General features: G+C 66.8%; 53 protein-coding genes (2 of these 53 cut by a window edge). 16 read left to right on the forward strand and 37 right to left on the reverse strand.

The features are described from left to right. Positions 1-3,805, reverse strand: partial view of a DUF3683 domain-containing protein gene (locus tag ACXJLH_RS17170; protein WP_457445469.1) — the 5' portion only. Its footprint begins 50 nt before the window's first position; only the first 3,805 of its 3,855 coding nucleotides appear in the window; it begins with the start codon at positions 3,803-3,805; the stop codon falls past the left edge of the window. 235 nt (positions 3,806-4,040) lie between these two features. Between ACXJLH_RS17170 and ugpB the strand changes: the two genes are divergently transcribed. From ugpB to ACXJLH_RS17205, 7 genes are all read left to right on the forward strand, one after another. Beyond that, positions 4,041-5,345 carry a sn-glycerol-3-phosphate ABC transporter substrate-binding protein UgpB gene (gene ugpB / locus ACXJLH_RS17175; RefSeq protein WP_457355592.1) on the forward strand — a complete coding sequence of 435 codons (1,305 nt, stop codon included), beginning with the start codon at positions 4,041-4,043 and terminating at the stop codon, positions 5,343-5,345. 85 nt (positions 5,346-5,430) lie between these two features. After that, a complete protein-coding gene (gene ugpA / locus ACXJLH_RS17180) occupies positions 5,431-6,318 on the forward strand; it encodes a sn-glycerol-3-phosphate ABC transporter permease UgpA (RefSeq protein WP_457445471.1) in 888 nt (295 codons plus the stop codon). Further along, positions 6,318-7,166 (forward strand): sn-glycerol-3-phosphate ABC transporter permease UgpE, encoded by an 849-nt coding sequence (gene ugpE / locus ACXJLH_RS17185; RefSeq protein ID WP_457355596.1) that lies wholly within the window; start codon positions 6,318-6,320, stop codon positions 7,164-7,166. Before ugpA ends, ugpE begins: the two co-directional genes overlap by 1 nt. A 66-nt stretch (positions 7,167-7,232) precedes the next feature. Continuing rightward, positions 7,233-8,288: a sn-glycerol-3-phosphate import ATP-binding protein UgpC gene (locus ACXJLH_RS17190; RefSeq protein WP_457445472.1), complete on the forward strand. Its 1,056-nt coding sequence runs from the start codon at positions 7,233-7,235 to the stop codon at positions 8,286-8,288. Continuing rightward, complete coding sequence (ugpQ, locus tag ACXJLH_RS17195) at positions 8,285-9,019, forward strand: glycerophosphodiester phosphodiesterase (protein ID WP_457445474.1); 735 nt, start codon at positions 8,285-8,287, stop codon at positions 9,017-9,019. The genes ACXJLH_RS17190 and ugpQ overlap by 4 nt, the downstream gene beginning before the upstream one ends. Further along, positions 9,016-9,852, forward strand: coding sequence for a hypothetical protein (locus tag ACXJLH_RS17200; RefSeq protein WP_457445476.1), 837 nt, complete (start codon positions 9,016-9,018; stop codon positions 9,850-9,852). The genes ugpQ and ACXJLH_RS17200 overlap by 4 nt, the downstream gene beginning before the upstream one ends. Before the next feature lie 188 nt (positions 9,853-10,040). Next, entirely contained in the window at positions 10,041-10,820 is a 780-nt protein-coding gene (locus ACXJLH_RS17205; RefSeq protein ID WP_457445477.1) for a PEP-CTERM sorting domain-containing protein, read from the forward strand. A 46-nt stretch (positions 10,821-10,866) separates the two neighbouring features. Here ACXJLH_RS17205 and ACXJLH_RS17210 read toward each other — a convergent pair whose 3' ends face one another. The 6 genes from ACXJLH_RS17210 to ACXJLH_RS17235 form a co-directional block, all read right to left on the reverse strand. Further along, complete coding sequence (locus ACXJLH_RS17210; RefSeq protein WP_457445479.1) at positions 10,867-11,334, reverse strand: hypothetical protein; 468 nt, start codon at positions 11,332-11,334, stop codon at positions 10,867-10,869. A gap of 214 nt (positions 11,335-11,548) precedes the next feature. Next, positions 11,549-12,094 (reverse strand): PEP-CTERM sorting domain-containing protein, encoded by a 546-nt coding sequence (locus ACXJLH_RS17215; protein ID WP_162247868.1) that lies wholly within the window; start codon positions 12,092-12,094, stop codon positions 11,549-11,551. A gap of 353 nt (positions 12,095-12,447) precedes the next feature. Continuing rightward, entirely contained in the window at positions 12,448-13,023 is a 576-nt protein-coding gene (locus ACXJLH_RS17220) for a GNAT family N-acetyltransferase (protein ID WP_457445481.1), read from the reverse strand. Positions 13,024-13,092: 69 nt separating this feature from the next. Then, entirely contained in the window at positions 13,093-14,361 is a 1,269-nt protein-coding gene (locus ACXJLH_RS17225) for an MFS transporter (RefSeq protein WP_457445483.1), read from the reverse strand. A 143-nt stretch (positions 14,362-14,504) separates the two neighbouring features. Next, a complete protein-coding gene (locus tag ACXJLH_RS17230; RefSeq protein WP_457445485.1) occupies positions 14,505-14,897 on the reverse strand; it encodes a PPC domain-containing DNA-binding protein in 393 nt (130 codons plus the stop codon). Then, positions 14,875-16,488 (reverse strand): gamma-glutamyltransferase family protein, encoded by a 1,614-nt coding sequence (locus ACXJLH_RS17235; protein ID WP_457445487.1) that lies wholly within the window; start codon positions 16,486-16,488, stop codon positions 14,875-14,877. The genes ACXJLH_RS17230 and ACXJLH_RS17235 overlap by 23 nt, the downstream gene beginning before the upstream one ends. Positions 16,489-16,611: 123 nt before the next feature. Here ACXJLH_RS17235 and ACXJLH_RS17240 point away from each other — a divergent pair, with 123 nt between their 5' ends. Then, complete coding sequence (locus ACXJLH_RS17240; RefSeq protein ID WP_082533018.1) at positions 16,612-16,896, forward strand: hypothetical protein; 285 nt, start codon at positions 16,612-16,614, stop codon at positions 16,894-16,896. 61 nt (positions 16,897-16,957) lie between these two features. Here the strand turns inward: ACXJLH_RS17240 and sppA are convergent, their stop codons facing one another. From sppA to ACXJLH_RS17265, 5 genes are read right to left on the reverse strand one after another with little or no spacing between them, the layout of a single operon-like run. After that, entirely contained in the window at positions 16,958-17,950 is a 993-nt protein-coding gene (gene sppA / locus ACXJLH_RS17245) for a signal peptide peptidase SppA (protein WP_457445489.1), read from the reverse strand. A 1-nt stretch (position 17,951) separates the two neighbouring features. Continuing rightward, positions 17,952-18,338, reverse strand: coding sequence for a Rieske (2Fe-2S) protein (locus ACXJLH_RS17250; protein WP_457445491.1), 387 nt, complete (start codon positions 18,336-18,338; stop codon positions 17,952-17,954). Continuing rightward, the gene (locus ACXJLH_RS17255) at positions 18,331-18,996 is read right to left on the reverse strand and encodes an HAD family hydrolase (RefSeq protein WP_457445493.1); all 666 of its coding nucleotides are present in this window, start codon (positions 18,994-18,996) and stop codon (positions 18,331-18,333) included. The genes ACXJLH_RS17250 and ACXJLH_RS17255 overlap by 8 nt, the downstream gene beginning before the upstream one ends. A 37-nt stretch (positions 18,997-19,033) precedes the next feature. Beyond that, positions 19,034-20,347 (reverse strand): hypothetical protein, encoded by a 1,314-nt coding sequence (locus ACXJLH_RS17260; protein ID WP_457445495.1) that lies wholly within the window; start codon positions 20,345-20,347, stop codon positions 19,034-19,036. Next, complete coding sequence (locus ACXJLH_RS17265; protein WP_457445600.1) at positions 20,344-21,336, reverse strand: RluA family pseudouridine synthase; 993 nt, start codon at positions 21,334-21,336, stop codon at positions 20,344-20,346. The genes ACXJLH_RS17260 and ACXJLH_RS17265 overlap by 4 nt, the downstream gene beginning before the upstream one ends. Positions 21,337-21,953: 617 nt before the next feature. Here ACXJLH_RS17265 and ACXJLH_RS17270 point away from each other — a divergent pair. From ACXJLH_RS17270 to ACXJLH_RS17285, 4 genes are all read left to right on the forward strand, one after another. Beyond that, positions 21,954-24,878, forward strand: a complete 2,925-nt coding sequence (locus tag ACXJLH_RS17270; protein WP_457445497.1) for an Rne/Rng family ribonuclease — start codon at positions 21,954-21,956, stop codon at positions 24,876-24,878. 89 nt (positions 24,879-24,967) lie between these two features. Next, positions 24,968-26,524, forward strand: coding sequence for a POT-type proton-dependent oligopeptide transporter (locus tag ACXJLH_RS17275; protein WP_056204202.1), 1,557 nt, complete (start codon positions 24,968-24,970; stop codon positions 26,522-26,524). Positions 26,525-26,583: 59 nt separating this feature from the next. After that, positions 26,584-28,287, forward strand: coding sequence for a COG3904 family protein (locus tag ACXJLH_RS17280; RefSeq protein WP_056204205.1), 1,704 nt, complete (start codon positions 26,584-26,586; stop codon positions 28,285-28,287). A gap of 123 nt (positions 28,288-28,410) precedes the next feature. After that, entirely contained in the window at positions 28,411-29,427 is a 1,017-nt protein-coding gene (locus ACXJLH_RS17285; RefSeq protein WP_457445499.1) for a hypothetical protein, read from the forward strand. A 22-nt stretch (positions 29,428-29,449) separates the two neighbouring features. On the opposite strand, the gene acpS is transcribed toward ACXJLH_RS17285, so the two are convergent. From acpS to ACXJLH_RS17395, 22 genes are all read right to left on the reverse strand, one after another. After that, positions 29,450-29,848, reverse strand: coding sequence for a holo-ACP synthase (gene acpS / locus ACXJLH_RS17290; protein ID WP_457445501.1), 399 nt, complete (start codon positions 29,846-29,848; stop codon positions 29,450-29,452). After that, positions 29,845-30,612 carry a pyridoxine 5'-phosphate synthase gene (locus ACXJLH_RS17295; protein ID WP_457445503.1) on the reverse strand — a complete coding sequence of 256 codons (768 nt, stop codon included), beginning with the start codon at positions 30,610-30,612 and terminating at the stop codon, positions 29,845-29,847. Before ACXJLH_RS17295 ends, acpS begins: the two co-directional genes overlap by 4 nt. 37 nt (positions 30,613-30,649) lie before the next feature. Beyond that, on the reverse strand, positions 30,650-31,129 hold the full coding sequence (locus ACXJLH_RS17300) for a hypothetical protein (protein ID WP_457322317.1): 480 nt from the start codon (positions 31,127-31,129) through the stop codon (positions 30,650-30,652). Beyond that, positions 31,116-32,561 carry a hypothetical protein gene (locus ACXJLH_RS17305; protein WP_457445505.1) on the reverse strand — a complete coding sequence of 482 codons (1,446 nt, stop codon included), beginning with the start codon at positions 32,559-32,561 and terminating at the stop codon, positions 31,116-31,118. The genes ACXJLH_RS17300 and ACXJLH_RS17305 overlap by 14 nt, the downstream gene beginning before the upstream one ends. A gap of 121 nt (positions 32,562-32,682) precedes the next feature. After that, complete coding sequence (gene recO / locus ACXJLH_RS17310; protein ID WP_457390590.1) at positions 32,683-33,453, reverse strand: DNA repair protein RecO; 771 nt, start codon at positions 33,451-33,453, stop codon at positions 32,683-32,685. A 102-nt stretch (positions 33,454-33,555) separates the two neighbouring features. Then, the gene (gene era / locus ACXJLH_RS17315; protein WP_457355642.1) at positions 33,556-34,482 is read right to left on the reverse strand and encodes a GTPase Era; all 927 of its coding nucleotides are present in this window, start codon (positions 34,480-34,482) and stop codon (positions 33,556-33,558) included. Then, positions 34,479-35,171 carry a ribonuclease III gene (rnc, locus tag ACXJLH_RS17320; protein ID WP_056204240.1) on the reverse strand — a complete coding sequence of 231 codons (693 nt, stop codon included), beginning with the start codon at positions 35,169-35,171 and terminating at the stop codon, positions 34,479-34,481. The genes era and rnc overlap by 4 nt, the downstream gene beginning before the upstream one ends. Before the next feature lie 16 nt (positions 35,172-35,187). Then, positions 35,188-35,571: a DUF4845 domain-containing protein gene (locus ACXJLH_RS17325; RefSeq protein ID WP_457445507.1), complete on the reverse strand. Its 384-nt coding sequence runs from the start codon at positions 35,569-35,571 to the stop codon at positions 35,188-35,190. Positions 35,572-35,578: 7 nt separating this feature from the next. Then, positions 35,579-36,562, reverse strand: coding sequence for a signal peptidase I (lepB, locus tag ACXJLH_RS17330; protein WP_082533020.1), 984 nt, complete (start codon positions 36,560-36,562; stop codon positions 35,579-35,581). A 21-nt stretch (positions 36,563-36,583) separates the two neighbouring features. Beyond that, on the reverse strand, positions 36,584-38,392 hold the full coding sequence (gene lepA / locus ACXJLH_RS17335; RefSeq protein ID WP_056204249.1) for a translation elongation factor 4: 1,809 nt from the start codon (positions 38,390-38,392) through the stop codon (positions 36,584-36,586). Positions 38,393-38,906: 514 nt separating this feature from the next. Continuing rightward, positions 38,907-40,376: a DegQ family serine endoprotease gene (locus ACXJLH_RS17340; protein WP_457390588.1), complete on the reverse strand. Its 1,470-nt coding sequence runs from the start codon at positions 40,374-40,376 to the stop codon at positions 38,907-38,909. A 55-nt stretch (positions 40,377-40,431) separates the two neighbouring features. Continuing rightward, positions 40,432-40,977, reverse strand: coding sequence for an RseA family anti-sigma factor (locus tag ACXJLH_RS17345; RefSeq protein WP_457445509.1), 546 nt, complete (start codon positions 40,975-40,977; stop codon positions 40,432-40,434). Continuing rightward, positions 40,974-41,567: a sigma-70 family RNA polymerase sigma factor gene (locus ACXJLH_RS17350; RefSeq protein WP_457445510.1), complete on the reverse strand. Its 594-nt coding sequence runs from the start codon at positions 41,565-41,567 to the stop codon at positions 40,974-40,976. Before ACXJLH_RS17350 ends, ACXJLH_RS17345 begins: the two co-directional genes overlap by 4 nt. After that, complete coding sequence (locus tag ACXJLH_RS17355; RefSeq protein WP_457445513.1) at positions 41,564-41,977, reverse strand: hypothetical protein; 414 nt, start codon at positions 41,975-41,977, stop codon at positions 41,564-41,566. The genes ACXJLH_RS17350 and ACXJLH_RS17355 overlap by 4 nt, the downstream gene beginning before the upstream one ends. A gap of 15 nt (positions 41,978-41,992) precedes the next feature. Next, positions 41,993-43,237 carry a beta-ketoacyl-ACP synthase II gene (fabF, locus tag ACXJLH_RS17360; RefSeq protein WP_056204262.1) on the reverse strand — a complete coding sequence of 415 codons (1,245 nt, stop codon included), beginning with the start codon at positions 43,235-43,237 and terminating at the stop codon, positions 41,993-41,995. 36 nt (positions 43,238-43,273) lie between these two features. Further along, positions 43,274-43,513, reverse strand: coding sequence for an acyl carrier protein (acpP, locus tag ACXJLH_RS17365; RefSeq protein WP_056204266.1), 240 nt, complete (start codon positions 43,511-43,513; stop codon positions 43,274-43,276). An 87-nt stretch (positions 43,514-43,600) separates the two neighbouring features. Next, positions 43,601-44,344: a 3-oxoacyl-ACP reductase FabG gene (gene fabG / locus ACXJLH_RS17370; RefSeq protein ID WP_056204269.1), complete on the reverse strand. Its 744-nt coding sequence runs from the start codon at positions 44,342-44,344 to the stop codon at positions 43,601-43,603. A 1-nt stretch (position 44,345) separates the two neighbouring features. Next, positions 44,346-45,293 (reverse strand): ACP S-malonyltransferase, encoded by a 948-nt coding sequence (fabD, locus tag ACXJLH_RS17375; protein WP_056204272.1) that lies wholly within the window; start codon positions 45,291-45,293, stop codon positions 44,346-44,348. Positions 45,294-45,350: 57 nt separating this feature from the next. Beyond that, positions 45,351-46,349, reverse strand: a complete 999-nt coding sequence (locus ACXJLH_RS17380) for a beta-ketoacyl-ACP synthase III (RefSeq protein WP_457355652.1) — start codon at positions 46,347-46,349, stop codon at positions 45,351-45,353. Further along, positions 46,346-47,443 (reverse strand): phosphate acyltransferase PlsX, encoded by a 1,098-nt coding sequence (gene plsX, locus ACXJLH_RS17385; protein ID WP_457326064.1) that lies wholly within the window; start codon positions 47,441-47,443, stop codon positions 46,346-46,348. The genes ACXJLH_RS17380 and plsX overlap by 4 nt, the downstream gene beginning before the upstream one ends. A 111-nt stretch (positions 47,444-47,554) precedes the next feature. Beyond that, positions 47,555-47,740: a 50S ribosomal protein L32 gene (gene rpmF, locus ACXJLH_RS17390; RefSeq protein WP_056204281.1), complete on the reverse strand. Its 186-nt coding sequence runs from the start codon at positions 47,738-47,740 to the stop codon at positions 47,555-47,557. Between the two features lie 182 nt (positions 47,741-47,922). Beyond that, positions 47,923-48,477, reverse strand: coding sequence for a YceD family protein (locus tag ACXJLH_RS17395; RefSeq protein ID WP_056204284.1), 555 nt, complete (start codon positions 48,475-48,477; stop codon positions 47,923-47,925). 32 nt (positions 48,478-48,509) lie between these two features. Between ACXJLH_RS17395 and ACXJLH_RS17400 the strand changes: the two genes are divergently transcribed. Both ACXJLH_RS17400 and ACXJLH_RS17405 read left to right on the forward strand, forming a co-directional pair. Continuing rightward, the gene (locus ACXJLH_RS17400) at positions 48,510-49,085 is read left to right on the forward strand and encodes a Maf family protein (RefSeq protein WP_457445515.1); all 576 of its coding nucleotides are present in this window, start codon (positions 48,510-48,512) and stop codon (positions 49,083-49,085) included. Next, on the forward strand, positions 49,082-49,843 hold the full coding sequence (locus tag ACXJLH_RS17405) for an SAM-dependent methyltransferase (protein WP_457445517.1): 762 nt from the start codon (positions 49,082-49,084) through the stop codon (positions 49,841-49,843). The genes ACXJLH_RS17400 and ACXJLH_RS17405 overlap by 4 nt, the downstream gene beginning before the upstream one ends. Here ACXJLH_RS17405 and ACXJLH_RS17410 read toward each other — a convergent pair. Further along, positions 49,840-51,315 (reverse strand): DEAD/DEAH box helicase, encoded by a 1,476-nt coding sequence (locus tag ACXJLH_RS17410; protein WP_457355656.1) that lies wholly within the window; start codon positions 51,313-51,315, stop codon positions 49,840-49,842. The genes ACXJLH_RS17405 and ACXJLH_RS17410 overlap by 4 nt on opposite strands. 39 nt (positions 51,316-51,354) lie before the next feature. Continuing rightward, positions 51,355-52,485: an MraY family glycosyltransferase gene (locus ACXJLH_RS17415; RefSeq protein ID WP_457445519.1), complete on the reverse strand. Its 1,131-nt coding sequence runs from the start codon at positions 52,483-52,485 to the stop codon at positions 51,355-51,357. A gap of 221 nt (positions 52,486-52,706) precedes the next feature. Between ACXJLH_RS17415 and ACXJLH_RS17420 the strand changes: the two genes are divergently transcribed. Together ACXJLH_RS17420 and ACXJLH_RS17425 are read left to right on the forward strand one after the other, a co-directional pair. Further along, entirely contained in the window at positions 52,707-54,710 is a 2,004-nt protein-coding gene (locus ACXJLH_RS17420; protein ID WP_457445521.1) for an SLBB domain-containing protein, read from the forward strand. Positions 54,711-54,713: 3 nt separating this feature from the next. Then, complete coding sequence (locus ACXJLH_RS17425) at positions 54,714-55,820, forward strand: GumC family protein (protein ID WP_457445523.1); 1,107 nt, start codon at positions 54,714-54,716, stop codon at positions 55,818-55,820. Positions 55,821-55,880: 60 nt separating this feature from the next. Here ACXJLH_RS17425 and wecB read toward each other — a convergent pair whose 3' ends face one another. After that, on the reverse strand, positions 55,881-56,319 hold the end of the coding sequence (wecB, locus tag ACXJLH_RS17430; RefSeq protein ID WP_457445524.1) for a non-hydrolyzing UDP-N-acetylglucosamine 2-epimerase. It continues 698 nt past the right edge of the window; only the last 439 of its 1,137 coding nucleotides appear in the window; the start codon falls outside the window, past its right edge; its stop codon occupies positions 55,881-55,883.

The following is a 56,319-nucleotide window of genomic DNA, read 5'->3' on the forward strand; positions in this document are numbered from 1 at the left end:
CCGGCATCCAGTTGGGGCCGAGGATCTGGTTGGCCATCTCGACGACGATGTAGTCGGCCTCCAGCAGGCCGTTCTGCAAGTCATCACCGTAGCGGGACAGACCCTGCAGGCAACTCGGGCAGGACGTCAGGATCTTCAGGTTGTCGTTCGCGCCGACCTTGCCGCTGTCGCGCAGCTGCGTCTCGGTCTTGCGCAGTTCCTCTTCCTTGCGGAAGCGCACCTGCGTCGAGATGTCTGGCCGCGTCACGCCCAGCGTGCCGCTCTCGCCGCAGCAGCGCTCGCTCTTCACGACGTTGTCACCCACCAGCGCCTTCACCGTCTTCATCGGCTCCTGCAGCTTCATCGGCGAATGGCAGGGGTCGTGGTACAGGTAGCTGGTCTTGGACCCGAGCGTGATGCCCTTCTCCAGCAGGTACTCGTGGATGTCGATGATGCGGCAGCCCGGGAAGATGTCCTCGAACTTGTAGCCCTGCAGTTGGTCGAAGCAGGTCCCGCACGACACCACCACCGTCTTGATGTCCAAGTAGTTCAGCGTGTTGGCGACGCGGTGGAAGAGCACCCGGTTGTCGGTGATCATCTTCTCGGCCTTGTCGAACTGGCCCGAGCCGCGCTGCGGGTAGCCGCAGCACAGATAGCCGGGCGGCAGCACCGTCTGCACGCCGGCATGCCAGAGCATGGCCTGCGTGGCCAGGCCCACCTGGCTGAACAGCCGCTCCGAGCCGCAGCCAGGGAAATAGAACACCGCCTCGGTCTCGCTCGCCATCGACGGCGGGCGAATGATGGGCACGTAGTCCTTGTCCTCGATGTCCAGCAGCGCCCGCGCCGTCTTCTTGGGCAGGCCACCGGGCAGCTTCTTGTTGATGAAGTGGATGACCTGTTCCTTGATCGGCGCGGCACCCAGCGTGGCCGGCGGCGCGCTGGTCTGCTTGCGCCCCGCGAGCTTGAACAGGTCGACCGCAAAGCGCTGCGCCTTGAAGCCGATGCCCACCATGGCCGTGCGCATGAACTTGATGGTCTCGGGGTTGGTCGCGTTCAGCATGAACATGGCCGCCGCATTGCCCGGCCGCCAGGTCTTCTGGCCCATCTTGCGCAGCAGGTTGCGCATGTTCATCGTCACGTCGCCGAAGTCGATCTTGACCGGGCAGGGCGACAGGCACTTGTGGCAGACCGTGCAGTGGTCGGCCACGTCCTCGAACTCCTGCCAGTGCTTGATCGACACGCCGCGGCGCGTCTGCTCCTCGTACAGGAAGGCCTCGACCAGCAGCGAGGTGGCGAGGATCTTGTTGCGCGGGCTATAGAGCAGGTTGGCGCGCGGCACGTGCGTGGCGCAGACCGGCTTGCACTTGCCGCAGCGCAGACAGTCCTTGATCGAGTTGGCGATCTCGCCGATGTCGCTCTGCTGCATGATCAGCGACTCGTGCCCCATCAGGCCGAAGGACGGCGTGTAGGCATTGCGCAGGTCGGCCGGCAGGGAAGCATCCTTCAGCAGCTTCCCCTTGTTGAAGCGGCCTTCGGGGTCGACGCGCTTCTTGTAGGCCGTGAAGTTGGCGATCTCGTCGTCGGTCAGGAACTCGATCTTCGTGATGCCAATGCCATGCTCGCCGGAGATGACGCCGTCCAGCGAGCGCGCCAGCGTCATGATGCGTGCCACGGCCGCGTGGGCCGTCTGCAGCATCTCGTAGTTGTCGCTGTTGACGGGGATGTTGGTGTGCACATTGCCGTCGCCGGCATGCATGTGCAGGGCCACCCAGACGCGGCCGCGCAGCACCTCCTTGTGGATGCGCTTGAGCTCGGCAATCAGCGGCTCGAAGGCCGCGCCGTTGAAGAGGGCCTGCAGGGGCTTGAGGATCTGCGTCTTCCACGATGCGCGCAGCTCGTGCGTCTGCAGGCCCTCGAAGAAGCCGCTGTCCAGGCCATCCAGCCATTGCTGCCACAGGTCGCCCACTTCGCGCAGCAAGGCCAGCGCCTGCTGCACCCGGTCTTCCAGCAGCTCCGCGCTCGGGATGTCACCCGCGTCGTCGCTCTTGCCCAGCGGCAGCTTGCCCGTCAGGAACAAGGCTTGCAGCGCCGTTACCAGCGCCAGCTTGTTGCGCAGGCTCAGCTCGATGTTGATGCGCTCGATGCCCAGCGTGTACTCGCCCATGCGGTGCAGCGGGATGACGACGTCCTCGTTCACCTTGAACGCGTTGGTGTGCTTGCTGATGGCCGCCGTTCGCTTGCGGTCCAGCCAGAACTTCTTGCGCGCGTCGGCGCTGACGGCAACGAAGCCCTCGCCCGAGCGGCCATTGGCCAGGCGCACGACCTCGCTCGTCGCACGCGCCACCGCGTCTGCATCGTCGCCAACGATGTCGCCCACCAGCACCATCTTGGGCAAGCCGCCGCGCTTGCTCTTGGTGGCGTAGCCCACTGCCTTCAGATAGCGGTCGTCCAAATGCTCCAGGCCCGCCAGCAGCACACCCGTGTCGGCAATCGAGAACATGTAGTCCTTGATGTCGACGATGCTGGGCACGCAGTCCTTGGGGTTGCCGAAGAACTCCAGGCAGACGGTGCGCACGTGCGCCGGCATGCGGTGCACGATCCAGCGCGCGCTGGTGATGAGGCCGTCGCAGCCTTCCTTCTGGATACCCGGCAGGCCGGCGAGGAACTTGTCCGTCACGTCCTTGCCCAGGCCCTCCTTGCGGAAGACGCGGCCGGGGATGTCCAGGCGCTCGGTCTTTTCCAGCTTGGTGCCCGACGCGTCGAAGTAACGCAGCTCGAAGCTGGCTAGTTCCACGTCATGGATCTTGCCGAGGTTGTGGTTGAGGCGGATGACCTCCAGCCACTTGGCCTCGGGCGTCACCATCTTCCAGCTGGCCAGGTTGTCCAGCGCCGTGCCCCACAGCACGGCCTTCTTGCCGCCGGCGTTCATGGCCACGTTGCCGCCGATGCAGCTGGCCTCGGCGCTGGTCGGGTCCACCGCAAAGACGAAGCCGTTCGCCTCGGCCATGTCCGCCACACGCTGCGTGACGACACCGGCCTCGCTGAAGATGGTCGGCACCTCGCGGTCCAGGCCGGGCAAACGCAGCATCTCGACGCCGCGCAGCGCTTCCAGCTTTTCGGTGTTGATGACGGCGCTGTTCCACACCAGCGGAATCGCGCCGCCCGTGTAGCCCGTGCCACCGCCTCGCGGAATCACGGTCAGCCCCAGCTCGAAGCAGGCGCCCACGAGGCCGGCCATCTCGGCCTCGGTGTCGGGCGTCAGCACGACGAAGGGGTACTCGACGCGCCAGTCGGTCGCGTCCGTCACGTGGGACACGCGCGACAGGCCGTCGAACTTGATGTTGTCCTTGGCGGTGTGCTTGGCGAGCTTCTTGGCCGAGCGCTTGCGCAGTTCAGCAACGCGCTCAAACATCAGTGCGAACTCGGCCACTGCACCACGCGCCGCCTTCAGCAGCTCACCGACCGACGCGTCGCGTTGCGCATCGGCAGCGGCGTCACGGCGCTTCTCCACCTCGCCCAGGCGATGGTGCAGGGCCTCGATCAGCTGGCCACGGCGGCGAGGGTTGTCCAGCAGGTCGTCCTGCAGATACGGGTTGCGCTGCACCACCCAGATGTCGCCCAGCACCTCGTACAACATGCGCGCGGAGCGGCCCGTGCGACGCTCTAACCGCAACTGGTCCAGCAGCTCCCAGGCCCGGGAGCCCAGCAGGCGGATGACGATCTCGCGGTCGGAGAACGACGTGTAGTTGTAGGGAATCTCGCGCAACCGGGGGGCTGCGCTCTCAGCCGCTTCAGCGGTGGGCATCAGGGGATGCGGAGCGTTCATGGCAACCGGCGTGACCGGAAAAGTAGCCTTCGCAGGCTGGTTCGGGCGGGCAGCGGCTCGGGTCGGCAGCAGGGCGGGCAAGGACTACCCGGCTTGTGGCCACGGCCCCTCGCGGCAAGGGTTGGAATCCTAACCGAGGGGGGTTGCCCCCAGGGCGCCACCGTGTTTGCCCGCCATTCGTCGCTCATCAAGCGGCGCTATGCTGGCCCGCAAAACACCGCATGGAGACACTGCAATGAAGTCGTTCGCCTATGTCATGGCGCTGGGCGCTGCCCTGGGCCTGGCCAGCCCGGCCCAGGCCCAGACCGAGATCCAGTGGTGGCACGCCATGGGCGGCGCGCGCGGTGAATGGGTCAACGACCTGGCCAAAGACTTCAACGCCAGCCAGAAGGACTACAAGGTCATCCCCACCTTCAAGGGCACCTACGACGAGTCCATGCCCGCGGCCATCGCCGCCTTCCGGGCCGGCAATGCACCCCACATCCTGCAGGTCTTCGAGGTCGGCACGGCCACCATGATGGCCAGCAAGGCCGCCATCAAGCCTGCAGCCGATCTCATGAAGGAAGCGGGCATCCCTTTCGACCCCAGCGCCTATGTGCCCGCGGTCGCCAGCTACTACACGGCCCCCAACGGCCAGATGCTGAGCTTCCCCTTCAACAGCTCGACGACCGTTTTCTTCTACAACAAGGATGCGCTGAAGGCCGCCGGCGTCGACAAGCCGCCCACGAGCTGGCCCGAGGTGGCTTCGGCGGCCGCCAAGCTCAAGGCCAACGGCAGCAAGTGCCCCCTCACCACATCGTGGATGAGCTGGACGCAGCTGGAGAGCTTCTCGGCCTGGCACAACGTCGAGTTCGCCACCAAGAACAACGGCTTCGGCGGCCTGGACGCACGCCTGGCCTTCAACACGCCGCTGCACCTGCGCCACATCGAGAACCTGGCCAACATGTCCAAGCAAGGGCTCTTCGTCTACAAAGGCCGCGGCAATACGTCCGACGCCACCTTCGTGTCGGGCGAGTGCGCCATGACCACGGCCTCGTCCAGCATCTACGGCGACATCAAGAAGAACGCCAAGTTCGCCTTCGGCATCACCGCCCTGCCCTACTACCCGGACGTGCCCGGCGCACCGCAGAACACCGTCATCGGCGGCGCCAGCCTCTGGGTGATGGCAGGCAAGAAGCCGGCCGAGTACAAGGGCGTGGCCAAGTTCTTCGAGTACCTGGCGCGGGCCGATGTCGCCTCCGAAAGCCACAAGCGCACCGGCTACCTGCCGGCCACCAAGGCGGCCTTTGTTGCTACCGAGGCCAGCGGCTTCTACAAGGCCAACCCGGGCAGCGACGTGGCCGTCAACCAGATGATCCGTAAGACCACCGACAAGTCGCGTGGCGTGCGCCTGGGCAACCACCCGCAGATCCGCACCATCGTCGATGAGGAATTCGAGCTGATCTGGGCCGGCAAGAAGACCGCGAAGGAAGGTATCGATGCCGCCATTCAGCGCGGCAACGAGCAGCTCGAAAAATTCGCTAGAACGGCCAAGCTCTGAACTGAGATGAGGCCCCCACGCTCGCCATGCTCGCTGCCCCCCGAGGGGGCGCCAGTGCCCTCCGGACGGCCGAGCGGGCACTGACATGGCGCAAGAAAAACGCGTCGTCTTCCGCTCCCGCTGGCTGCCGTGGCTGCTGCTGGCGCCGCAGGCGGCGGTCATCGGCGTGTTCTTCTTCTGGCCGGCGGCCCAGGCGCTGCTGCAGTCGCTGCAGCAGCAGGATGCCTTCGGCCTGTCAACCGAATGGGTTGGCCTGGACAACTTCAAGGCGCTGTGGGCCGACGCGAGCTATCTCGACTCGTTCAAGACCACGGCGGTTTTCTCCTTGCTGGTGGCGGTGCTGGGCCTGTCGATCTCGCTGCTGCTGGCCGTCATGGCCAACCGCGTGGTGCGCGGCGCCGGTATCTACAAGACGCTGCTGATCTGGCCCTACGCCGTGGCGCCGGCCATCGCAGGCATCCTGTGGCTCTTCATGTTCGCGCCGTCCATCGGCATCGTGGCGTACTGGTTGCGCGCCCTGGGCTACGACTGGAACCACCTGCTCAACTCCGATCACGCCATGACCCTCATCGTGATGGCAGCAGTCTGGAAGCAGATCTCCTACAACTTCCTGTTCTTCCTGGCCGGCCTGCAGTCCATTCCGCGCTCGCTGATCGAGGCGGCGGCCATCGACGGCGCCAGCCCCTGGCGGCGCTTCTGGGACGTGACCTTCCCGCTGCTCTCGCCCACCAGCTTCTTCCTGTTGGTGATCAACATCGTCTACGCCTTCTTCGACACCTTCGGCATCGTCGACGCCGCCACGCAAGGCGGCCCCGGCAAGGAGACGGCCATCCTGGTCTACAAGGTCTATCACGACGGCTTCAAGGCCCTGGACCTGGGCGGCTCGGCGGCGCAGAGCGTGGTGCTGATGGTCATCGTCGTCAGCCTGACCATCCTGCAGTTCCGCTTCGTCGAGAAGAAAGTGAACTACTGATGGTCGAAAGAAAACCCTGGCTGGACTGGCTGGCCCACGCCATCCTGCTGCTGGGCGTGGCGGTGGTGGCCTTTCCGCTCTACGTGACCTTCATCGCCGCTTCGCAGACGTCTGAGGCCATCTTGCATGCGCCCATGCCGCTGGTGCCGGGCGGGCATCTGATCGACAACATGGCCACGGCCCTGGGCGGCGGCACCGGTTCGGGCTCCAGCGCGCCGGTGGCCCGCATGATGTGGGTGAGCTTCGTGACGGCCATGGTGATTGCCGTCGGCAAGATCGCCATCTCGCTGCTGTCGGCCTTTGCCATCGTCTACTTCCGCTTCCCGCTGCGGCAGCTGTTCTTCTGGGCCATCTTCGTGACGCTGATGCTGCCGGTGGAAGTGCGCATCGGGCCCACCTACCAGGTGGTGGCCGACCTGCACATGCTCAACAGCTATGCCGGCCTGACCGTGCCGCTGATTGCGTCGGCCACGGCCACCTTTTTGTTCCGCCAGTTTTTCTTGACGGTGCCCGACGAGTTGGTGGAAGCCTCGCGCATCGACGGCGCCTCGCCGCTGCGCTTCTTCAAGGACGTGCTGCTGCCGCTGTCCACCACCAGCATCGCCGCCCTCTTCGTCATCCAGTTCATCTACGGCTGGAACCAGTACCTCTGGCCGCTGCTGGTGACCACCGACGAGTCCATGTACCCCGTGGTCATCGGCATCAAACGCATGATCAGCGGCGGCGAGGCGGCCAACGACTGGAACCTCGTCATGGCCACGGCCCTGCTCGCCATGATCCCGCCGGCCCTCGTCGTGATCCTGATGCAGCGCTGGTTCGTCAAAGGTTTGGTAGATACAGAGAAATAGGACTTCGGGGACAGACCTGGTCGGGTACTCCCGGGCAGCTCTGTCCTCGACTGACCCAGGGAATTTATGGCTGCCATCTCCATCCGCAAACTCTTCAAACGCTATGGCCACGGCGCCAAGGCGGTGCAGGTCATCCACGGCGTGGACGCCGAGGTCCACGACGGCGAGTTCGTCGTCATCGTCGGCCCCTCGGGCTGCGGCAAGTCCACGCTGCTGCGCATGGTGGCGGGGTTGGAGGAGGTCAGCGAGGGCGAGATCGCCATCGGCTCTCGGGTCGTCAACAACGTCGAGCCGGCGGACCGTGACATCGCCATGGTGTTCCAGAACTACGCCCTCTACCCGCACATGAGCGTCGGCCAGAACATGGCCTACGGCCTCAAGCTGCGCAAGATGCCCAAAGCCGAGATCGACGAGCGCGTGCAGCGTGCCGCCAAGATCCTGGAGCTGAGCCATCTGCTGGAACGCAAGCCGCGCGAACTGTCCGGCGGCCAGCGCCAGCGCGTGGCCATGGGCCGCGCCATCGTGCGCGACCCGCAGGTCTTCTTGTTCGACGAGCCGCTGTCCAACCTCGACGCCAAGCTGCGCGTGCAGACACGGCTGGAGATTCAGAAACTGCACCGCGAGCTGGGCGTCACCTCGCTGTTCGTCACCCACGACCAGGTCGAGGCCATGACGCTGGCGCAGCGCATCATCGTCATGAACGGCGGCCGCATCGAGCAGATGGGCACGCCCGAGGAGGTCTACGGCCAGCCGGCCTCGACCTTCGTCGCCAGCTTCATCGGCTCGCCGGCCATGAACCTGCTGCCGGGCCGACAGCACGGCGGGCAGTTCTACATCGACGGCGCCGAGCTCGACGTGCCGCCGGGCGTGGAAGGCGAACTCACGCTGGGCCTGCGCCCCGAGCATGCGCACCTGGCCGACCGGGGCTGGCCCCTGCGCGTGGAGATGATCGAGATGCTGGGCGCCGAGCGCCTGGTCTATGGCAAGCTGGGCGCCTGCACGCCCTTCACGCTGCGCCTGGACGCCACCCTGCCCCCACCGCAGCCGGGCGACTGGCTGCACCTGGCCTTCAGCCCCGTGCACCTGCACCGCTTCGACGCCAAGACGGGACAAAGGCTGTGAAGACGCATTGGCCCTATCCGCTGTGGCTGGCCCATCGAGGCGCCGGCAAGCTGGCGCCGGAGAACACGCTGGCGGCCTTCCGCATGGGCGCAGGCTTTGGCTTTCGTGCGTTTGAGTGCGACGTCAAGCTCAGCCAGGACGGCCAGGCCTTCCTGCTGCACGACGACACGCTGGACCGCACGACCAGCGGCCAGGGCTCGCCGGCTTCAGCAGACTGGGCGCAGCTGGCCGGGCTCGACGCCGGCAGCTGGCACAGCCCACCCTTCGCCGCCGAACCGCTGCCGCGCTTCGCCCAGATCGCCGCCTTCTGCCAGGCCAACGGCTGCGCGCTGAACATCGAGATCAAGCCCTGCCCCGGCGAGGAGGCCCGCACCGGCGCGGCCGTCGCCCGCGAGGCCGCTCGGCTGTGGGCTGGCGCGCTGCCACCGCTGTTGAGTAGCTTCAAGCCTGAAGCCATCGCTGCAGCCCGCGACGTCGAGCCCGCCTTGCCACGCGCGTTGCTGCTGGACAAGCTGTGGGACGGCTGGCCCGAGGCCGCCGAGGCGCTGGGCGTCGTCGCAGTCATCACGAACTACCGACTGATGGACCGCGCGCTGATCGAGCGCCTGCATGCCAGGGGCTGGCGGGCGCTGGTCTACACGGTCAACGACGCGGCGACTGCCGAGCGACTCATTGCCGACGGCATCGACGGGATCATCACGGACGCCGTTCACGAACTCGGACCTCAATGAACTCGCCCCTGCTCAAGGCCCTTTTCACCGTGGCCCTTGGGTTGCTCGCTGCGATGGCCCGTGCCGCCGCACCCAACTGCGAAACCGATCCGCAGCTGCAGCTCGACCGCATCACCGAACGGGTCATCCTCATCGGCGAGACCCATGGCAACGAGCAATCGCCGGCCTTCGTGGCCCGGCTGGTCTGCGGCCTGCTGGCACTTGATCGCCCCATCATCTTGGCGGTGGAACGAATCAGCCTTGAACAGCCGGCGCTGGACCGCTACCTGGCATCGGCCGGGAGCGCCGATGACGTCCGCGCACTGCTCCGCGAGGAGGACTGGGCAGCGCCCACGCAGGATGGACGCAGCAGCGTGGCGATGCTCAAGCTGCTGGAGCAGGTGCGGCGCTGGCGCCAGGCGGGGCAACCTGTCGAGCTGATCGCCATGGTGCAGCCCTGGAGTTCCGATGCCGCTGCCTCCGCGCCCGCCAGCGATCCCAAGCTCGTGCAGGCCCGGGAGGACCGCGGCATGGCCGACACCGTCACCGCGGCCCTCGCCCGGCATCCCGCGCACAGCGCCGTCGTGCTGGCCGGCAGCTTCCACACCGTCATCGGGTCCAAGATTCACCAGGACATCATCGGCTCGCCGTCCCTGGGCGACGTGCTCGCGACCCGCACGGCCGTCCATGTCATCGGCTTGAGCAGCGGCGCCGGTTCGTCCTGGACCTGCCGAACCAGCTGCGGCCCGAACCCGGTGCTCGCCGCCCCCTGGGATCTGCCCGATGCCCGCATCGACACCCGCGTCAGCCTCGGCGAGATCAGCGTTTCGCCGCCGGCAGCGGCGGTGCGCTGATCAACTGCGCGATGCGCGAGTAAAAGGCCACGTTGCGCGGATGCCCACAGCAACTCGTCCGTCGCGTCCTTCCGTGCGGTGAGCCCGCCAGTCCCTAACGCCTTAAGCAAGCATGACTAGGGATGGGCTTTACGGGCGAAATGCGAGAACGTCTTCCAAGTTTCAGAAAAGGCTCAAAGGAGACCTGTATGAAAAGGATGCTTGCCGTGTGCGGCTTTTTGGCAGCGAGCCTGTCGTGTCAAGCCGATATTCAAGCCACCGCCTCGTTGAGCGGCTTTCACTTCGAGCTGATCGACCTCGATTTGGGTGACGGAATTTCACCTTCCCTCACGTTAAAGACGAGTACATCAGACGCAACGATCTGGACAACCACACCCGAGGGAATAACGGATCAACTGTCCGTGCAAACCGCAGTGCCCTTTACAGGCTTCTCTCGCTCGTTGACCCGCGGGGATCAGACAGGTGAGATCGAGCTGGTGAACACGAGCCTGAACAGCCTTGGCCTGACGACTTTCGTCAATTCATCGCTGGATTCGATGGCGCCACCGCATTCGGGTACCGGCACCTACGCGTACACGGGGTGGTATCCCAGCTTCATGCTCTCAGCCAGAACTCAGCTGACCATCGTTGCAGACGCCAAGCTCGCGGCGGCGTCCACCATTCCGGTCGACCCGAGCCTTGTCAATACGGCGATGGTCAATAGTCTCCTCAGCGCGTCAACGGTTGGCCAATATGACGATGATTCATTTCAGAAATTGATAAGTGGCAATAATGGATTCTCATTCACCGGCGAGAAGACGTTGTCGGTGACCGTTTCGAACGACTCGAACGAAAGCAGAAATGTGAGTGTTTCCGCCTATATCAGCTCGACCCAGGTGCTGAATCCGGTCCCAGAACCGGCAAGCATTTCCCTGCTGATGGCCGGACTTGCGTTGGTGGGCATGATTCTGAAACGGCGCAGAGGCTGACCGCCATCATTGAGCGCAACGGCACGTCGGTCGTGTGACCAGTAAATCAACAACAATGATGCCCTCGCCGCCGAACTAGCTGACAGCCGCCTTTTCCCGGCTGCGAGAGACGAAGTTCGTTGTTCCCGCTGCCCCATACCGTCGCCTTGAACCATGCCACGCGCAAACTAGAGCAAAGGCAGCCAAGGTGAATGACCCCGGCTTCTAAACGCCAACCCGCATCCACTGTGGATGCGTCTAGCAAGTTGTTCAGGTCGATCAGAGTGTCCTTACTCCACAGGACAGCGCGACGGTCTGCGCTACGCCCTACAACATCACCCGCGCTGTTGATGTCAGAGGCGTTGAAGGCACCGAGATCGGTGACGGTGGCGCCGTCCCACAGGGCGGCGTGTGAGCCAGCATCGCCAGCGATATCGCTGTCACCCACCACCTGGCCTCGATCGTTTATCGCTCGAGCAAAGCTGTCAGTACCGCCCAGCGTACGTAAATCCGCAGCGATAGTGCCGTGCCACAAGATGGCATGCCTCGCCGCATTTTTCGTGATATCCCGCGCCCACTATTTGGCCGGAATTATTAATGCCCAAAGCGAAAGTTTCACTGCCACCCAAAGTGCCGAGAAGGGTTTTGACACCGCCATTCCACAACGTTGCATTGGATTCGGAAAAAGCAGGCAAGTACGTGTTGCCCACCACTTGGTCTGTAAACCGGGAGGGCGGCTGCTGTTTCAGTCATAGAGGGAGTCCGCGGGCGGTCGTCTCGCACCACCGGCGGCGCAGCGACCAAAGACCTACGAGCCCGCCGGTGAAGGCCAGCCAACCGCTGGGCTCCGGCACAGGCGACAGCGTCGCGCCGTTGAAGAATCCGGACCCGGTGCTCATGGTCTCTCCCGCGAAATTCTTGATGTCCGTCAGCTCGAAACGCACCGCGAACGGCGTTGACAGCGAAGCGCTGGTCTCAAAGCCGAACGTCGCCGTCACTGGATGGCTGTAATCGGTGTTGATCCAGCTCGCAGAGCCGCCCCCCGGATCCGCCGTCCACTGCAGCGTGATGACCTGGGGCACGCCGAAGTCAAGAGTGACGTCGCCCTTGGCATCCAGCAATGCGGCCCACGCTGCCACCGACCCTGGCCCGCTCGCCACGGGCGTCGCCAAGGCGTTGTCCCAGCTGAGTTGGAAGGTGACCGCGCTCAAATCGACCGCTGGCTTCGAGCCGAAGAAGAAAGTGGTGGTGGCCGTGCCTCCGGCAACAAAGCTGCCAGAGGTCATGTAGAGCATGACCTCATCGAAGTCAGCGACCGCGCGGGCAGACGGGCTGCACGTCAAGGCGGCAGCCACCAAAGCCAGGGTGGCCAGACGTGGCCGGGCAAGAGGGCGCACAGCACAAATGATTGACATGGTGGGACCTTCGGGTGAGGCGGATGAGAGCGCCTGTGCAGCATGCGCCCGCACCCCGTCGTGTCCAATCCCTATGCCGGCACGGTGACACGAGTCGGCTGCTTCGGCGGCGACGAATGCCTCTGCCTGACCTTGTCCCCCGCGCCATCGGCATCTTGCGCGCCGCTCAGACCGCCGCGCCCCCCCAAGGTCGTGCTCTGGAGGTCGACGCTGCTAGGGAAGGTCTGGCAAGTTCAGGACACGCGCGCGTAGACGCATGTGTCGCGGGGATGCCCGTCGACACCAAGCGTCTCATTGCGCAGGATGCCTTCCAGCTCGAAGCCGCAACGTTCGGCAACCGCGCGGCTCCTGACGTTGCGCGGGTCGCAGCGGATCTCGACACGGCGCGCGGACAGCACATCGAAGGCCAGGCCTGTCAGCAATCGCACGGCCTCGCTGACATGCCCCTGGCCCGCCGCCTCGGGGCGGATCCAGTAGCCGATCTCGAAGCGCCGCACCGTCCAGTCCATGCGGTGCAGGCCGGTGCCGCCCAGCAGCCGACCAGGGCTGCCATCGGCGCGGCGGGCGTAGATGTGGAAGCACAGGTCGCGTCGGGCGATGAAGTCGGCCTGCATGCGGCGCACCACCATCTCCGAGCTCTCCGCTGTCGGCGCCTCCTGGGCCCACGGCATCCAGGGGCGCAGATGCGAGATCGCCTGCGTGATGACGACGGCCAGCTCCGCGCCGACGCCGGCACGCGGCATCAGCAGCACGGTGCGCTCGCCGTCCAGGCGCTCGGGGATGTCGATCAACAGCGGATCAAGACTCATGGGCACCCTTCGCGCTGCGCGCTGTCCCGCCGGGCGGGAGCTGAGCCCCTTCGGGCGGCCGAACGGGGCTCATGCTGTCACCACTTCAACCGGCTTGGGCAGTTCGCGCACGCCGCGGATGACTGGGTGACGCCAGGCCAGGGCCGCCAGCAGGCACGCGCCTACGCCCGAGAAGGCCAGCGCCGAGCGCAGGCCCATGTGCTCGCCCAGCCAGCCACCGATCAGTGCGCCCGGCCCGGCAGGCAGCAGGATGAGCCAGCGCATCGTGCTCGTCATGCGGCCCAGCATGGGCGCCGGCGTGACGGCCTGGCGCAGCGACAGGAAGTTGATGAAGATCAGCACGGCACCGAAGCCGAAGGCGAACAGCATCACGCCAAAGCTGACCACGCCCAGATGACCCGCCGGCGCCAGCGCCAGCTGCAGCCAGCCGACACCGCAGGCCGCATAACCCAGCACCAGGCATGGCCCCGGGCCGATGCGGCGGCTGATACGGTGGCCGAAGATGCTGGCCAGCACGGTACCGGCGCCCAGCGCGACGTAGGACAGGCCGACCGTCTGCGGCGCGAGCTGCAGCTCGCGCGTTGCAAACAGGATCTGCACGACCAGGGCGGCGTTGTGGAAGAGCTGCCAGCCACCGGTGGCGGTGGCCAGGCTGATGAGCAGCTTGTGCGAGCGCACGAAAGCCAGGCCTTCCTTCAACGAGGGCCAGAAAGCGCCGCGCGTGGCAGACAACTGCTCCTGCACGCGGATGCCACGCAGGATGACTGCCGACGCGAGCAGGGCCACGGCATCCACGGCCAGGGCCAGCGGAGCGCCCAGCAGCCTGATCAGCACGCCGGCCAGGCCCGGCCCGACGACCTCGGCGCCAGAACCGGCCAAGGCGTTCTTGGCATGCGCCTCGACAAGCCGCTCGCGTGGCACCACCTGGGTCAGCACGATCTGCGCGGCGCTGCCAGCCGTCGTGTGCACGGTGCCCAATACGAAACCAACGACATACAGCCAGCCCATGCCCAGCCAACCCATCCACGCGGCCAGCGGCACCGTGGCCACCGCGAAGGCGAGCAGGGTCTCACCCGCCACATAGACCGGCAGCTTGCGCATGCGATCCAGCAGCACGCCCGAGGGCAGCGAGAACAGCACGAAGGGCAGGATCTCCATCGCCTGCAGCAGGCCCATCTGCGTGGGGCTGGCGTTGAGCAGCACCGCAGCCGTCAGCGGCAGGGCCAGCATGGTGACCTGGCCACCAAGGGAGGAGATGAGGATGGACGACCACAGCCGCCGGTAGATCGCATCGCGCAGCAGGTCGCCGGGCGCGAGGGTGAAAAACTTGGAGAACATGACGCTTGAGGCTCCGACAGGACTCGACGGGCGGGTCAGCCCCGCCGGGATGAAACGACGCGCAGGGGCGTCAGTCGAGGTCGAGCAACTTGGTCATGCGCTGCATGCTAGCAGCGCGGCCGGACGGTGTCGCGTGCCGGTGGTCACGGCTTGCGGACGACAAGCTCGGTGTAGCCCGTGGCCGAATCGAATTCGCGCGACAGCGAGCCGGTGGGCAGCGACTCAATCAGCAACTCGGCCGTCGTGCGCACCTCGCAGCCGGCACACACATGGCCGCCGAACACGCGACCCGCCGCATCGGACACGCTGGCATGCAGATGCGCGCCATCGGGCGTCAGGCTGCCGCTGAGCGTCAGGATTTCGAGCGGCCCGGCGATGGTGGTCGGCTCCGGTTCGCCAGCGAAGCGCAATTGCGCATGAACGAGGCTGCCGATGCCGGCGACGACAAAGCCGGTGCGTCCTTCCAGCGCGCCGCGCAGGTCGTCCCCGGGGTTCAGGCGCAAGACCTCCACTTCAGTAGCCCACGGCCACGCCATCGCGCCGCGGATCGCTGGCCGCCACATAGCCCTCGACGCCCGGATCACCCAGCCGCCAGATGAACTGGCCGGCGCCGAAGTCCTGGTAGCTGTCGTGGATGTCACCGATCTCATGGCCGCGCGCGCGCAGCGCCTCGATGGTCGCCGCCGGCATGTGCAGCTCGACGTTGATCGACAAACCTTCGTTGAAGCGCCAGCGCGGCGCATCGCAGGCAGCCTGCGGGTTCTGGCCGTAGCAGAGCATGCGCACCAGCGTCTGCAGATGCCCCTGCGGCTGCATGTTGCCGCCCATGACGCCGAAGCTCATCACGGGCGCGCCGTCCTTCGTCAGGAAGGCCGGGATGATGGTGTGGAAGGGCCGCTTGCCCGGTGCGACCTGGTTGGGGTGGCCGGCCTCCAGCGTGAAGCAATGGCCACGGTTCTGCAGGCTGATGCCATAGCCCGGCAGCACCAGGCCAGAGCCGAAGCCCATGTAGTTGCTCTGGATGAAGCTGACCATCATTCCGGACTCGTCGGCCGCGGTCAGATAGATGGTGCCGCCCTTGATGGGGTTGCCGGCACCGAAGGCCTGGGCGCGCTGCGGGTCGATGAGCTTGGCGCGCGAAGCAAGGTAGTCGGGATCGAGCAACTGGGCCGCGCTGACCGTCATCGCGCCGGGCTCGGCCACGTAGCGGTAGACATCGGCAAAGGCCAGCTTCATCGCCTCGATCATCAGATGCTGGGCCTCGGGGCTGTCCACCTCGTGCGCAGTCACATTGCAATGCGCCAGCAGGCCCAGCGCCATCTGTGCGGCGATGCCCTGGCCGTTGGGCGGGATCTCGTGCAACGTATGGCCCGCAAAGTCCTTCGCCAGTGGTGTAACCCACTCAGGCTGATAGCCCGCCAGGTCGGCCTCGGTCAGCGCGCCGCCGGTCTCGCCCGCAAATCGAACGAGTGCCTGCGCAATCTCGCCGCGGTAGAACGCCTCGCCCTTGGATTCGGCAATGAGCTTCAAGCTGCGCGCCGCATCATTGAAGCGGAACAGCTCGCCGACCTCGGGCGCGCGGCCGTGCGGCAGGAAGGCCCGAGCAAAGCCGGGCCGCGATGTGAGCTCGCTCAACGCCGCCGCCATCGCCCACTTGCCCTGCACGATCGGCGGCACCGCATAGCCGCGCTCGGCGATCTCGATGGCGGGTTGCATCAGATCGGCGAACGGCAGCTTGCCGAAGCGCTCGCTCAGTGCGATCCAGCCGCCCACGGCGCCAGGCACGGTCACCGAGCCCCAGCCTCTCCTTGGCATGACCTGCCCCCCAAAGAACTCCGGGGTCCACGCCGCCGGCGCTGGGCCGGATGCGTTCAGGCCATGCAGCCGCTTGCCGTCCCACAGGATGCAGAAAGCATCCGAGCCCATGCCATTGCTGCAGGGCTCGACCAGCGTCATGCAGGCCGCCGTCGCGATCGCCGCATCGACCGCGTTGCCGCCCGCCTGCAGCATGCGCAGCCCGGCCTGGGCCGCCAGCGGATGCGAGGTCGAGACGATGTTGCGCGCGAACAGCGGGCTGCGCCGGCTTGGGTAGCCAGCGCTCCAGTCGAAGTGGGATGCGGTGTTCATGCGCCCGATTCTGCCGGTGTAAGGCTTTGCAAACAGGGTCAACGATGCCGGGCGAGGCGTCGTTGTCACCCCAAGCTTGCGCAAGCCGAACCGAAATCCCCGAACCACCTTGGAGCCCTCAAGATGAACACGCTGAAGACCACGATCGCCACTGCCCTCATCACGCTCGCTTCGGGCGTGGCCCTGGCCCAGACTCCGGCTGCCACGCCGGCCACCGCTGCGACACCCGCCACGGCGGCAACACCGGCTACCAAGGCCGCACCGGCCACCGCCGCCACGCCTGCAGTCGCCGCCACGCCGGCCGATGCAGCCAGCGCTGCCAAGCACGCGCCCAAGCACCATGCGAAGAAGCACGCTGCCGCCAAGACCGGCGACATGCCTGCCAAGACCGAAACCAAGACGCAGTAAGCGCATCAGCGCTCCGCGCAAGGCCGCAGCCCGCAATGGCTGCGGCCTTTTTGTTGCCCGATCAGCGGATCGGCGCCATCTCTTTCAGTGCCTTCACCGCACCGGCGCCCATGGCCGCGCCAAAACGCTTGGCCAGGCGCTCAGCGACGTTCTCGCGCGGCGTGTAGTCGATGACGTCCTCGGCCTTGACGACCTCGCGGGCCACATAGTCGAGGTTGCCGAAGTGGTCGGCCAGGCCCAGCTTGACGGCCTGCTCACCGTTCCAGAACAGGCCCGAGAAGGTCTCCTGCGTCTCCTTGAGCCGCTTGCCGCGGCCTTCGCGCACGACGGCGATGAACTGCTGATGGATCTGGTCCAGCATGGCTTGCGCGTAGGCGCGCTGCTTGGGGTTCTCCGGACTGAACGGGTCCAGCATGCCCTTGTTCTCGCCGGCGGTCAGCAAGCGGCGCTCGACGCCGACCTTGTCCATCAGCCCGGTGAAGCCAAAGCCATCCATCAGCACGCCGATGGAGCCGACGACCGAGGCCTTGTCGACATAGATCTCGTCGGCCGCTGCGGCGATGTAGTACGCGCCGGATGCACACATCTCCTCGACGACGGCATAGACCGGCTTGTCGTACTGCTTCTTCAGCCGCTTGATCTCGTCGTAGACGATGCCGGCCTGCACCGGGCTGCCACCGGGCGAGTTGATGCGCAGCACGACGGCCTGGGCCGCGTCGTCCTTGAAGGCGTCTTTCAGCGCGGCCAGCAACTGCTCGGCGCTGGCCTCGGTGTCGGCGGCGATCTCGCCACGCACCTCGACCAGGGCGGTGTGCGGCGTCGTCGACGGCGTCACGTGCTTGCCCTGCAGCCACAAGCTGTAGACCAGCAGGGCCGCGAGCAGCAACCAGAACAGCCGGAACACCGTGCGCCAGCGCCGCTCCAGCCGGCGCTCACGCAGGAAGTCGCGGGCCAGCTGGGCCAGCAGCGTCTCGTTTTGCGGCGTGAGCTGTACCGGCACGCCGACGGGCTCGGGCATCGGGGGAGGCAGGGAGTCGTCAGAGGTGCTGCTCATATCAATCTTCAAAAGCGGGCTTGGTGTCGCGGGTCGGGTGCCAGTAGACCTCGCCATCGCGCTCGGTCAGGTCGATCTTCGTCAAGCGGCCGCGGTTGCAGGGGCCCATGACGCATTGGCCGGTCGATGGTTCGTAGACGGCGCCATGGATGCTGCACATGATGAAGCGCTTGTCGCTGTCCAGGAACTCGCCTTCCTGCCAGTCCATCTCGGTGGGCACATGGGCGCAGCGGTTCAGGTAGGCGACCGCCTTGCCGTCGAAACGCAGCGCGAAGGCTCGCACCGGCTCGCGCCACTGGATGACGTCGAAGCTGACGGCCTTGCCGCGTTCCGGCAGCTCGGCCGACGCGCACAGGCGCTGCAGCGGCGCGACTTCGGGCTCAGGCATGTGCGATCAGCCAGTCGTGCAGCTCGCGCGTCGAGTGCGCAACGAAGAGCGGCTTGAACTCGGCAAAGGTCTCGTGGTCATGCGCGCCAAAGCTGACCGCGACGCAGGGCACACCGGCATTCATGGCCAATTGCAGGTCGTGCGTTGTGTCGCCGATCATCAGCGTGCGCTCGGGCTCCGTGCCGAACTCCTTCATCAGCTCCAGCAGCATCTGCGGGTGCGGCTTGGAACGCGTCTGGTCGGCTGTGCGCGTGCCGTCGAACAGATGACCCAGTTCGCTGGACGCCAGCACGCGGTCCAGGCCCGCGCGGTTCTTGCCGGTCGCCACGGCCAGCCAGTGATGCCTCGCCTTCAAGGCCTCCAGCATCTCGAGCGTGCCCTCGAACAGCGACAGCTCGTGCTCCGAGGCGAGATAGTGGTGGCGATAGCGCAGGCCCAGTTCGGGGTAGCGCTCCTCGGCCAGGCCGGGCACGGCATGCTCCAGCGCATCGCGCAGGCCCAGGCCGATGACATATTTGGCGCGCTCGAACCCGGGCTCGGGCAGACCGATGTCCACGGCGGCACGCTGGATGCAACGGGCGATCAGCGCCGTGGAGTCGAACAGGGTGCCGTCCCAGTCGAAGGCGATCAGGTCGAAGCGTTGGGGGCGGGAAATCATGAAGGGATTGTCGATGTTCGGGCTTTCGCCTTGAGACTCAGGGGCGCTCGACTTGGCGCAAGCGAGATGCATAACCGGGGATCGGCTCCAGCCGGCAAGGCTGACGGGCGCCTTCGGCGGCCGGTTCGGTGAACAGCCGGACTGCGGGCGATTCGAGTGTCACGCCGGCCTCAAGCAGGATGTCCCAGATGGCTTCGTAGCGCGCTGCCACATCGGCCGCATTGCCAGTGCAGAAGGCTTCTCTCAGCACTGCGGCGACGGGATTGCAGCTGACGGGAGAACCCTTCGGCTGATATGGCATGGTGGCGCCGCGCGCCCAGCTTGCGAAATGCGGCCTCCACGCCTCGAATTGCTCCTGATCCCCGCCTGCTTCCCAGAAGGCTGCCATGACGAAGCAGCCCTTGGCCGGCCCGGCGGCTTCGATGAGCCGGTCAAAAGCATCGAGCTGGCCTTGCTGGGTCGCCACGCCCAACAGCCAATGCGGCCCAGGCCCGCCCAGGATCATTGGCTGCTCACCGAAGTAGGACATCACCTCGGGTTCGCGCAATCGCTGCTCGATCACCGCCCACGGCAGGCCGCCAGCTGCCAATTCGTGCGCATGGCCGGCTCGCTCTTGGAGCGTCAAAGGCGCCAGGCCCCAGCGCTGCCGAAATCGCTCCACCTCGGCGTCCTCGGCACGCGCCCAGAGCTGAAGCAACCACCAACGCCGAGTTTGCATCGACGCATCCCGCAGGGACTGCTCGGCCAACCAATGGTAGAGCTCCGGATGCCGCGTACAACCGGGCCCTGCGCAAACGGCCGCGACCGCCAGAGGCATTGCGAGGCCCGACCTGCCCTGCTTGGACAAGCGCTGCCAGAAGGCCGGCATCCTCGGCTCGGCGCCCTCGACGTATTGCCCCATTGCCTCGGCCCAGGCGAATGCCTGCGATCCCGCTCGCAGGTCGCACCAAACGTCGTCGGCGGCGCCCACATCCGCCAACAGCGTGTGGCGGTGCCGGGGGCGGGCCTGCCCATTGCGCAACGGCTTCATCTCGACCGCCAGCTTCAGCCCCAACTGCTCCATCCGCTTCTGGACTGTTGCCACGCGGCGCTTGGCCAGCGCCGTCTGCGCTCTCTTGGCCGGCGACAAGTGCAGGGCCAGCTCGTTCGCCGGGCACTGCGCGGCACGCACCGCCAACTCGTTCAGGGCGACAAGGCCGTCGCGTGTCAGTCGATCGGTGCGCGCTTCGAATTGCAGGGGAATGGGCGCAGGCGGCATGATCGTCATGGCGGCCACCCACGAGCCGCCCAGAGAGGCCGCGACGATGAAGGCCGCCCGGCCCAACCGCTCAAGCGCCCGCCACAACTTCATGCGGCACCGTCCACCAGGCTTCGGCAATCGGCAGGCAATGGCGCCTCGCAGGTCACCGTCTCCCCCGTCGCCGGATGCTGGAACTGCAGCTTTCGCGCATGCAAGAACATGCGGTCGAACTTGGCACGCCCGCGCGCCAGCTCGCGATTTCGCTCGAAGTCGCCGTACTTGGGGTCGCCGACGATGGCGTGACCGGCCTGCTGCAGGTGGACGCGGATCTGGTGGGTGCGGCCGGTCTTGATGGTCACGTCCAGCAGGCTGAAATGCGGCGTGCGCTGGACGACCTTCACCAGGCTGATCGACCGCTTGGCGCCTTCCTCATCCGCCTTGCCCGGCCTCACCCAGCGCTCGCCGTCGCCGCCGACGAACTTGACCAGCGGCACGTCGATGACCTTGAGCTTGGCCGGCCAGTCACCCCAGACCAGGGCGGCATAGGTCTTGCCCGTCTCGCGCTCGCGCAGCTGATCCTGCAGTGCCACCAGCGCGCTGCGCTTCTTGGCAATCATCAGCAGGCCGGAGGTTTCCTTGTCGAGGCGGTGCACCAGCTCCAGGAACTTGGCCGTCGGCCGCGAGCGGCGCAGGGCTTCGATGACGCCGTAGCTGACGCCCGAGCCGCCGTGCACCGCCACGCCGGCCGGCTTGTCGATGACGAGCAGGTGCTCATCCTCGAACACCACCGGAAACTCACGCGCCGGCGCCTCGGGCTGAGCCGGGCGCTCGGGCAGGCGCACCGGCGGGATGCGCACCTCGTCACCAATTTCCAGCCGGGTGTCGGCCTGGGCCCGGCCCTTGTTGACCCTCACTTCGCCGGCCCGGATGACGCGGTAGACGTGGGTCTTGGGCACACCCTTGAGTTCGCGCAGCAGGAAATTGTCCAGACGCTGCCCGGCGGAACCTTCGTCCACCGTGACCCGGCGCACGGCTGGTGCCGTGGCAGGGGTTTGCGTGGTGTCGGGTGGCACTTGGGCTACCCCTATAATCCTTTTCACCACGTTGCTGCCGTAAGTATTTGATTTGTTTGATTTTAGCGGCGGTAACGTGTGGCCGACGGGGCACAGCCCTGGCGGCCACAGGCGATGCAACGCGAAAGACGGCCGGCAGGTTTCCTCCCCGAGTGAGTGAACGGCCCGCTGCCCGACGCGGCAGAGCGATGACACAAGAACCCCGCGAGCCCCGCTGCCCTTGATTGTTTCAAGACACCCGGCGCCCGCAGACAACAAGGTTTCCATGGCGACAGAACGCCCAGGCCTAGGCCGACGCGAGCTGTCACCAGCGTCCAGCAGCCCACGCAGATGAGCATGCCCCTCCCCCCACACGCACCCCTGCGGCCCCGGCTAGATCCCGGTGTGGCCGCCCTGTTTCGGCCATTGGCCGGGCGGGTGCGCGCGGGAGCCGGCAGCTCGGCTCGCATGACAGCTGCTGCGGCGCACGCGCCAACGCCGACTGCACGCTGACCCCCACGGTCGGCCGCGCTTTCGGTCCAGGGCGATTCCTTCCTCGGTTCTCGAGTCATTGCCCGTGCATCTTGAGCCGCTTTCGGGCGGCGCGATGAACGTGCGCGTTTTGCGGCGGCTCAATGCCCGCCCGGCGCGTGAGGAGTGATGACATGAAACGCATGCTGATCAATGCGACGCAGCCGGAAGAGCGGCGCCTCGCAATCGTCGATGGCCAGAAACTGCTGGACTTCGAGACCGAAATCGAAGGCCGCGAGCAGCGCAAGGGCAATATCTACAAGGCCGTCGTGACGCGGGTCGAGCCCTCGCTCGAAGCCTGCTTCGTCGACTACGGCGAGGACCGCCACGGTTTCCTGCCGTTCAAGGAAATCTCGCGCCAGTTCTTCCGCGAAGGCACCGACGTCAAGAACGCGACCATCAAGGACGCGATCAAGGAAGGCCAGGAACTGCTGGTCCAGGTCGAGAAGGAAGAGCGCGGCAACAAGGGCGCGGCGCTGACCACCTTCGTGTCGCTGGCCGGGCGCTACCTGGTGCTGATGCCCAACAACCCGCGCGGCGGTGGCGTTTCGCGCCGCATCGAGGGCGAGGACCGCGAGGAGCTGAAGGAAAACCTCGACCAGCTCGAGTACCCCAAGGGCATGTCCCTGATCGCACGCACCGCCGGTATCGGCCGCACGGCGCCCGAGCTGCAGTGGGACTTGAACTACATGCTCAAGCTCTGGACCGCGATCGATGACGCGGCCAAGGGCGGCAAGGGCGCCTACCTGATCTACCAGGAAAGCAGCCTGGTCATCCGCGCGATCCGCGACTACTTCACGTCGGACATCGGCGAGATCCTGATCGACACGGACGACCTGTACGAGCAGGCCAGCCAGTTCATGAACCACGTGATGCCCGACCAGGGCCATCGCGTGAAGCGCTACCGCGACGACGCACCGCTGTTCAGCCGCTTCCAGATCGAGCACCAGATCGAGACGGCCTTCAGCCGCACGGTGAACCTGCCGTCCGGCGGCGCCATCGTCATCGACCACACCGAAGCCCTCGTGTCGGTCGACGTCAACTCGGCCCGCTCGACCCGCGGCACCGACATCGAAGAGACGGCCACCCGCACCAACCTCGAAGCGGCCGACGAAATCGCCCGCCAGATGCGCCTGCGCGACCTGGGCGGCCTGATCGTCGTCGACTTCATCGACATGGAGGAGAGCAAGAACCGCCGTGACGTGGAACAGCGCCTGCGCGACGCGCTGCGCCAGGACCGCGCCCGCGTGCAGTTCGCCTCCATCAGCAAGTTCGGCCTGCTCGAAATGAGCCGCCAGCGCCTGCGCCCGGCACTCAGCGAAGGCAACCACATCACCTGCCCGCGCTGCAACGGCACGGGCCACATCCGCGACACCGAGTCCTCGGCACTGCAAATCCTGCGCATGGTCCAGGAAGAGGCCATGAAGGACAACACCGCCGCCGTGCACGTGCAGGTGCCGGTGGAAGTGACCTCCTTCCTGCTGAACGAGAAGCGCACCGAGATCACCAAGATCGAACTCAAGCAGCGCGTCACCGTGCTGCTGGTGCCCAACAAGCACCTCGAGACGCCGAACTACAAGCTCGAGCGCCTGCGCCACGACGACCCGCGCCTGGAGAACCTGCAGGCCAGCTACACGATGATCGAGGAGCCGACCGACGAGGTCGGCATCACGCGTCGCGGCGACGTCGAGAAGAAGAACAAGCAGGAGCCGGTCATCAAGGGCATCCTGCCCGAGCAGCCCGCGCCGGTCGCCGCACCGAAGCCCGAGCCCGTCGCGGCCGCGCCCGCACCGGCGCCCGTCGTTGCGCCCCCGCCGCCAGCACCGCAGGCCAAGGGCTTCTTCAGCCGCCTGTTCAGCTTCTTCGGCGGTGGCGATGCCGCGCCGGCCCCGGCACCTGCTGTCCAGGCGCCCGCAGCGGCGCCTGCCGCAACGGACAAGCCCAAGCGCGAAGGCGGCCGTGATGGTCGCCGCGACGGTGGCCGCCGTGGTGAGCGCGGCGAGCGTGGCGAACGCGGTGAGCGCAACGAGCCGCGTGGCCAAGGTGGCCGCCGCGATGGCAAGCCGCAGGAAGCCCGCGGTGAGCGCGGCGAACGCGGTGACCGCAAGCCGCGCGCCGAAGGCGCTGACAAGCCTGAACAGCAGCAACGCCCGGAGCGCGGCGAGCGCACCGAACGTGGTGAGCGTGCTGAACGTGGTGAGCGCACCGAACGCGGTGGTGACCGCCCGGAGCGTGGTGAGCGCCGCCCGCGGGGCGAGCGCCAGGAGCGCCCGCCGGTCGAGACCGTGGCCGCCTTGCCGGTTGCCGCGCCGTTGAGCGAAGACTTGGCCGCCGTCCACGACGCGCCGCCGGCCTTTGTCGACAGCCAGGCCGAAGCCGCCCTGCCTCCGACTGGCGACACGCCGGCCGGTGAAGAGCGCCAGGGCCGTGGCCGCCGCCGTCGCCGTGGTGGCCGCGAGCGCGACGATCAGACGGGCACCGAAGGCACGGCAGAAGCCGGCGTCGAAGCACCGGCTGAAGTTGTTGCTGACGCAGGCGCCGAAACCACGCCGCCCGTCGAAGGTGATGACGCCGAGGGCCATGGCCGCGAAAGCCGCCGTCGCGGCGGTCGCAATCGCAACCGAGGCCGCCGTGAGGAAGGTGCCGTCGAAGGCCAGGAAGCCACTGCTGGCGAGGAGGCCGCTTCGGCCGCCGCGCCGATGCAGAGTTCGCTGATCGAAGACGCGATGGCCAATGCTGCTGCGCCGGTCCAGGCGCCCGCAGCCGTGGCCGCCGCGCCGGCTCCGGTCGCTGCACCTGCGCCGGCCCCGGCGCCGGTTGTCCAAGCCTTCAAGCTGCCGATGGGCGAGCTTCAATCCATCGCCGAAGGTGCCGGCCTGCAATGGGTCAACTCCGACGCCGACAAGATCGCCGCTGTGCAGGCCGCCATCGCGGCCGAGCCCGCACCGGCCCCGCTGGGCCGCGAGCCGGCAGCGGTCGCCGTTGTCGACGAGGGCCCGCTGGTGCTCGTGGAAACCCGCAAGGATCTCAGCCAGGTGAAGCTGCCTTTCGAGGCATGATTCGGGTCGGCTGATCCCACCCTCCAACGCCGCTCGGCCACAAGCCGGGCGGCGTTTCTCTTTTTCAGAGCCCCAACTCCGAGGCCCCCATGACGACCACTGTCACCGCAGACGCCGCCACCGCGGCAAGCCCCGCGGCCAAGATGCCGCCGCAGATCCCCTACATCATCGGCAACGAAGGATGCGAGCGCTTCAGCTTCTACGGCATGCGCAACATCCTGACGGTCTTCATGATGACCAGCCTGCTGCTGGCCATTCCCGAGGACCTGCGCAAGGCCGAGGCCAAGGAGGTGTTCCACACTTTCGTCATCGGTGTCTATTTCTTCCCGCTGCTGGGCGGTTGGCTGGCCGACCGCTTCTTCGGCAAGTACCCGACCATCTTCTGGTTCAGCATCCTGTACTGCGCGGGGCATGCCTGCCTGGCCCTGTTCGACGACAACATCCGGGGCTTCTACTTCGGCCTGTTCCTGATCTCGCTCGGCTCGGGTGGCATCAAGCCCTTGGTGAGTTCATTCGTTGGCGACCAGTTTGACAAGAGCAACCGGACGCTGGCGCAGAAGGTCTATGACGCCTTCTACTGGATCATCAACTTCGGCAGCTTCTTCGCGTCGCTGCTGATGCCCCTCATCCTGAAGAACTATGGCGCCAGCGTCGCCTTCGCGCTGCCGGGTCTGCTGATGCTGGCCGCCACCGTCATCCTGTGGAGCGGCCGCAAGAAGTATGTGCACCAGCCGGCGCGCGGCGCCAACCCGCACAGCTTTTTGAAGGTGGTTTGGACGGCCTTGAAGGCCGGCGGCGCTGGCGCCGCCGTGGCATCGCTTGGTCTCGTTGGTGCGGCCTACTCGCTGAGCCGCATCGATGGCCTGGGCCTCGTGCCGGCGGTCTGCCTGGCCCTCGTGCTGGTGATGGGCTTTGGCGGCGTGGGCGCGGCGATGCAGCTGGAGCGCGCGCGCGGCGTGCATCCGGACGAGGCTGTCGACGGTGTGCGTAGCGTGCTGCGCGTGCTGGTGCTGTTCGCGCTGGTCACGCCGTTCTGGTCGCTGTTCGACCAGAAGGCCTCGACCTGGGTGCTGCAAGCCGATCAGATGGCCAAGCCCGCCTGGTTCCAGTCGTCCATGATGCAGGCGCTGAACCCGGCGCTGGTGATGATCCTGATCCCCTTCAACAACCTGGTGCTCTATCCCACGCTGCAACGCATGGGCCTGCAGGTGACGGCACTGCGCCGCATGGGCGCAGGCATCGCGCTGGCGGGTGCGGCCTGGATCGTCGCCGGCGTGTTGCAGCTGTGGCTGGACGAAGGCACGACGGTCAGCATCGTCTGGCAGATGCTGCCCTATGCGCTGCTGACGCTGGGCGAGGTGCTGGTCTCGGCCACCGGGCTGGAGTTCGCCTACAGCCAGGCACCGCTGTCCATGAAGGGCACGATCATGAGCTTCTGGAGCCTGTCGGTGACCATCGGCAACCTGTGGGTGCTGCTGTCCAACGTCAGCATCAAGAGCCCGGCGGCGCTGCAGGCGATCAAGTCGACCGGCTACAGCGAGACCGCCTGCCTGATGTTCTTCTTCGCCGGCTTCGCGCTCGTGGCCGCGACCCTGTTTGCGCTCGTGGCAAGGCGCTATCCGATGCTGAACAATTACCGCAGCTGAAGTGCGGCGGTGAATAGCCACCTTGGTTTCAGCGCCTGGCTCAGTAAGCTGCGCGGCACATGACAGACGCTCAAAATCGCCGCCCCTACGTCGATCCCACGCTGGTCGATCACCATGCACCACGCGCCGCGCCTGAGCCGGCGCCCGAAGCTGCGGCCTGGCAGCAGTCCTCGAACCGCCCGCGTCCGGCGGGCGCCCGGTCGCCGCGCACCCGCGTGATCCGCGAATCCAAGCGCGGCTACTTCGCCCGCCACTGGCATGGCGAGATGAGCCTGGTGCGCAGCTACTGGGTCAACAACTTCCTCGTCGCCACGCCACTGGCTTTCCTGCTGACGGGCCTGATGACCTGGATCAGCGTCAAGGGCGACTCGCTACAGGTCAGCGCCATCTCGCTGCTGGTGACCATGCCGCTGCTGCTGGCGCTGAACCTGTGGTGCATCGTCGGCGCCTGGCGTGCCGCGGCCAACTATCTGCGCGAAAGCGGCTCGGCACTCTGGGGGTGGCTGGCGCGCATCACGCTGGCGCTCAGCACCCTGCAGTTGTTGGCCTCGGTGGTGTTCGGCTTCCTGCCCAGCGTGGGCGAGTACTGGTCCATGGCCCGCGGCGTCGACCCGCTGGGGCAGGCCAAGTTCAGCTTCTCCGCCGATGGCCGCAGCCTGCGGCTGGATGGTGTCATCGGCATGGGCGACGGCGAGCGACTGCGCCAACTGCTGAACAGCGAGGCAGCACGGGACCTCAAGCGCGTGGAACTGGCGTCACCTGGCGGCCGCGTGCGCGAGGCTGAGCGCATGGCCGCGGCCTTGAAGGCGCGCGGCCAGGCCAGCCGCGCGGTGGGCACCTGCGCCAGCGCCTGCACCCTTGTCTTCCTGGCCGGGCAGCCCCGCCATATGACGGCCACGGGCGAGCTGGGCTTCCATCGCGCATCCACCGGCACCTACAACCCGGTCTTCGAGGAACTGGCCAACCAGCAATTGGCCAAGACCTACACCGAGCTGGGCCTGCCACAGCCCATGATCGACAAGACGCTGCGTACGCCGTCGCGCAGCATGTGGTTCGTGCCGCGCGACGAGCTGGTCTCCTACGCCTTGATCGCGCCAGCGCCACCCACACTGGCGGTGCCACTGCCGGCCGCCAATGCCACGCTGGCCGATTTCGACGATGCATTGCACATGCACCCCGTGTGGGAGGCGCTGGACAAGCGCACCCCAGGCACCGTGGACGACATCGCCAAGCGCATGCTGGCCGCCCACCAGGCCGGCGCCAGCGAGGAGGAGGTGCAAGCCACCGTGCTGTCGCCCCTGGCCCGCCAGATGCCGGATCTGCTCGGCGGCACCGACGCCGTGTTGCGCCACCGCTATGTGCAACTGGTGTCCGACCAGCTGAAGGCCCTGCGCACACCACCCGCGGGCGTCAGTGCCGGGGCCTGCCGCGACCTGCTCGACGGGCGCATGGGCGTGCGCCCGCAGCTCCCGCAGGCCTTACAGGTGCGCGAAGCCCAATGGCTGCAGGACGTGGCCAATGGCACGCTGCCACACCGGCAGCCCAAGCCGGTCAGCGCCCTTGAGATCGAGGTCCTTGAGCGCACCGTGGGGCCGACGGCCATGGGCATGCTATCGCGCCTGTGGGTCGACGCGCCCGAGGCGGCCAAACCCAGCGTCGCTGCCAGCTGCGACCCCGCCATCGCCATGCTGGACCGCCTGCAGGGCCAGCCCCCGGCCCGCCGGGACCTGGCGGAGCGGCTGCTCTTCCAGCCATCGCGCTGATCAGGACCGCATAAGTTCGCTTGGGTGAAATTACCCAGGCCAGCTGATGCCGGTCGTCCCTTCGCCCTTTCTACGATACCGCTCGGTTGCCAATTCGGCACCGCTTTTCATGGAGTTGCTTTCGTGACCATCGCCTCCCCGCTGCGCCTGCCTTTGCTTGGCGCCCTGCTCGGCCTCAACCTCGCCGCCCAGGCGGCACCGAGCGCGCCCGCCGCCGTCAGCTTCGACACCACGCCGCGTGCCGGCCAGCATCAACGACAGCGGATCGACCTGCAAGCCGTCATGAAGATGCGCGTCGAGGCCGGCCCCGACGCGACGGACGAGCAGCGCGCCAAGGCGGCCCAAGCCGCCGAGGGCATGGCGCTGATGGGGCCGATGAAGATGAGCATGCACATGGAGCAGACCATGCAGGTCGGCGCTGCGGACACCGCGGGCTGGCTGCCGCTGAGCTTGGCGGTCGGCGCCAAGGGCGGCAGCGTGGAAATCGGTGGCAAGCCCACACCGCTGCCCAACCTCGGCAAGACCGACATGCGCATTGCAGCGCGCTTCAACCCCAAGGACTTCGGCTTCGAGGTGCAGAAGGTCGAGGGCGGTTCACCCGAGCTGAGCGAGGCCATGAGCAATCAGGGCAAGGCCGCGATCAGCGAGTCCCTGCAACTGCTCAAGGCCCTGAGCCAGCGCCCACTGAAGGTCGGCGACAGCGTCGAGGTGCCGCTGAACATGGCCCTGCCCATGCCGCTGCCAGGCGGCGCCGGCGGCATGCAAGGCCTGGTGCGCTACACGCTGGCCCGCGTGGACAAGGGTGTGGCGCATTTCGACCTGAGCATGGATCTCAACATGAACATCGACACCCCGCTGCCAAGGCCCGCGGCTGCTGCATCCGCGGCCAGCGGCGCGGCCGCGGACGCTGCACCGCCGATGCTGCACATGCAGATCACGGGTGGTGGCAAAGGCACGAGCTCGCTGCGCCTGGCCGACCGCCTGCCGCTGGCCAGCCAGCTCGCCATGGACATGAAAATGACGATGAACGGGCCCGACAACGGCCGGATGTTCATGGACATGGACATGGTCGTGCAGTCCAAGGGCGAGTCCCTCGCCAAGCCCGCTGCCGCCAAGCCAGCGGTCAAGAAGGCGCCCTGAGCGGGGGCGCCAGGACTCGACTCTAAGGCGCCGCCCTCTCCACGACGACAAAGGCGACGGCATAGTCCTGCTCGTCGCTGACCGTCACATGGGCGCGCAGGCCCCGGGCGGCGAACCAATCAGCCAGCGCCCCATGCAATGCGATCTCGGGCTTGCCGCTGGGTGCCTTGACGACCTCCATGGCCCGCCAGGTCATGGGCATGCGCATTCCCATGCCAATGGCCTTGGAGAAGGCCTCCTTGGCGGCGAAGCGCGTTGCCAGATAGGCCTCGCCGCGCGCGTCGACCTTGGCACGGCGCTCCCTGAAGACGGTCAGCTCGTGCGGGCCCAGCACCTTCTCGGCAAAGCGCTCACCGCGCCGCGCGAGCGTGGCTCGGATGCGGCGGATGTCGCAGACGTCGGTGCCGATGCCGTAAATCACTGGTACGCCGTGGCAATGACCTGTTGATAGCCGCGCACCGTATCGGCGTAGCCCAGCTCCAATGCATCGGCTATCAGGGCATGGCCGATGGACACTTCCTGTACACCCGGGACATGGCGCAGGAACAGGCTGAGGTTGTCGCGATTCAGGTCGTGGCCGGCATTGATGCCCAGGCCGACCCTGAGCGCCGCCTCGGCCGTGGCCGTGAAACCGGCCAGCACGGCGTCCTGGCGTTCGGTACCGAAGGCGCTGGCAAAGGTCTCGGTATAGAGCTCGATGCGATCCGCGCCCAGCTCGGCCACGGCCGCCATCGCGGCCGGATGCGGGTCCATGAAGAGGCTGACGCGCACACCCAGGCTTTGCGCTTCACGGATCAACGGCTTCAGTCGCCCGGCGTCCTGCGGCAGCGTCCAGCCATGGTCGGACGTGAACTGCTCTTCCGAGTCCGGCACGAAGGTGACCTGATGGGGCCGGTGCTTGCGCACGAAGTCCATCAGGTTCTGCGTCGGGTTGCCCTCGATGTTGAACTCGGCCTGGGGCCAGTCCTTCAGGAAGGCAGCGAGGTCGTCGACGTCGCCGGCACGGATGTGCCGCGCATCGGGGCGGGGGTGGACAGTGATGCCCTGGGCGCCTGCCAGCAGGCATTGCTCCGAAGCACGCAGCACACTGGGAATGCCCAGGTGGCGGGTGTTGCGCAGCAGCGCGACCTTGTTGACGTTAACGGACAGCGCGCAGCGGGCGCCGGCGTGGGCAAGCGGGTTCATGCCCCCATCGTAGTGGAGCGTCACAACCCCTGGCGCGTCAGGGGGAGGTGCTGAGCACCATCAGCAGTCCGTCGCGCACGTCACCACCGGCCGGCAGCCAGACGACCGAGAAACCGCGCTTCGCGTCCCCGGCGGCCGTGAAGCGCTGCTGCCAGGCCGGGTTGCCGGTCTCCACGCGGCCGGCACTGGCGGCGAGCTTCCAGGCCGGCGTGGCAGCCTGCTGGTAATGGCCCAGCACGACCTCCCAGGCGGTATCGCCGGGCAGCCGGTAGAGCTGGGTGTCCACGACCCGCGCCTGCATCGCCTTGCTGACAACCACGTTGGCACGGCGAGCGGCGGACAGCGAAGGCTCACCGAAATGATCCCAGTCCACCGCCACGGCGCCGGCCGGCGGAGTGGGCAGCGCCACGACCGGCGTTGCGGTGGCGGCGGTGCTCATCATCAGCAAGCCCAGGCCGGCGAGCAGGCAGGCGCGGCGGGCCGGGTCGGTGGGAAGTTGGGACTCATGGCTTGGCATGTTCGCGGGTGACGATCCAGGTGCCGTTGAAGGCCGCACCGGCGCCGCTGCTGGCGGCCTGCTCCAGATCGGGACGGCCGTTGGGCAGGGTGCGCGTGGCGACGCTGGGCACCAGCGCCCAGAATAGCTTGTCGTCGGCACTGACCTGGTCGCTGATCTTGGCGTCCATGGCGGCCTTGACGCCGAACTGGGTCCATTCCTTCAGCACCGAGGCGGCGATGCCCACGGCCGGATTGGCACGGCCCGCGGTCTTGTCGACAACCGTCAGCACGCTCTTCAGCGTCGCATTGATCAGGTCGCCCTGCTCCTTCGCGTCCTTGGTGATGTCCTTGACCGCTGCGCTCACGGCGCCGGCGTAGTAGCCGGCCGTCTCCGCGTTGACGAAGCGCTGGCCGCCACCGGGAGCAGCAGTCTGGGCCTCGAAGCGCGCGGCCGGGTTCTCGTTCTTGCCGTTGCCCAGCGAGATCTGCGCCTGGATCTCGCCCAGGGTGTTGAAGTCCTTGGCGTTCAGCGAAGCCTTGGCATAGGCCGCCAGCGCCGAGCCGTTGGCCGTTTCGCGGTTGGCGGCCAGTTCGCGCATGACGCCATTGGTGTCGCTCAGGATCAGCTGGCCCATGCTGCGCCGCACGTTCTCGGCGGCGTCGGGCCGGCCGCGGCCCGCCAGATCGGTCATCACCGAAGCGGCGTCGGCGAAGACGCGGGCCTTGGTGTCGGCATCACCGATGCCGCTGGCGACCTTGAGCAACTGCTCCAGCGACTTGGTGTCGGTGCGCACCGCGCCGACGCCGCCACCCATGCCACCCGCGACGAGGAGGGTCTCGTTGGTGGCCGCCTTCAGTACCGCCTGGCGCTGCTCGGGCAGCAGGCCCTGCAGGGCCTGCTGGGCGGTGGCGGAATCCATGCTGCCGATCACCTCGGCGATCGCGCGAGCCTGCGGATCGTGCAGGCGCGACTCGTTCATCGTGTCGATGGCAGTTTGGTCTGTCGAGGCGCCGGCCAGCTGTTTGACGAAGTCGAGCTTGGTCTGGCTGCTGCCATGCTGACCGACGGCGGCGGCCAGGTCGGTGATGTTGTCGTCGGACAGCAGGCGGTCGCGCGAGGTCTGGCGGCCGGTGGTGCGGTCGAATGCCTGTGACAGCTTGGCCAGATCAGCGCCGCTGAGGTCGCGGGCCATCTCGTTGAAGAAGTCGCGCCGCTCGCCCTGGCTCAGCCCGCCATTGCCGAACCAGGAGTCGTCGTTCATCTCGTCGGCGATCTGGCGCAACTCGTCCGCGCCGAGCTTCGCCATGACCGCCCGGCTGTCCGCCGCGTCGAGGTTGGACAGGATGGACTTGACGCTCTTGATGTCGCCGTTGGTGACGGGGTTGAACCAGCCCGTCTCCATGTGGTGGCGGATGTCCTTGACGGCGTTGTCGACGGTGTTGGGCGGCATGGTGGGCTCTCGGTCGGATTGCAAGGCGCCGGGCAGTCATGCAGCACCAGCTCATGCCGCGCATTCTTGGCAGTACCTGGCCGCGCCGAAAGCTGCGTCTGGCCCTAGCCGCGGCGCAACCCTAGCTGCGGCTGACCCTAGCCCCGTCCAGCAATTGCTGCACGTCGACCATCAGCGAGCGGGTACGCAGCTGCTGGTGGCCAAGGTGGTAGTGGAGCAAGCCGCGCAGCGTGGTCTTCAGGCCTTGCAGCTCCACCGCGCAGGCCTGACGCAGCGCGGCGGGGCTGCCGTGCAGCAGCGCGGCCTGGAGCTGGATGAGCAGCGTGCCGGGCAAGCTGGCGTCGCTGGTGGGCGGGATGAGGCCGGACTCGGGCGAGAGCTGGTAGCGGCGCGCGGGGTCGATGGCAGTCTGCGTGGTCGTGACGACGCTGAGGTCGGGCAGCAGGCCCAGCTCGGCCAGCAGCCTGATCTCGAAGGCACGCAGCGCCGCGTCGCCCTCGGCCAGATGGGCCAGCGTGTCGGCGTACGCGTCGAAGAGCTGGGGATGCGGGTCGTGGCGGGCCAGCAGCTTCATCAGCAGCTCATTCAGGTAGTAGCCCGAGAACAGCGCCGCACCCGCCGGCAGGGTCGCACCGCCGCCCCACTCCGCGCTGCGCAGGGTCTGCACCTCACCACCCTCCGCCTTGGCGGGCTTGGAGAGACTGACAGAGATGCGCTGCAACGGCAGCAGTACGGCGCGCAGCTGCGAGTAGGGCCGTTTGGCGCCCTTGGCCGCGACGGCGAGCCGGCCGGACTCGCGCGTGAACAGGTCGAGGATGAGGCTGGACTCGCTCCAGTCGTGCTGGTGCAGCACGTAGGCCTGCTGGACCGCAGGCGGGCGCGTCAGCCGCATCGGCTCGGCCGATGAACAAAGCCACAGAGACACAGAGGCACAGAGAAATTCAAGGTTTTCCTCTGTGTCTCCGTGCCTCTGTGGCCGTGTTGTCTTTGACGATCACTCGTAGCCGTAGCTGCGCAAATGCTCTTCGGTATCCGCCCAGCCCGAGCGCACCTTGACCCACAGCTCCAGGAAGACTCGGCCATCCATCAGATGCTCCAGCTCCTGGCGCGACTCCGAACCGATGCGCTTCAGGCGCTCGCCGCCCTGGCCGATGATCATGCCTTTGTGGGCGTCGCGCTCGACGACGATGCTGGCGCTGATGCGGCGCAGCTCGCCCTCCTCTTCCCACTTGTCGATGATGACGGTGGATGTATAGGGCAGTTCGTCACCGGTCAGGCGAAACAGCTTCTCGCGGATGATTTCGCTGGCAAGGAACTTCTCGCTGCGGTCGGTCAACGCATCCTCTTCGTAGAACCAGCCCTGCTCGGGCAGATAAGGCTTGAGGATCTTGAAGAGGCGGGTGACGTCGGATTCCTTCTTGGCCGACAGCGGCACGAACTCGCTGAAGTTGCGGCGCTCCTGCATGCCCTTGAGCCAGGGGGCCAGCTCCGCGCGGCGGTGCACGGCATCCAGTTTGTTGGCGATCAGCACGACCGGCTTGTCTTCGGGCAGCAGGCCCAGTACCTTGGCGTCATCCAGGCCAAAGCGGCCGGCCTCGACGACGAAGAGCACGAGGTCAACGTCGGCCAGCACGCCGTGTACGGTGCGGTTGAGCGTGCGGTTGAGCGCGGCGTTGTGCTTGGTCTGAAAGCCGGGCGTGTCAACGAAGACGAACTGCGCCTCCTCGACAGTGCGCACGCCGGTGATGCGGTGGCGCGTCGTCTGGGCCTTGTCGGACGTGATGCTGACCTTCTGCCCGACCAGGGCGTTCAGCAACGTGGATTTGCCGACATTGGGGCGACCGACGATGGCGATGAGGCCACAACGCTGGGGAGGACCGTCAGCGGTGGCAGCGGCAGGGGGTACAGCGTCGGTGGTCATGATTTGCCTCGTTCGGCGGTGAGTCTATCCAGCAGGCGGCTGGCAGCCTCCTGCTCGGCGGTGCGGCGGGAGCGGCCTTCGCCGAGTTCGGCCACGTCCAGGGCCGGCACCGCACATTCGACCTCAAAGGTCTGGGCATGGGCCTGGCCGCGCGTCGCGACGATACGGTAGCTGGGTACGGCGATGCGGCGGGCCTGCAGCCATTCCTGCAACGCGGTCTTGGCGTCCTTGGCGAAGTCGCCGGCGCTGGTGGCGGTCGTGATGGTCTCGCCGAGCAGGCGGCGCACGATGGCCAAAGCAGCGTCGTAGCCAGCGTCGATGTAGGCCGCGCCCAGCACGGCCTCGACAGCGTCGGCCAGGATGGACGGGCGCTGCGCGCCGCCGCCACGGGCTTCGCCGTCGGACATCTTCAGCACCGCCGGCAAGCCCATGGCCAGCGCCAACTTGTGCAGGCTTTCCTCGCGCACGAGATGGGCGCGCACGCGGGTCAGGTCGCCTTCGTCGGAGCCGGCATAGCGCTCGTACAGCAGGCTGGATACAGCCAGGCTGAGCACGGCGTCGCCGAGAAACTCCAGGCGCTCGTTGTGATCGGCACCGTAGCTGCGATGAGTCAGGGCGCGTGCCAGTAGTTCGGGTCGCTGGAAACGATGGCCCAGGCGCTGTTGCAGGGCCTCAAGCACGGCGCTCATCGAAGCGGAAGCAAGGTCAACGCGACTTGCCGTGGTACTTGATCAGCAGGTAGACCGGCCCAAAGAGGTCGATCTCCTTGTCCCAGGCGAACTCGATGACGACACGGTCATTGGCGTCCTTGGTGACGACGAGGTCGCTGCTCTTGACGCTCTGGATGGAGTATTCGACCTGGGTGGCCTTGTCGAACTCCTGGCGCACCTGCGGCACGGTGGCGGGGTTGCCGGCCGCGATGCGGTCAACCACGCGCTGCACGGTGAAGTACTCCAGCACGGTGGGAAAGACCTTCATGCCGACAACGACCGTGACGGCGACGATGACCCCCCAGAACAACAGGCCGAACAGCGTGACGCCACGCTGGCGGCGAGAGGAGGTCGGCGACGAAAGGCGGCTGCTGCTCATCTGTGTGTCAATTGAAGAAGGTACCGATGCGCTTGAGGTTACCGAAATTCATCCACACCAAGAAGGCCTTGCCGACGATGTTTTCATCCGGCACGAATCCCCAGAAGCGCGAATCGCGCGAGTTGTCGCGGTTGTCGCCCAGCATGAAGTAGTGTCCGGCAGGCACCTTGCAGGTTACGCCCTCGATGGTGTAGCGGCAATTCTCCTGGAAAGGGAAGGGGCCGTCGGCACGGTCGGCACGGAAGAAGGTCTGGGCCTGCGGCTGCACGAGGATCTCGTGCTCCTTGTCGCCGAGCTTCTCCAGGAAGCGGGGTCGGTAGACGCGCGGCGAGCCGCTATCGTCATAGAAATTGCCCTGGGGCTGCACCGGCGCGGCCTGGCCGTTGATGTAGAGCTTCTGGTTGACGTAGCTGATCTCGTCGCCCGGGATGCCGGCCACACGCTTGATGAAGTCGGTGCTCGGGTCTTCGGGGTAGCGGAAGACCATCACATCGCCACGCTTGACGTCATTGTTCGGGATGATCTTCTTGTTGATCACCGGCAGGCGGATGCCGTAGTGGAACTTGTTGACCAGGATGAGGTCACCGACCAGCAGCGTCGGCACCATCGAGCCCGATGGGATCTTGAACGGCTCGAACAGGAAGCTGCGCAGCAGGAAGACGACGAGGATGACCGGGAACAGGCCGGCGGTCCAGTCCAGCCACCAGGGCTGCTGCAGGATTTGCTGGCGGGCGGGCTCCACGTCGCCATCCACCCGGGCGATGCCCTGAGCAGCCAGGTTCTCGCGGCGCTTGGCGTCGTTGGACACCAGCGCGTCGGCTGCAGCGCGGCGTGCCGGCGCGAAATGAAAGCGCTCGGCCAGCCAGTAGAACAGCGTCACCGCCGTCAGGACAAAGAGCAGCAGCGCGAAGTTGCCGTTCCATCGGCCGGCGTACCAGCCGCCCAAGTAGGCCACCAGGGCCGCATACAAAACGCCGGTGAGAACGCTCATCGATTGAAGGGGCATGGGGAGTTAATCGTCGACTTGCAGGATGGCGAGGAAGGCTTCTTGCGGCACTTCCACGGAGCCGATCTGCTTCATGCGCTTCTTGCCGGCCTTTTGCTTTTCCAGCAGCTTGCGCTTGCGGGTGATGTCACCACCGTAGCATTTTGCCAGCACGTTCTTGCGCAGCGCCTTGATGTTCTCGCGGGCGATGATGTTGGCGCCGATGGCGGCCTGGATGGCCACGTCGTACATCTGGCGCGGGATCTGCTCGCGCATCTTGGCGGCCACGCCGCGGCCGCGGTACTGGCTCTGGCTGCGATGCACGATCATGGACAGCGGGTCGACCTTCTCGCCGTTGATCATGATGTCGACCTTGACGACGTCGGCCGCGCGGTATTCCTTGAACTCGTAGTCCATGGACGCGTAGCCGCGCGAGGCGCTCTTGAGCTTGTCGAAGAAGTCCAGCACGATCTCGGCCAGCGGGATCTCGTAGGTCAGCATGACCTGCTTGCCGTGATAGGCCATGTTGAGCTGCACGCCGCGCTTCTGATTGGCCAGCGTCATGACGACGCCGACGTAATCCTGCGGCATGTAGAGGTGCACCGTGACGATGGGCTCACGGATCTCCTTCATGCGGCCGATCTCGGGCATCTTGGACGGGTTCTCGACCTGGATGACCTCGCCGTCGTTCATCTCGACTTCGTAGATGACGCTGGGCGCGGTGGTGACGAGATCCTGGTCGAACTCGCGCTCCAGCCGCTCCTGCACGATCTCCATGTGCAGCAGGCCCAGGAAGCCGCAGCGAAAGCCAAAGCCCAGCGCCTGGCTGACCTCGGGCTCGTAGCGCAGCGACGAGTCGTTGAGGCTGAGTTTTTCCAGCGCATCGCGCAGCTGGTCGTACTCACTGGCCTCGGTCGGATACAGGCCCGCGAAGACCTGAGGCTGGATTTCCTTGAAGCCGGGTAAGGCCTCGGTGGCCGGGCCGGCATTGTTGGGCAGCTTCTTTTCCAGCGTGACGGTGTCGCCGACCTTGGCCGCCGCCAGCTCCTTGATGCCGCAGATGATGAAGCCCACCTCGCCGGCCTTCAAGCCATCGCGGTTCTCGCTCTTGGGCGTGAACACCCCCATGTGCTCGATCGGGTACACCGTGTTGGTGTTCATCATGCGGATGCGCTCGCCCTTCTTGAGCTCACCATCCACCACGCGCACCAGCATGACGACGCCGACGTAGTTGTCGAACCAGGCGTCGATGATCATCGCGCGCGGCGGGCCGTCCGGGTTGCCGCGCGGCGCCGGCATGCGGGCAATGACGGCCTCGATGATCTCGTCGATGCCCATGCCGGTCTTGGCCGAGCAAGGAATCGCGTCATCGGCGTCAATGCCGATGACGTCCTCGATCTCCGCCTTGGCGTTCTCTGGGTCGGCGGATGCCAGGTCCATCTTGTTCAGCACCGGCACGACCTGGACGCCCAGGTCCAGCGCCGTGTAGCAGTTGGCCACCGTCTGCGCCTCGACACCTTGCGAGGCATCGACGACGAGCAGCGCGCCTTCGCAGGCCGACAGCGAACGGCTGACTTCATAAGAGAAGTCCACATGCCCCGGCGTGTCGATCAGATTGAGGTTGTAGATCTGGCCGTCCTTGGCCTTGTACTGGAGTGCCGCGGTTTGCGCCTTGATCGTGATGCCGCGCTCACGCTCGAGATCCATCGAGTCCAGCACCTGCGCTTCCATCTCGCGATCGCTCAAGCCGCCGCAGCGCTGAATGATGCGGTCGGCCAACGTGCTCTTGCCGTGGTCGATGTGGGCAATGATGGAGAAGTTGCGGATGTGATTCATGGAGATCGGGGGCACGCCAACGGAGCAGGACACAACGGCGAAGGCCGTTGCAGCGCAAGCTCACATCGCTTGCGATGTGAAGCCGCGAAGCGGCGTGCTACAGCTAAAAAAAAGGCACGTCGAAGAGGCGACGTGCCTTCCAACAAAAGGTATGGCAACTGCTTGTTGGGCCTTCATTGTAGCCAAAAGGCCCAGCCGGGAAGCCGCACCAGTATTGGTTTTCCGGTCGTTGCAGGCTGCCAACAAGGAATTTTAACAACAGGTTATCCACAAGTTCCTGTGGATCGCCTGTGGATCAAATCAAGGCGTTGCCGGTGGGCGTCGATTCCACCGTCAGACACCCGTTCCAGGACGCATCAAGCCGCCATTTTAGCGGCGGACGCGAACAATCCCCGCCTTTATCTAAGAGTTAGCCAGCGCCAACTTCCATATTCAGTGGACAACCCGGGTCGGGGCGCCCAGCGGGCTTACCGCATCGCGGAAAGCCCGAGCAGACAGCCCAGGTTTTGCCGCCTCACCGCACCGGTTTGAGCAGCACGAAACTGGTGACGTCCTCCCGGCGCACGACCAGATTCATCGCCTTGTTCTTGTCCGCCTTGGCGATCTGGGCTTGGAAGACCTTCACCGAGGACACCTCGACGTTGTCCACCGACAGGATGAGGTCCCCCTCGCGCAGCCCGGCGCGAGCGGCTGCACCCGTGGCACTGTCGACCTTGACACCGGACTTGAGCTTCATTTCCTTGCGCTGCGCATCGGTCAGTTCCGACACCTTCAGGCCAAGGGCCGCGCTGGGTGCCGTCGCCGCCGGCGCCGGCTCGTTGCCGCCTTCGCTGCCGCTACCCGGCTTCTTGCTGCGCTCGTCTTCGCCAATGGTGACGACGACATCCTTGGTCGCACCGCGGCGGAAGACGGTCAGCGTCGTCTTGGCGCCGGGCTTCACATTGGCCACGAGGCGGCGCAAGTCGGCCGCCTTGTCGACGGTCTTGCCGTCGACCTTGGTGACGACGTCGCCGCCTTCCACTCCCGCCTTCTCGGCCGGGCTGCCGGCGATGACGGAGCGGATCACGGCGCCCTGCGGCTTGCCCAGACCGATGGCCTCGGCGATTTCCTTGGTGATGTCGTCCGGCAGCACGCCCAGGTAGCCGCGCACGACACGCCCGCCAGCGCGCAGCTCATCGGCCACGCGGATCGCGTCGGCGATGGGGATCGCAAACGAGATGCCCATGTAGCCGCCGTTCTGGCTGTAGATCTGCGAATTGATGCCAATGACCTCGCCGCGCATGTTGACGAGCGGTCCGCCGGAGTTGCCGGGGTTGATGGCCACGTCGGTCTGGATCAGCGGCAGCAGATCGCCGGTGTCGCGCTGCTTGGCGCTGATGATGCCGGCCGTCACAGTGTTCTCCAGGCCGAAAGGCGAGCCGATGGCCATGACCCATTCGCCGACGCGTGACTTGTTGCTGTCGCCGACCTTCACTACCGGCAGGCCGGTCGCCTCCACCTTCACGACCGCCACGTCGGAGCGCTGGTCGGCACCGATGAGCTTGGCCTTGAGTTCGCGCTTGTCCGTCAGCGTGACGATGACTTCGTCAGCGCCCTGCACGACATGGGCATTGGTCAGCACGTAGCCATCGGCGCTGAGGACGAAGCCGGAGCCGACACCACGGCGCATGGGGCCGTCGTCGTCGGGCGTGCCGCCACCGCGCGGCGCGCCGCGGCGCTGGTTGGGCACAGGGATGCCGAAGCGGCGGAAGAACTCCTGCATCTGCTCGTTCATCTCCGCCTGGCCTTCGGCCATCTTGACCTTCTCGGCGGTACGGATGTTGACGACCGCTGGGCCGACGCGCTCCACGATCTCGGCGAAGTCCGGCAGCTCGCGCGACTGCGCCGTGGCGGGTGCCTGCCCCAGCGTCAGCGCAAGCGCCAGCGCCGTGCCGGAAAACAGAAAGCGCGCGCGCGCGGGGTGAAGGCGGGTCTCAGCGTGCATAAGGGAGTTCCAGGGATTCAGCAGGACAAGGCAGATGGGGCATCGAAGCGTCACTTCAAGGACGGGACTGCGAGGCGGCGGATTCCGGCAGGGCCAAGCCCCAATCAATGATCTCTGCCGGCGCCTCTCCTGGCAATCCGGCCTCCCGCGCCGCGCCAACGGCAGGCAGGGTACGGCCTGCAGCGGTCTGCGCAAAGCTAAGGCCGCCAAGTCCCTGCGCGCGCGGTGTTGTGTTCGGTGCAGCGGCGACCTGGGCGTCCGGCGCAGGCGCAGGCCGCAGCAGGCCAACGCCCAGGGCCAGGGCCACGAAGCTGGCGGCCACCGCGACGGGCGCCAGCCAGTCGCGTCGGCGCGGGTGGTCGACCACCTCGGTCGGTAATTGCGCATGCAGGGCTGCGAGCAGCGCTTGAGGTTGCCGGTGCAGTTCCGGCAGTTCGGTGGCGCGAAGGCCATCACCGGCCGCATGCCAGAGCGCCCAGCGCTCGCGCAGGCCCGGGTCGCTCGCCCAGGCCGCGCTCACGCGAGCCCAATCGACCGGCGTGGCGCGGCCGTCCATGACGGCGGACAGCGCTTCGTTCAGTGAGTTGTCGGCAGCGCTCACCATCGCCGCCCGCCCCCGCTGCCCAGCAGCGGCCGCAGCCGCGCCGCGACGGCCTCGCGGGCGCGGAAGATGCGCGAGCGCACGGTGCCCGGCGGGCAGTTCATCAGGTCGCCGATCTCGTCGTAGCTCAAGCCATCCACCTCTCGCAGCAACAGCGCCCGGCGCTGATCCTCGGCCAGGGCTGCGACCGCGTCGTCCAGTTCCCGTGCCAGCTGGCGACCGGCGAGCAGGGCCTCGGGGGTCGCATCGTCGCTTGGAGTCGCGTCGGTGCCGAAAGTTCCCTCGCCGTCGTCCAGGGATTCGACGGGCCGCTGGCGGGCGCGTTGGGCGTTGTGGCGTTTGGCCGCGTTGATCGCGATGCGGTAGACCCAGGTGTAGAACGCGCTCTCACCGCGAAAGGCCGGCAATGCGCGATACACGGCCAGGAAAGTCTCCTGGCAGAGGTCGGCCACGTCTTCGGGCGAGCGCACGCTGCGCGAAAGCAGCCGCTCGACGCGACGCTGGTACTTCAACACGAGCATGTCGAAGGCCGCGCGGCTGCCGCCCTGGGCTTCCCGCACCAGCAGGGCATCGGCATCGGCGTCACTCATTGCGGCGCTCGCGGTGCGGAGAACAGCGTCGCGCGCAGTGCCGTCCATTGCGTGGGCTGCTGGGTACGCGACAAAGGCAGCCAGCGTGGGCCGGGGCTGGCGCGCAGCAACAGCCAGGCATCCAGATCGATCAGCACGGCCAGTTGCACTCGGGGCCCGTCATCGCGACCGGGCTCGTCCAGCCACCAGGCTTCGCCGTCCCAGCGCAGCCGTCGCGGCAGCACGGCGGCCATGCGCCAGGCCCACCAGGCGACCAGAGGCACGGCCAGCAGAATGGGCCAGGCCAGAGCCCGGTAACTGAGTGCCCAGGCAACCAGGCCACCCGAGGCCAAGGCCGCGATGCATGACACGAAGGCCTGCACCGCCGGTTGGGGCTGCAGATGCACGACGACCGGCGGCGTGCGGCGCATCGCCGGCGAGCGCGATCAGACGCGCTTGAAGATCAGCGTGCCGTTGGTGCCGCCGAAACCGAAGTTGTTCTTCGCTGCGACGTCGATCCTCATGGGCCGCGCCTCGTTGGCGCAGTAGTCCAGGTCGCACTCGGGGTCCTGGTTGAAGATGTTGATCGTCGGCGGCGCGACCTGGTCGCGGATGGCCAGCGCGGTGAACACCGACTCGATGCCGCCCGCGCCGCCCAGCAGGTGGCCGGTCATGGACTTGGTCGAGCTGATGACCATCTGCTTGGCGTGGTCGCCAAAAGCCAGCTTGATCGCGTTGGTCTCGTTCACGTCGCCGAGCGGCGTGGAGGTGCCGTGGGCGTTCATGTACTGGACCTGGTCGGGGTTCATGCCCGCATTGCGCAGCGCCGCGCGCATGGAGCGCTTGGGGCCATCAACGTTGGGAGCGGTCATGTGGTACGCGTCCGCGCCCATGCCGAAACCGGACAGCTCGCAGTAGATCTTGGCGCCGCGCTTCTTGGCGTGTTCGTACTCCTCGAGCACCAGCACGCCGGCGCCCTCGCCCAGCACGAAGCCGTCGCGGTCCTTGTCCCACGGGCGGGAAGCGGTCGCGGGGTCGTCGTTGCGGGTGGAAAGCGCGCGGGCAGCGGCAAAACCGCCGATGCCCAGCGGTGACACCGCGCCTTCGGCACCGCCCGCGACCATCACGTCGGCATCGCCGTACTCGATGAGGCGGCCAGCTTCGCCGATCGCATGCAGGCCCGTGGTGCAGGCCGTCACGATCGCCAAATTCGGTCCCTGGAAACCGAACTGGATGGAGACATGGCCCGAGATCATGTTGATGATCGAAGCCGGGATGAAGAACGGCGAGATACGGCGAGGGCCGCGGTTCATCAGCTCGGTCTTGGTGTCCTCGATCAGCGGCAGGCCGCCAATGCCGGACCCGACGAGCACGCCGATGCGCTCGGCCTGCTCTTCGGTCAATTGATCGCCGGTCGGAAGACCGGCGTCGCGCACCGCCTGCATGGACGCCGCCAGCCCGTAATGGATAAAGATATCCATGTGCCGGGCTTCTTTCGCGGGGATGTAGTCCTCGATCTTGAAGCCCTTGACCTCACCCGCGAAGTGGCACGCCAGATTGCTGGCGTCAAAACGGGTGACGGTGGCGATGCCGGAACGACCGGCGAGGATATTGGCCCAGCCTTCGGCAACGGTATTGCCGACGGGACTGATCAGGCCAAGACCGGTGACGACGACGCGGCGACGGCTCATGCAGTGCGGATCAGAGTTGCGAGAGAAAGAAAGCCTTCAGGCCTTCTGGTGCTTGACGGCGTAGTCGATCGCCAGCTGCACGGTGGTGATCTTCTCGGCTTCTTCGTCCGGGATCTCGATGCCGAACTCGTCTTCGAGGGCCATCACCAGTTCCACGGTGTCCAGAGAATCGGCGCCCAGGTCGGCAACGAAAGCCTTCTCGTTCGTAACGTCGGCTTCCGCCACGCCAAGTTGCTCGGCGATGATTTTCTTGACTCGTGCTTCGATATCGCTCATGAATCCTCCAGGAGGGATTTGCTGAAAACAGCCCAGCATTCTACGGGCTCTAGATGGACGCCCCTAGATCAGGGCGCCCGGGCCAAATCAGGCCATGTACATGCCGCCGTTGACGTGCAGCTCGGAACCAGTGATGTAAGCACCGCCCGGTGACGCCAGGAAGACGACCGCGGCGGCAATTTCCTCGGGGGCGCCCAGGCGGCCCAGCGGGATCTGCGACAGCAGTGCGGCTTTCTGGGCTTCGGGCAAGACCTCGGTCATGTCGGTGGCGATGAAGCCGGGTGCGATGCAGTTGACCGTGATGTTGCGGCTGCCCAGTTCACGGGCGAGCGAGCGCGTCAGGCCGGCCACACCTGCCTTGGCGGCAGCGTAGTTGGCCTGGCCGGCATTGCCGGAGGCGCCGACGACGGAAGTGATGTTGATGATGCGGCCCGACCGCTGCTTCATCATCGGCTTGGTGGCGGCGCGGGCGAGGCGGAAGACCGCCTTCAGGTTGGTGTCGACGACGGCGTCCCAATCGTCGTCCTTCATGCGCATGGACAGGCCGTCGCGCGTGATGCCGGCGTTGTTGACCAGCACATGCAGGCCGCCTTCCTTGGCGACGATGTCGTCCACGGCGGCCTGGCTGGCGGCCGCGTCGGTCACGTTCAGCACAATGCCACGACCGCCTTGGGGGCCAAGGGCCTCGGTGATGCCAGCGGCGCCCGATTCAGAGGTGGCTGTGCCGATGACGCGCCAGCCTTCGTTGGCCAGGGCCAGCGCGATCGCGCGGCCGATGCCGCGGCTGGCGCCGGTGACGAGGGCGACGCCCTTGGGTGCGGATTCAGTCATTTCAGCCGCCTCCCAGCAGCGCACGGGCTTCGGCCAGCGAAGCGGGGTCGAAGACGCAGGCGGCCTGCAGCTCGGCGTCGATGCGCTTGGCCATGCCGGTCAGCACCTTGCCGGGGCCGGCCTCGATGATGTGGCCGACACCGCGGGCTTTCAGCGCCTGCACGACCTCGACCCAGCGCACCGGGCCAAAGGCCTGGCGGTAGAGGGCGTCGCGCAGTGTCGCGTCGTTGTCGGTGATGGCCACGTCGATGTTGTTGATGACCGGGAAGGCGGCGGCATGGAACTGCACGGTCGCCAGCTTTTCCTTCAGCCGCTCGGCGGCCGGCTTCATCAGGCTGGAGTGAAACGGCGCGGACACCGACAGCGGCAGCGCACGCTTGGCACCGGCGGCCTTCAGGATCTCGGCGGCCTTGTCGGCGCCCACTTTGCTGCCGGCGATGACCGTCTGCTTGGGATCATTGAAGTTGACCGCCTCGACCGCCTCGCCAGTCTCGGCTGCGGCCTGGGCGCAGCCCGCGCGGACAGCCTCGCCGTCCAGCCCCAGGATGGCGTACATCGCGCCGGCGCCGACAGGCACCGCCTCCTGCATCGCCTGGGCACGAAAGCGCACCAGCGGCAGCGCATCGGCCAGGCTCAGCGCGCCGGCAGCCACCAGCGCCGTGTACTCACCCAGCGAATGACCAGCCGCAGCGACGGGCACCGCACCCGTCTCGGCGACGAAAGCGCGCCAGCAGGCGATGCCGGCCGTCAGCATGACGGGTTGGGTGTTGGTGGTCAGGTCCAGCTGCTCTTTGGGACCGGCATGGATGAGCGCACCGATGTCCTCGCCGAGGGCGGACGAGGCCTCTTCCAGTGTGCGGCGGACTTCCAGGTGGTCGCCCCAGGCGTCGAGCATGCCGACGGCCTGCGAGCCCTGGCCGGGAAAGACAACGGCGAAAGGTGCGGTCATGAGAACAATTCCAAATCAGTAGCAGTCAGAGGTGCCGATGCGGCAGCATCTGGACGGCTAGTACTTCAGCAGGGCGGCGCCCCAGGTGAAACCGCCGCCGACCCCTTCCAGCATGAGGGTGTCGCCACGCTGGATGCGACCATTGCGCACCGCGACGTCCAGCGCCAGCGGCACGGAAGCGGCCGACGTATTGCCGTGCTCGTCGACGGTGGCGATGAGCTTGTTCAGGTCCAGCTTCAGCTTCTTGGCCGTGCCCTGCATGATGCGGATATTGGCCTGGTGCGGGATCAGCCAGTCGAGGTCGGCCTCGGTCAGGCCGGCCTTCTCGAGCACCGAGCGGGCCACCTTCTCCAGCACGCCGACAGCGAGCTTGAAAACGGCCTGGCCGTCCATCTTGAGGAAGGGGCTGCCCAACACCTGGCCACCGGCGACTGTGCCGGGCGTGCATAGCACGTCGACATGGCGCGAATCGGCGTGCAACTCTGTCGCAAGGATGCCGGGCTCGGAGCTCGCACCCAGCACGACGGCGCCCGCGCCGTCGCCGAACAGCACGCAGGTCGTGCGGTCCTTGAAATCGAGGATGCGCGAAAACACTTCGGCGCCGACGATCAGAGCCTTGTTGGCAGCGCCGCTCTTGATCATCGAGTCGGCCACGCTCAGCGCATAGACGAAACCCGAGCAGACGGCCTGCACATCGAAGGCCGCGCAGCCATGCACGCCCAGCTTTTTCTGCAGCAGGCAGGCCGTGGACGGGAAGACCATGTCAGGCGTGGACGTCGCGACGATGATGAGGTCGATCTCTTCGGCAGCGATGCCGGCGGCTTCAAGCGCCGCCTGCGCGGCCGGCAAGGCGAGGTCGCTGGCAGTCTGGTCAGGCGCCGCGAAATGGCGCGCGCGGATGCCCGTGCGCTCGACGATCCAATCGTCCGAGGTCTCGACGCCGTCGGCCGCGAGGCGATCGGCCAGCGCCTGGTTGGTCACGCGGTCGGCGGGCAGGAAACTGCCGGTGCCGAGAATGCGGGAATAGCGGGAGGTAGAGGTGGCGATGGGGCTCATGCAGCCTGCGCGACGGAGTTCGCCGCGTTGTCTCCAGCATCATTCGCCTTGGCCTGAAGCGTGGCGACGATGCGGTCGTGGACCCGGTCAAGCAGCCGGTTGCGGGCGGCATCATAAGCGCGGGCCAAGGCCTGCTCGAAGGCAAAGGCGTCAGCCGAGCCATGGCTCTTGAACACCAGGCCGCGCAGGCCCAGCAGGGCCGCGCCGTTGAAACGGCGGTGGTCGACACGGTGCTTGAAGGCATTCAGCACCGGCATGGCGATCAAGCCGGCCAACTTGGTCAGCCAATTGCGATTGAACTCTTCCTTGATGAAGCCGCCCATCATGGTCGCCAGGCCTTCCGACGTCTTCAGCATGACATTGCCGACAAAGCCGTCGCAGACGACGATGTCTGTCGTGCCCTTGTAGATGTCATTGCCCTCGACATTGCCGAAAAAATTCAACTGGCCGGCCGTACCAGCGGCACGCAGCAGTTCGCCGGCATGTTTGATGGTCTCGCTGCCCTTGATGGCTTCCTCGCCGATGTTGAGCAGGCCGACGCTGGGTTCCTCGTTGCCCTCCACGGCCGACACCAGCGCGCTGCCCATGACGGCGAACTGCAGCAGGTGTTCGGCCGTGCAGTCGACGTTGGCGCCCAGGTCCAGCACGGTCGTGAAGCGACCGCGCTGGTTGGGCATGACGGTGGCGATGGCCGGGCGGTCGATGCCGTCCAGCGTCTTCAGCAGGTAGCGGGCCACGGCCATCAGCGCGCCGGTGTTGCCGGCGGACACGCAGGCATGGGCCACAGCCGGGTTGCCATCGCGGTCGGCCTTGAGCTGCTGGATGGCGACGCGCATGGACGAGTCGCGCTTGCGGCGCAGCGCGACCTCGATGGGGTCGTCCATCGTGACGACTTCGCTGGCCGCGACGACACGGCAACGCGGCCAGGCCGCAGCGGCCGTCAGTTCCTCGGGCTTGCCCACAAGGATGAGCTCGGCGCCCGGATGCTTGTCCAGAAAGGCGCGGCAGGCCGGCAGCGTGACCGAGGGGCCGTGATCGCCGCCCATGCAGTCAACAGCCAGGCGGATCGGTTCAGGCGGGGGTACTGCGGTCATGTCAGTGGTTTTCGTGAGCCACAAAGACCAAACCCGGCGCTGCGCGGTACGCAGGCCGGGTCGGCAGATTCATCGATAGTTTGGCGCCGCGCCTGGCGGCACCGGGCACCATCAGGCCGCGTCGGCCTTGCTCTTCAGCACCTTGCGACCACGGTAGAAACCGGTGGGGCTGATGTGGTGACGCAGATGCACTTCGCCGGTCGTCGGCTCGATGCCGGTACCCGGGGTGACCAGGGCATTGTGCGAACGGTGCATACCGCGCTTGGAAGGCGACTTCTTGTTTTGCTGAACAGCCATGAAATTCTCCAGACTCTGCGGGATTTGGGGGCGGACTGTGGGGCCTTGTGGTCACAACCCCGGGGAGTGAGATCAAAGCTCGAACTCCAGACCGCAGAAAAGCCCACGAGTGTAGCACCGGATGAGAAACCCGCCAAGCTGCTACTGTCGACAGCGAGAGCCAAGCGCCTGAAGCCATGGCTTCAGGCGCTGCCGCCCCGCTTCAGGGTTGCGAGCTTGGCGAAAGGGTTGGGACGCTCCTCCTCTCCTGGCTCAATCACTTCGTCCACATGGGCCAGGGGCTCGGGGCAGATCTCGTGGCGCGGCACCAGCGGCAGGGCCAGCAGCAGTTCGTCTTCGATCAATTCGCGCGCGTCGAGGTGGCGCGGCAGGGCCAGCACATCATCGTCACTGTCCGCGTCGAGCGCGGCCGCCTCGACCTCGGTGTCGACGAAGCGGATCCAGCGGTCGATATCAATGTCTTCGTGGACCGGCTGCAGGCAGCGCTGGCAGGTCAGCGCGACCTGACCGGAGGCGGTCAGGTGCAGCCAAGTCTGGGCCTTGCTGCCCTTGGGCTGGCGGATCTCGCCGTGCAGGCTCCACTGCAGCGCTGGCCAGTCACTGGCCGGCGCTTCGGGAGCGGCCGAGTCGGCCAGCCGCTCCAGCAACGTCGCCGGCCATTCGCCAGACAGGCTGGCGTCATCATGAGCGAGAGCCGCGACATCGAGCTTCTCGGGAACAAAGGCGCGCGATTTCATGGTCGAGAGTTTAGGCGGGGGAGAATGTCCCGATGCCCCAGTTGATCCTTGCCTCGACCTCCCGCTACCGACAGGAATTGCTGGCCCGGCTGCGCCTGCCGTTCGAAGCGGTTGCGCCCGACGTCGATGAAACCGCCCTGCCCGGCGAGGCCCCGGCGGCCCTGGCCGAGCGGCTGGCCTTGACCAAGGCACGCGTGGTCGCTGCGCGGTTTCCTGGTGCCATCGTCATCGGCTCCGACCAGGTTGCCGACCTGGCCGGGGAGGCCATCGGCAAACCCGGCTCCCACGAGGCCGCCACCGCGCAGTTGCGGCGAATGAGCGGCCGCGAGGTCGTGTTCCAGACCGCCGTCGCCGTCGTCGCACCGGGTCTGGCGGCCATTGAGCGCGCCGAAGTTCGTGTGCGCTTGCGTGAGCTCAGCGACTCAGCCATCGAAGCCTATCTGCGCGCCGACCAACCCTATGACTGCGCCGGCAGCGCCAAGGTGGAGAGCCTGGGCATTGCGCTGCTGGAGGCCGTCGAGTCCGACGACCCGACCGCGCTGATCGGTCTGCCGCTGATCCGCACCTGCGCCCTGCTGCGGCGCGCCGGCCTGGAGCCTCTCGCATGAACAAGGGCCGTCTGATTCTGATGCCCAATACGCTGGATTTCGGCGTGGACGATTCCCTCGACCTGCGCGAGGTGCTGCCCCAGCGGGTCATTGAGCAGGCCGCGCGGCTGACGCACTGGGCTGCCGAGAGCGCCAAGACCACGCGAGCGCTGCTCAAGCGCGTCGATGCCATTGCGCCGCTCGTCCAGCCGCTGCAGGCCATGCAGATCGTCGAATTGCCACGCCCACCCAAGGGTGGCAGGGGCGGCGGCGATGACGTGGCCGCGTGGCTGGTGCTGCTGGACCCGGTGCAGGCCGGGTACGACCTCGGATTGATCTCGGAAGCCGGCCTGCCGGCCGTGGCCGATCCGGGCGCCCGCCTGGTCGCGCTGGCCCATGAGGCCGGCATCGAGGTGGTGGCGCTGTCCGGGCCGAGCTCGCTGCTGCTCGCCGTGGCGGCCAGCGGGCTCAACGGCCAGAGCTTCGCGTTTGTCGGCTATCTGCCGGTGGACGCCGCACCTCGTACGGCACGCATCCGCGAGCTGGAGGCCTTGTCGGCCAAGGCCCAGCAGACCCAGTTGCTGATCGAGACGCCCTACCGCAACGAGGCGCTGCGCCAGGCGCTGCTGGCGGCGCTGAAGCCCGGCACGCGGCTGTCGATCAGCGTCGGCCTGACGCTGCCAGGCGGCTGGACGCAGACCGCCACCGTGGCGGATTGGCGGTCCAACGGCACCAAGGTACCCGACCGCATCCCGGCCGTGTTTTCAATCCTGGCTTAGGACTCGACCGGCGCCGGCGCAGGCTTGGCACCGAACAACGCGGCCACTTGCTTCTTGGGCTTGATGTAGCTGGACAGGCCCTTGCCTGCGCCAGCCGGCGCCGCTGCAGCCTTGGTTTTTTCCCAGGCTGGTGCCTCACCGGCAGCGCTGGCCTCGTAGGGCTTGTCGAAGAAGGGATCCTTGGGCGGGGAAGGCGGGCGATAGGTGGGCCGCACGGCGGGACGGGCCTCGAAAGAAGCTTCTCGCTCCTCGCGCGGGCGCTCGAAACGCGGCGGGCGGCTGTCCTGCAGCTCGAAGGGGTCGAGGTCGATCTTGCGCTTGAGCAGCTTCTCGATGTCGGCCACCAGGCGCGCGTCAGACTTGGTGACCAGCGTGACTGCCAGGCCCGAAGCCCCCGCGCGGCCCGTGCGGCCGATACGGTGGACGTAGTCCTCGGCATTGAAGGGCACGTCGAAATTGAAGACCGCCGGCAGGTCGGCAATGTCCAGGCCCCGCGCGGCCACGTCGGTGGCCACGAGCAGGTCCACTTCGCCGCGCTTGAAGGCATCGAGCGACTTCAGGCGCTCATCCTGGGATTTGTCGCCATGCAGGGCCGCCGTGCGCAGGCCGTCGCGCTCGAAGGAGCGGGCCAGACGGGCCACACCCAGCTTGGAGTTGCCGAAGACGATGGCCTGGCGGATGGAGCGCTCCTTCAGGATCTGCTTCACTGCGGCACGCTTGTCGTCATCGGTGACGCTGATGAAGCGCTGCTCGACGGTCGAGGCCGCCTGATTGGGGCGGGCCGTCTCGACCAGGATGGGGTCCTGCAGATAGCTCTGGGCCAGGCGCTTGATCTCGGGCGAGAAGGTGGCCGAGAACAGCAGCGTCTGGCGCGCCTTGGGCAGGTAGCTGAGGATGCGCTGCAGGTCGGGCAGGAAGCCGATGTCCAGCATGCGGTCGGCTTCGTCGAGCACGACGTACTCGACCTGGTTGAGCACACAGTTCTTCGCTTCGATGTGGTCCAGCAGGCGGCCCGGCGTGGCGATCAGCACCTCGACGCCGGCCTTGAGCGCGGCCGTCTGCGGCTTCATGTCGATGCCGCCGAAGACGACGACGGAGCGCAGATGCGTGTGCTTGGCGTACTTCTTGACGTTCTCTGCCACCTGGTCAGCCAGCTCACGCGTGGGCGCCAGCACCAGGGCGCGCACCGGGTGGCGAGCCGGCGAGACGCTCGGGTTCTCGTGCTTGAGCATGCGCTGCAGCAAGGGGATGGAGAATGCCGCCGTCTTGCCCGTGCCGGTCTGGGCGGCGCCCATGACGTCGCGGCCTTCCAGGACGATGGGAATCGCCTTGGCCTGGATGGGCGTCATCGTCAGATAACCGGAATCAGCCACCGCGCGCAGCAGCTTGGGGTCCAGCGGCAGGGTGTCGAAACGGGCAGGCGCGGGCGCCTCGGCGGGCACCGCGACTGCGGACTCAGGGGTTTCTTGCATCCGGTGATTATCCCGGATAGGGGAAAAGGCCTGCCAGCCCTACTCCGGCCGGGTCACCGGCGGCCGTAATTCGGCTCGCGTATTCAGCACCATCCAGCGGGGCGTGCGGAAGCGAACGATGCGCCAATACAGCAGCACGTAGAAGACAACGAACAGCCCGAGGATGACCTGCAGCATGACGGTGTCGTCCCACCAGATCGTCGCTGGCACGACGGACAGGCTGCACAGCACCCAGAGATAGGGCGCGGTCAGGGCATTGCGGCGCGTCAGCACGGCGGCGTCCCGGCTGCCGATGGCCCAGCGCATCAGGCGGCGGTAGATGAGGCTGTGCAGGTGGATGCCATCGGGCATGCCGACCGGCCGGCCACGCACCACCTTGCGCCGGTACATGGAGAACACCGTCTCCCAGACTGGATAGGCGCACAACAGCAGCGGGAACATCGGCGAGACCTCGGGGTTGCGCACCAGCAGCAGGATGGCCAGCTCGGACAGCATGAACCCGAGGAAATAGGCACCACCGTCGCCGAGGAAGATCAACCCGAAGGGATAGTTCCACATGAAGAAGCCGAGCACCGCGCCGATGACGGCGATGGCCATCGCGGCGACGAGCTGGTCGCCGGCCTGCAGGGCCACATAGGCCAGCCCCGCCAGCATGATGGCCGCGCACATCGAGGCCAGGCCGTTCATGCCGTCGATGATGTTGATCGAATTGGCCACGCCGCTGACGACGATCAAAGCGAGCACATAGCCCCCGACCACCGTCGATGCGATCAGGTCCAGGCCCGGGATCGCGGTCTCCTTGATCTGCGCGCCCAGCAGCCAGGCGCCGAGGCCGGCAGCGAGCAACGTGGCGAGCATGCGGCGCAAAGGGCTGACGCGCTTGGTCAGGTCCTCGATGACGCCGGAGACGAAGGCCGGCACGCTGCAGGCCAGCAGCAGGGCCGCCATGGAGCGCATCGCCGGGTAGCGCCAGGCCAGCAAGGCCGTGCCGACGGTGAAGCCGCCGAAGATGGCCAGGCCGCCGATACGCGGCACCGGCCGTGAGTGGAATTTCTGGGGCCCCGACAGGTCATGGTCGGCCGACAGCGCGCCGTGCAGATGCGAGGACCGGATGATGATCAGCGTGACGGCCGCCGCAATGGCGAAACTCAGGGCAAGGATGGGAAGCATGCAGTTCCGCGGGTCATGGGCGGGTATGCCCGGCGGCCAGTCCGCCTGTCGACTCGAGGACCGAAGTGTAGCCAGTGGTCTTTGTGCACCGCAGCGGTGTCTGGAGCGCTGGCTAGAATCCGCGCCGCCTTTGCCCGTCTCAATCACGCGACCGGGCGAACAGTCAATCCATACGAGCCTCGTCAATGAATATCAGCGCGCCCAGAGACCGAACACCGCTTTTGATCGGACTGCTCAAGGGGATGGCTGTGCTCGCCACGGTGGCCAGCCTCGGCTTGCACGGCGCAGCGATGGCGGCGGACGACAACAACGACGTCAACGCAGTAGGCCCGGTGCGCTTGCTGGTGCCGAACCGGCAAGGTACCAACAGCAGCGCCGACTCGCAGAACGCGGCGCCGCTGTCACCCTCGCAGCGCGAGACCGTGCTCCAGCAGCAGCAACAGATGCTGCTGCAGTTGCAGATGCTGCTGCAGCCCATTCCCGGCCAGCCCCTGACCCGGGAACAGCTGGCCGCCCGCGCGGCACAGCAGACCGAGTTCGAGCGCTATGTGCAACGCGCCGTGGGAGACGACGTCGAGATCAAGCGCTTCGGCTCCGAGCTGATGACGCCAGTCCTGCCGCAGCCCTATGAGCTGCAGCAACCGCAGCAACAGCAACAGCAGCAACGGTCCGGGCTGGCATCGATGGGCGAGACCTCGAGCCAGATCCCGTCGGATTATGTGATCAGCGTCGGCGACGAGGTGCTCGTGACGATCTGGGGGGCGGTCGAGGCCGATCTGCGGCTGACCGTCGACCGCGCTGGCCGTATCAACATCCCGCGCGTGGGCCCGGTGCTGGTGGCCGGCGTGCGCTATGCCGACCTCAACACCACGCTCGAGCAGCGCATCGGCCAGGTGTTCCGCAACTACAAGCTCAGCGCGGCGCTGGGCAAGCTGCGCAGCATCCGCGTCTACGTGACCGGTTTCACCCAGCGCCCCGGCGCCTACACCGTCAGCAGCCTGTCGACCATCGTCAACGCGATGATCCAGGCCGGTGGTCCGTCGGGCTCGGGGAGCTTCCGCAACCTGGAACTACGTCGTGGCGGCAAGCTGGTCGGCAGCTTCGACCTCTACGACCTGCTGCTGCGGGGCGACCGCAGCGGCGACCGCGTGCTGCAGGCCGATGACGTCGTTCACATCGGCCCCATCGGCCAGCAGGTGGCGCTGATCGGCAGCGTCAACCGCCAGGCCATCTTCGAGCTCAAGCCGGGCGAAACCGTCAGCGACCTGATGCTGATGGGCGGCGGCCTGAGCGCCGCGGCGGAACGCGGGCGGGTGGCCATCGAAAGCATGGCCACGCGCAACGACGGCCGCGTCGCCGAAGTCAAGCTGCCGCAGCAGGGCGCCACTCCGCTACAGGGCGGCGACGTCGTGCGCGCCTTCAACGCCCTCGACACCGTGCTGCCGCAATACAAACAGAACAAGCGCGTGCGCGTGGACGGCGAAGTGCAAAGGCCGGGCGAATACATCCTGCCGCCGAGCAGCACGCTGGGTGACATCATCAAGGCCGCAGGCGGCTTGACACCGGCGGCCTTCATCTACGGCTCCGAACTCAGCCGGGAAAGCGTGCGCGTCACGCAGCAGGCCCAGTACGAGCGGGCGCTGCGCGACCTCGAAGGCGAATTCGCGCGCGTCATGGTCAAGCCGCGAGCGGCAACCACGCCCGACGATCCCACCACGCAGAGCAACCGCGGCCAGGCTTCCGGCCGCCTCATCGACCGTCTGCGCGCTGTCAAGCTGACCGGCCGCGTCGTGATGCAGATCGCCCCGACGGCCAACAGCCTGCCGGAGCTGGCCGTCGAGGATGGCGACCGCCTCACTATTCCCGCACGCCCCACCACCGTGGGCGTGTTCGGCAGCGTCTACAACACCGGCAGCTATGTCTACAGCCAGGGTGCCAGCGTCGACGACATGCTGCGTCTGGCCGGCGGCCCGACGCGGGCATCCGACGCGACCAGCACCTTCGTCATCCGCGCCAACGGCAATGTGGTCAGCTCGCGGCAGCAGAGCAGCGGCTGGTTCAGTACGGGGACGGGCCTGTCGACCGTCAGCGCCCAGCCAGGCGACACGATCTACGTGCCAGAGGATCTGACCAAGGTGACCTTCAGCCAGGAGGCGAAGGAGTGGACGCAGATCCTGTATCAGTTCGGCCTGGGTGCTGCGGCCCTGAAATCCCTGAAGAACTAAACAATGACCAGTCCCAGCACCGAAGCGCCGTCCGTCACTACGGCGCCCGACGAATTTCCCATCGGCGCCATTGCCGCCGCACTGTGGCGCCGTCGCCTGTTGATGGTGGGCGTGCCGCTGCTGGCCAGCGCCATCGCCCTGGGCGGCAGCTACCTCGTGCCGCCCACCTATGCGGCACGCGTCAGCTTCCTGCCGCCGCAGCAGCAGCAAAGCGGCGCGGCCGGTGCCCTGGCCTCGCTGGGCGCACTGGCGGGCATCGCGGCCGGGGGCATCAAGAACAATGGCGACCAGTACGTCGCCCTGGTGCAGAGCGCCTCCGTGGCGGACCGCATCGTCGAGCGCTTCGACCTGGTCAACAAGTACGAGCGCAAGTTCAAGGTCGATGCGCGCAAGGAGCTGGCTGAAAACACCCACGTGACCCTGGGCCGCAAGGACGGCCTGATCACGCTGGAGGTCGACGACCACGACCCCAAGACCGCGTCGGAGATGGCCACGGCCTATATCGAGGAACTGCGCGCCCTCACCGCCAGGCTGGCTCTGACGGAAGCCCAGCAGCGGCGCGTCTTCTTCGAGAAGCAACTGAGCCAGGTGAAGGAAAAACTGACGACTGCCCAGCAGGCGCTGTCGGCCACCGGCATCAACATCGGCGCACTGAAGGCGGAGCCCAAAGCCACCGCCGAGGGCCTCGCCAAGCTCAAAGCCGAGCTGACGACCGCCGAGGTGAAGCTGCAGGTGCTGCGCGGGGCCATGTCCGACGGCGCAGCCGAGGTCATCGCCCAGTCGGCCCAGGTGTCCGCCCTGCGCGCCGAAATGACCAAGCAGGGCCAGAACGAGGCGCCGGCCAGTCAGAACGGCTACATCACCGCTTACCGGGAATTCAAGTACCAGGAAGCGCTGTTCGACCAGATCGCGCGCCAGTACGAGATCGCCAGAATCGACGAAAGCCGCGACGGCGGGCAACTGCAGGTTGTCGACAAGGCCGAGATTCCGGAGCGCAAGACCAAGCCCAAGCGCAGCGCCTACATGATGGTGGCCTTCGCGCTGGCCTTCATGGTCTGCGGCGCGCTGGTGCTGGGCCGCGAGTACAAGCGAAAAGGCCGCCTTGGTTGAGCGGCTGGGCAAGTAAAAAGGCCGCTCGATTGAGCGGCCTTTTTTATTGGCGCGTGACCGTCAGGCCCCGGGCTTGCGCCAGACCTTGCGGTTCACGAAACCGGTGTAGCTGACGATGATGCGCAGCACCTTGTCGGAGACGTTGGCCGGCGCGTAGTCGTTGACCAGGCGCAGCAGGCGCTCGTCGCCGCGCGGCTGGGCTTCCAGGATGCGCAGCCCGTCGAGCACGCGCTCGACGTCAAAGCCCACCATCATCACGGCGGCTTCCTCGAAGCCTTCCGGGCGCTCATGCACCTCGCGCAGGTTCAGCGCCGGGAAGTTCAGGATGGAGGACTCCTCGGTGATGGTGCCGCTGTCCGACAGCACGGCCCGCGCGCCGCATTGCAGCTTGATGTAGTCCAGGAAGCCGAAGGGCTTCATGAACTGCACCTGGGGGTGCATCGCCTGCGTGGCCAGCAGGGTCTCCAGGCGCTTGCGCGTGCGCGGGTGCGTCGAGACG

The sequence above is a fragment of the Roseateles sp. P5_E4 genome (genome assembly GCF_054049255.1).

Excerpts from the sequence above, each read along its gene's own strand:
- ugpB (WP_457355592.1), top strand. The coding sequence starts at position 4,041 with ATGAAGTCGTTCGCCTATGTCATGGCGCTGGGCGCTGCCCTGGGCCTG.
- ugpA (WP_457445471.1), top strand. The coding sequence starts at position 5,431 with ATGGCGCAAGAAAAACGCGTCGTCTTCCGCTCCCGCTGGCTGCCGTGG.
- ugpE (WP_457355596.1), top strand. The coding sequence starts at position 6,318 with ATGGTCGAAAGAAAACCCTGGCTGGACTGGCTGGCCCACGCCATCCTG.
- ACXJLH_RS17190 (WP_457445472.1), top strand. The coding sequence starts at position 7,233 with ATGGCTGCCATCTCCATCCGCAAACTCTTCAAACGCTATGGCCACGGC.
- ACXJLH_RS17200 (WP_457445476.1), top strand. The coding sequence starts at position 9,016 with ATGAACTCGCCCCTGCTCAAGGCCCTTTTCACCGTGGCCCTTGGGTTG.
- ACXJLH_RS17205 (WP_457445477.1), top strand. The coding sequence starts at position 10,041 with ATGAAAAGGATGCTTGCCGTGTGCGGCTTTTTGGCAGCGAGCCTGTCG.
- ACXJLH_RS17215 (WP_162247868.1), bottom strand. The coding sequence starts at position 12,094 with ATGCTCTACATGACCTCTGGCAGCTTTGTTGCCGGAGGCACGGCCACC.
- ACXJLH_RS17220 (WP_457445481.1), bottom strand. The coding sequence starts at position 13,023 with ATGAGTCTTGATCCGCTGTTGATCGACATCCCCGAGCGCCTGGACGGC.
- ACXJLH_RS17225 (WP_457445483.1), bottom strand. The coding sequence starts at position 14,361 with ATGTTCTCCAAGTTTTTCACCCTCGCGCCCGGCGACCTGCTGCGCGAT.
- ACXJLH_RS17230 (WP_457445485.1), bottom strand. The coding sequence starts at position 14,897 with ATGGCGTGGCCGTGGGCTACTGAAGTGGAGGTCTTGCGCCTGAACCCC.
- ACXJLH_RS17235 (WP_457445487.1), bottom strand. The coding sequence starts at position 16,488 with ATGAACACCGCATCCCACTTCGACTGGAGCGCTGGCTACCCAAGCCGG.
- ACXJLH_RS17240 (WP_082533018.1), top strand. The coding sequence starts at position 16,612 with ATGAACACGCTGAAGACCACGATCGCCACTGCCCTCATCACGCTCGCT.
- sppA (WP_457445489.1), bottom strand. The coding sequence starts at position 17,950 with ATGAGCAGCACCTCTGACGACTCCCTGCCTCCCCCGATGCCCGAGCCC.
- ACXJLH_RS17250 (WP_457445491.1), bottom strand. The coding sequence starts at position 18,338 with ATGCCTGAGCCCGAAGTCGCGCCGCTGCAGCGCCTGTGCGCGTCGGCC.
- ACXJLH_RS17255 (WP_457445493.1), bottom strand. The coding sequence starts at position 18,996 with ATGATTTCCCGCCCCCAACGCTTCGACCTGATCGCCTTCGACTGGGAC.
- ACXJLH_RS17260 (WP_457445495.1), bottom strand. The coding sequence starts at position 20,347 with ATGAAGTTGTGGCGGGCGCTTGAGCGGTTGGGCCGGGCGGCCTTCATC.
- ACXJLH_RS17270 (WP_457445497.1), top strand. The coding sequence starts at position 21,954 with ATGAAACGCATGCTGATCAATGCGACGCAGCCGGAAGAGCGGCGCCTC.
- ACXJLH_RS17275 (WP_056204202.1), top strand. The coding sequence starts at position 24,968 with ATGACGACCACTGTCACCGCAGACGCCGCCACCGCGGCAAGCCCCGCG.
- ACXJLH_RS17280 (WP_056204205.1), top strand. The coding sequence starts at position 26,584 with ATGACAGACGCTCAAAATCGCCGCCCCTACGTCGATCCCACGCTGGTC.
- ACXJLH_RS17295 (WP_457445503.1), bottom strand. The coding sequence starts at position 30,612 with ATGAACCCGCTTGCCCACGCCGGCGCCCGCTGCGCGCTGTCCGTTAAC.
- ACXJLH_RS17300 (WP_457322317.1), bottom strand. The coding sequence starts at position 31,129 with ATGCCAAGCCATGAGTCCCAACTTCCCACCGACCCGGCCCGCCGCGCC.
- ACXJLH_RS17305 (WP_457445505.1), bottom strand. The coding sequence starts at position 32,561 with ATGCCGCCCAACACCGTCGACAACGCCGTCAAGGACATCCGCCACCAC.
- recO (WP_457390590.1), bottom strand. The coding sequence starts at position 33,453 with ATGCGGCTGACGCGCCCGCCTGCGGTCCAGCAGGCCTACGTGCTGCAC.
- era (WP_457355642.1), bottom strand. The coding sequence starts at position 34,482 with ATGACCACCGACGCTGTACCCCCTGCCGCTGCCACCGCTGACGGTCCT.
- rnc (WP_056204240.1), bottom strand. The coding sequence starts at position 35,171 with ATGAGCGCCGTGCTTGAGGCCCTGCAACAGCGCCTGGGCCATCGTTTC.
- ACXJLH_RS17325 (WP_457445507.1), bottom strand. The coding sequence starts at position 35,571 with ATGAGCAGCAGCCGCCTTTCGTCGCCGACCTCCTCTCGCCGCCAGCGT.
- lepB (WP_082533020.1), bottom strand. The coding sequence starts at position 36,562 with ATGAGCGTTCTCACCGGCGTTTTGTATGCGGCCCTGGTGGCCTACTTG.
- lepA (WP_056204249.1), bottom strand. The coding sequence starts at position 38,392 with ATGAATCACATCCGCAACTTCTCCATCATTGCCCACATCGACCACGGC.
- ACXJLH_RS17340 (WP_457390588.1), bottom strand. The coding sequence starts at position 40,376 with ATGCACGCTGAGACCCGCCTTCACCCCGCGCGCGCGCGCTTTCTGTTT.
- ACXJLH_RS17350 (WP_457445510.1), bottom strand. The coding sequence starts at position 41,567 with ATGAGTGACGCCGATGCCGATGCCCTGCTGGTGCGGGAAGCCCAGGGC.
- ACXJLH_RS17355 (WP_457445513.1), bottom strand. The coding sequence starts at position 41,977 with ATGCGCCGCACGCCGCCGGTCGTCGTGCATCTGCAGCCCCAACCGGCG.
- fabF (WP_056204262.1), bottom strand. The coding sequence starts at position 43,237 with ATGAGCCGTCGCCGCGTCGTCGTCACCGGTCTTGGCCTGATCAGTCCC.
- acpP (WP_056204266.1), bottom strand. The coding sequence starts at position 43,513 with ATGAGCGATATCGAAGCACGAGTCAAGAAAATCATCGCCGAGCAACTT.
- fabG (WP_056204269.1), bottom strand. The coding sequence starts at position 44,344 with ATGACTGAATCCGCACCCAAGGGCGTCGCCCTCGTCACCGGCGCCAGC.
- fabD (WP_056204272.1), bottom strand. The coding sequence starts at position 45,293 with ATGACCGCACCTTTCGCCGTTGTCTTTCCCGGCCAGGGCTCGCAGGCC.
- ACXJLH_RS17380 (WP_457355652.1), bottom strand. The coding sequence starts at position 46,349 with ATGAGCCCCATCGCCACCTCTACCTCCCGCTATTCCCGCATTCTCGGC.
- plsX (WP_457326064.1), bottom strand. The coding sequence starts at position 47,443 with ATGACCGCAGTACCCCCGCCTGAACCGATCCGCCTGGCTGTTGACTGC.
- rpmF (WP_056204281.1), bottom strand. The coding sequence starts at position 47,740 with ATGGCTGTTCAGCAAAACAAGAAGTCGCCTTCCAAGCGCGGTATGCAC.
- ACXJLH_RS17395 (WP_056204284.1), bottom strand. The coding sequence starts at position 48,477 with ATGAAATCGCGCGCCTTTGTTCCCGAGAAGCTCGATGTCGCGGCTCTC.
- ACXJLH_RS17400 (WP_457445515.1), top strand. The coding sequence starts at position 48,510 with ATGCCCCAGTTGATCCTTGCCTCGACCTCCCGCTACCGACAGGAATTG.
- ACXJLH_RS17405 (WP_457445517.1), top strand. The coding sequence starts at position 49,082 with ATGAACAAGGGCCGTCTGATTCTGATGCCCAATACGCTGGATTTCGGC.
- ACXJLH_RS17410 (WP_457355656.1), bottom strand. The coding sequence starts at position 51,315 with ATGCAAGAAACCCCTGAGTCCGCAGTCGCGGTGCCCGCCGAGGCGCCC.
- ACXJLH_RS17415 (WP_457445519.1), bottom strand. The coding sequence starts at position 52,485 with ATGCTTCCCATCCTTGCCCTGAGTTTCGCCATTGCGGCGGCCGTCACG.
- ACXJLH_RS17425 (WP_457445523.1), top strand. The coding sequence starts at position 54,714 with ATGACCAGTCCCAGCACCGAAGCGCCGTCCGTCACTACGGCGCCCGAC.